This window comes from Paeniglutamicibacter sp. ZC-3 (genome assembly GCF_025847175.2).
In the GTDB taxonomy this organism is placed as follows: domain Bacteria; phylum Actinomycetota; class Actinomycetes; order Actinomycetales; family Micrococcaceae; genus Paeniglutamicibacter; species Paeniglutamicibacter sulfureus.
In genome coordinates, this window is sequence record NZ_JAOYTG010000016.1 from 56,946 (window position 1) to 99,805 (window position 42,860).

A 42,860-nucleotide genomic window follows, 5' to 3' on the forward strand; every position below is an offset into this window, starting at 1 on the left:
ATTGTTGTTAATTCGGCCAGGCCCAATGGCTTTGTCGCAGGGGACTAAGACCCGACGGCCGATCGCAAACTACTGAGGAGCGCAAGTTGGTTTACATGCTGCTGGTGGTCGCCATCGTCATACTCGGTGCCGCAGTGTTGCTTGGTGTTGGAGTCCGGCGGACCCGCGCGGGCCAGGACGGGCGACGGTTTGAGCCGTTCAACGTCCCGATCCAAGGGCTGGTCGAGCCGGTGGCCAGTCTGCCGCCGGTGCTTCTTCCCGAGCGGCCGAGCGCCGAGGATGTCGAGAACGTGAGCTTTTCGCTGGGGCTCCGCGGATATCGATGCGACCAGGTTGATGAGGTCCTCGATGTCCTTTCGGCCGAGATTTCTCGGTTGCATGAGGTCATCGCGGCACACGGAAAAGGGCTTGTGATTAGCAACACGAGCCATTCTTCGGAATAATGGAAGGTAGCAAGTTGAAAGCGGATCAAGAATTTCCGGGTTCGCCGATTAACTCACCACCGGGTGAAGGCCCAAAAAAATCCTTTACCTCAAATGAAAGGGAACAGCGCTAATGGCTGCGATGAAACCACGTACCGGGGATGGTCCGATGGAGGTCACGAAGGAAGGCCGTAGCCTGATCATGCGCGTACCGATTGACGGTGGCGGACGTCTGGTTGTTGAGCTCAATGCCGACGAGGCCGCCGAGCTGCGCGATTGCTTGGTAGGTGCCACCGAGTAGGACTTGGTGTCGGAATGCTGCGGGGCGGGGACTTGGCCGATACGGCCAGTGCCCGCCCCTTGGTGTGTCGGGCTGCGGTCGAAACCAAGGGGCGGGACTCCCTGTGGCACTTCGCGGGCTCCCGTGGTGCGGGGTGCTCGCTAGCCGATGCGGGCGGCGAGCTGGAGGCCGAGCCCGGTGGGAACCAGAGAGCTGACAAAGCGCTCATCCTCACGCAGTACGCGGGTCGCATTGCGCGTGGCCACGGTGCTGGGCTGGCGCACGGCCGGCTTGGGAACGCGATGCTGGTCGAAGGCGTCGTGCACGATGACCAGGCCGCCGACCTTGACCAAGCGGATGCCCTGGTTGACGTACTCCATGAGGTGCGTCTTGTCCGCATCGATGAACACCAGGTCGTAGGCACCGTCGGTGAGGCGGGGCAGCACTGCCTGCGCACGGCCCGAAATGGCGCGGGTGCGTGACCCGTCGACCCCCGCTTCGTGGAAGGCGGCGCGGGCGGCGGCCAGATGGTCGACATCGATGTCAATCGTCGTCAGCGCGGAATGCTTCCCCGCCCCGCGCAGCAGGCTGGTGCCCGAGACCCCGACGCCGGTGCCGATTTCCACCATGTTCCTGGCGCCGGAGATGGCGGCCAGGACGGAGAGGAAATTGGCCGTGGCCGCTCCCACGGACTCAACACCCAGCTCGCGGCCGCGCTCGCGGGCCCGCTCCAGCACCGCATCTTCCTGGGTCTGGGCCTGCGCGTATGTCCAGCTACTAAAGATGTCCAGGTTCATGGTTGTGCGGCAAATCCTTCGAGTGGTGCGTTGCGGGCTGGTGGCCTTGCCCCGACCCGGAGGCGACAGTGGCAATGGACGGCATCCCAGCTGACACCGCCAGCCCCCATCCTATCCTTGTACCGCGCCCTGTCAGGGGTGAAACCGAAACATTGAAGCGGCACAGGTTGCTTTCAGCTTCCGCTCAGGAGCCTGCGCGAGACTTGTGGACGTGAACGCATCGAATTTCTCCTTGGCCAGCGACGTACGCTCCCTCGACGAGCCTGCCGAACTCGAAGTGCCGACGTGGGATGAAATCGTCAAGGACCACTCGCCGCGCGTCTACCGCCTGGCATACCGCCTGACGGGCAACCGGCAGGACGCAGAGGACCTGGCGCAGGAAACCTTCGTGAGGGTCTTCCGCTCGCTGCACACCTTCACCCCGGGAACCATCGGGGGCTGGCTGCACCGCATCACCACGAACTTGTTCCTGGACCAGGCGCGGCGCAAGTCCCGCATCCGCTTTGACGGGCTTGCCGAGGACGCCGAGGCCAAGATCCCCGGGACCGCACCCGGACCGGAACGCAGCTTTGAATACAACAACCTGGATATCGACGTCCAGGCCGCACTCGACGGGCTGAGTCCCGAATTCCGGGCGGCAGTGGTCCTGTGCGACCTCGAGGGTCTGTCCTACGAAGAAGTCTCCGAGGCGCTGAACGTCAAGCTCGGCACCGTTCGCTCCCGTATCCACCGTGGCCGTGGGATGCTGCGCGAAAAACTGGCGCACCGCAATCCGGCCACCAGGCCCGCAGCCACCAGGGCCTTGCCCAAGATCCGGCGGACGATCCCGGGAGTGCGCTAGGGCATGCATCGGTATGAACGCTGGATGGGCGACTACGTGGACGGCCGGCTGAACGGTCGTCGCGCCAAGGCCCTGGAGAAGCACGTCCCGGGTTGCGCCGCGTGCTCGGCTGCGTTGAACAACTGGCAGCGCGGTCCTGTTTCCGCGCCGAAGTCCGCCGAAAGTCCCGCCGTGCCGCTGAACGCCCAGACCCTGCTCGGTGCCCACTACGCGCTGCCCCACGAGCGCGGTGCGCGAGGTTCCCGGACGAACGGATTCGTGCCCATGGCGGTGTTGTTGCTGGTCTTCGCCCTGGTGGGCGCGATCGCGGCGATGTCCTGGGTCCTGGGTGCACAGGCCGCGCAGGGTGCCTCCAAGGGCGATCCGGCGGAGTCCTGGAACGCCTCGGCCCGCACCCTGGATACGGATACCATCACCCAATTGCGCCAGGCCGGTTGGACCTGCCCGGTCATTGAAGCTGCGGGGTTCACCCTTACCTCCGCCAGCGGGGTGCTGGTGGGCGGCGAGGCGACGGTGACGCTGGTGCTCAGCGACGAGGAACACACCGTGGAGCTGGCCGAGACGCGCACCCTGGCCAGTGCCGTGAAGGCGCCGCTGCAGACCACGAAGGCCGCTTCGGCCAGCACCGATCCGACCTCCGGCATGCTGACCGAGCTGGGCCGCCGCCTGGGTGCCAAGGCGGCTGCCGCCGTCACGTATGCTGGGGGAACCGCCACACTGAACATGGAAGACGTCAGATACGAAGTCTCCTCCGACATGTCCAAGGCCGACGTGGAACAGGTCCTGCAGCGGCTGGTGGTCGGTGAACATACGCGCATCGTGTCGCTGGATCCCTCCACCGAGAAATTATCGCAACGCCTGCTGCGGGGCTTCTCCCGCCTCATGGTTTTGGACTTCAAATAGGCAATGGCCTCATCGCAGCTCGAAAGCAGGTAGTCTACAAGGGTGTTTTTGGGAATCAATGGCAGTGAACTGCTGGTGCTTGCGGTGCTCGCGGTGGTTATTCTGGGACCCGAGAAACTGCCGGAGTATGCCGCGCAACTGGCGCGCCTGGTCAAGGAACTGCGCCGCATGGCCACCGGTGCCAAGGAGCAGTTGCGCGAGGAGGTCGGCGACGACATCGCCGACATGGACTGGCGCAAGCTTGACCCGCGCCAATACGACCCGCGCAGGATCATCAAGGACGCGCTACTCGAGGACTTCGAGGACGCGGTGTCTGCCGTGAAGGAAACCCCGGTCGCGCGGCAACGCTCGGTGGCCACTGCGAAGGTCGCCCCGCTGGCCCCGCACGAGCCGGCGCCCTTTGACAGCGAGGCAACGTAGCCCAAGCCCGGTAGCGTAACCACGGCAGGCACTCCAGGCGGCATCCTTCGAGGGAGGCCGCCTTTTGTGTTGTCCGGGACCTGTCCGGGCCTCGAGGCCGGCAGCAGGCGTCGGGCAGGTCATGCGTTCCGCCTCAGTGCTGAGTGGTCGGCTGCGGCTGCCAAGGGCCGGTCGTGGGGACCGGGGCTCCTAGCGCGGGGTGACGCCCAGCTTCAGTCCTGCCAGGCCGCGTGGGCGGTGCGTGAGGCCGCGGGCCATCTCGATGATCTGTGCGGCGGCGGGGGAGTCCGGGTGGGAAAGCACCAGTGGCACACCGGTATCGCCCCCGACGCGCAGCAGCGGGTCAAGTGCGACTTGCCCCAGCAGCGGGACCTCGGTGTCCAGCACCAGCGACAGGCGCTGCGCGAGTTCCGCCCCGCCGCCGGAACCGAAGATCTCCAGAAGCGACCCGTCGGGCAGCACCATGGCGCTCATGTTCTCGATGACGCCCACGACCTTCTGTCCGGTCTGGACGGCGATCGACCCGGCGCGCTCGGCGACCTGGGCCGCCGCCGCCTGCGGGGTGGTGACCACCACCAACTCGGAACCGGGCAGAAGCTGGGAGACGGAGATGGCGATGTCCCCGGTGCCCGGGGGCAGGTCCAATAGCAGCACGTCCAGGTCCCCGAAGTGCACATCGGTCAGGAATTGCTCCAGCGCGCGGTGCAGCATCGGGCCGCGCCAGATCACCGGCTTGTTGTCGTCGATGAACATGCCGATGGAAATGACCTTCACCCCGTGGGCCACCGGCGGCAGGATCATCTCATCCACGCGGGTCGGCTTGGCCCCGGGGATGCCCAGCAGCCCGGGGATGGAAAAGCCGTGCACGTCGGCGTCGATGAGCCCGACGCGCAGCCCGTCGGCGGCCATGGCGCAGGCCAGGTTGGCGGTCAGCGAGGACTTGCCGACCCCGCCCTTGCCGCTGGCGATCGCGATCACGCGGGTCAGCGAGGCCGGGTCCGAGAACGGGACGGAGCGGCTTTTGAGCGACTCGCGCAGGGCCGCGCGCTGCTCGGGGCTCATGACCCCGAGGGCGACCTCGACGCGGCCGACGCCGGGCACCGCGGACAGGGCGGCCGCGACGTCGTTTTCAATGGTGGAGCGCATCGGGCAGCCGGCGATGGTCAGCAGCACCGTGACCCGTGCGGTGCCCTCGGACAGGATGGCGGATTCGACCATGCCGAGCTCGGTGATGGGCCGGCGCAGTTCGGGGTCCTGGACGGCGGAGAGTGCTTCAAGGAGCCGGGGCTCGAGGGTCATGGCGTGTCGTTCCTCCGGGGGCGCGACCGGCGGCCAGGTGCCCGCGGGGGCACCTGCGGGATGAGGCCGGTGTTGGTCGAGCTGCGGTCGCGCCGCTTGGTGGTCTTGGCGCGGAGGTTCAGTTCCTCGCCGTCGGTGGTTTCCAGCAGGTCCTCGAGGGCCGAGCGCAATTCGGAGCGAACGTAGTCGCGGGTTGCCACGTCGCGCAGGGCGATGCGCAGGGCGGCGAGTTCCCGGGTGAGGTACTCGGTGTCTGAGAGGTTGCGTTCGGCCCGCCCGCGGTCCTCGGTCAGCGATACCCGGTCGCGGTCGTCCTGCCGGTTCTGCGCCAGCAGCAGCAGCGGGGCGGCGTAGGAGGCCTGCAGCGAGAGCATCAGCGTGAGCGCCGTGAAGCCCAGTGCCGCGGAGTCGAAGCGCCAGCCCTCCGGTGCCAGCGTGTTCCAGATCAGCCAGAACACGCAGAAGATGGTCATGTAGAACAGGAACTGCGGGGTGCCCATGAAGCGCGCGAATTTCTCGGTGCTGGACCCAAACCTGTCGGGGTTGGGGGCAAAGCGCGGGAAGAAGCGGTTGCGGGCGGACATGGGGGTGTCGAGGCCTGTCGAGGCCTGGCGCTTCTCAGCCATGGGAACCTCCGTTCAGGGGTGGTAGGTCGGTGCCGATGGACGGTGCCGGGGCATCGGGTGCGGCGTCGTCGGGATGGTCGTCGTGGGTGCGCCAGTCATCGGGCAGCAGGTGGTCAAGCACGTCATCGACGGTCACCGCGCCGACCAGGCGCCCGTCGTCGTTCACCACGGCCAGCGAGGTGAGGTTGTAGCTGGCCAGGGTGCGGGCGACGTCGGCGACCCCCGCCTGGTCGTCGATGGGTTCGACGTCGGAGTCCAGGATATTGCCCAGGGACTCCGGCGGCGGGGTGCGCAGCAGCGCCTGGATGTGCACGGCGCCCAGATAGCGGCCGGTGGGCGTCTCCAGCGGGGGCCGGGTGACGAAGACGGTGGAGGCCAGGGCGGGGCTTAGCTCCTCGCGGCGCACCGAGGCCAGGGCCTCGGCGACGGTGGCCTCGGGGGAGAGGATCACCGGGACCGGGGTCATCATCGACCCGGCGGTGCCCTCGGCGTACTCGAGCAGGCGGCGCACGTCGCGCGCCTCCTCGGGCTCCATCAATTCCAGCAGTGCGTGCTTGGTGTCCTCGGAGAGCTCGCCCAACAGGTCGGCGGCGTCGTCGGGGTCCATTTCCTCCAGCACGTCTGCGGCGCGTTCCATGTCCAGGGCGGAAATGATCTGCACCTGTTCGTCGTCCGGCATCTCCTGCAGCACGTCGGCCAGCCGCTCGTCCTGGAGTTCGGAGGCGACCTCTACGCGGCGCTTTTGGTTCATCTCGTGCAGCGCGTCGGCGAAGTCGGCGGGCTTCATCTCGTCGTGGGCCGCGACATAGGTGCTGGCTGCCTGCGGTTCGTGCAGCGCGGTGTGCACGATCGCGTCCCAGGGCACCAGCAGCCGCTCGCCGCGCGCCCGGCGCAGGCCCAGCAGACCGCCGGCGGGGTCTCCGCGGCGCACGTAGTAGTCGGAGATGATCCAGTCGCCGTTGCGTTCCCGGGCCAGGCCGATGTCCTCGACCACCGCGTTGCCGGAGCCGTCGGCGAACACCACGCGCCTGTCGAAGAGCTCCGCAGCCACCAGGATCTCCGCGCCGCGCTGCTGGAAGCGGCGCATGTTCACCAGGCCGGAACAGATGATCTGCCCCGACTCCATGGCCTGGATGCGGGTCATGGGCACGAAGACGCGTCGTTTGCCGGGCACCTCGACGACCACGCCGACGCACTGGGCGGGCTTGGTGGCCAGGCGGGAAACGACCACGACGTCGCGCAACCGGCCCAGGCGGTCGCCCAGCGGGTCGAAGACGTCCAGGCCCAGCAGGCGTGCGATGAAGACCTTCGTAGAATTGCTGCTCACGCTCTCTAGGCTACTGCCTGACGTGCACCCTTTGGCGGTTTGGTGCATGTGTTGAGCGCGACGTGGTGAAAGCGCGGTTGTGGGCGGCATCGCTTTCACCTTCAGCGATCAAGCCAGGTGTTCGGGTGCGGCAGCATGCACAATGGATATATGTCATCCCCACTTGGTGCATCCCCGTCCAACCCGAACCTGCCCGGCTTGCCGCGCGGCGAGCTCTTGGGCCGCTACAGCACGTACCTGGATGCGCAGAAGGTGGTTGACTACCTGGCCGACCACGACTTCCCCGTCGCCAACCTCACCATCGTGGGCAATGACCTCAAGTCGGTGGAGCGGGTCACCGCGAAGCTCAGCTACCCGAAGGTTGCCGCCGCCGGCGCCGCCCAGGGCGCGATGTTCGGCGTCTTCGTGGGGCTGGTGCTGACGATCTTCAGCCCGGGGTCCAACGCGCTGGCGCAGATCCTGTCCTCGGTGGGCATCGGCATGGCCATCTGGATGCTGGTGGGCGTGGTGAGCTACTCGTTCCGGCGCGGCAAGCGCGACTTCGCCTCGCAGTCCCAGGTGCTGGCCACCAGCTACGACGTGGTGGTGGCTTTCTCGCACGCACATGCTGCCCGTGCCATGGCGGCCAACCTGCCCATGAGTCGCATGGCGGCGGACAACGGCGTGGGCGCACACACCCCGCCGGCGCAGCCCCAGCCCCAGCCCCAGCCCCCGGTCCAGGCCGGCGCTCCCGCGGCGCCCGCTGAGCCGGGCGCCAGCGCCCCGACCTCGGGCAGCTACTCGGACTTGCCCGACGGGCGCCCGCAATTCGGCATCCGGATCCAGGACAACCAGCCGCCGGCTGCGGCCCCGGTGGCCGAGGCCCCGGCGGCGCCTGCAGCCGACACGCCGGCAGCCGCACCCGCTGCCGAGGAAACCGAATCGACAGATGTCACCGGGGACGCGGATCGCGAAACCGGTGCCGGGAGCGCAAGCGGGGAATCCACGCCGGAGGATGCGAAACACCCGGAACACGGCAAGCACCTCTAGCCGGCGGCCCCGCACCCGGCGGCCCCGCACCCGGCGGCCCAGGGCGGCAAGCCCGACAGGCAGGAAACGCGAAGGCGGCCTTCAATCCAACGAGGATGAGGGCCGCCTTCGCGTTATGTGCGGGTTGGCCAGATCAGCCCTTCCGGACCTGTGCCATCCATTCCTCGACCTCGGCCGGGGTGCGCGGCAGTGCCGCGGAGAGGTTCACGCAGCCGTCGGCGGTGATGAGCACATCGTCCTCGATACGCACGCCGATGCCGCGGTATTCCTCCGGCACGGCCAGGTCCTCGTTCTTGAAGTACAGGCCGGGCTCGATGGTGAAGACCATGCCCTCCTCGAGGATTCCGTCCAGGTACAGCTCGGCCTTGGCCTGTGCGCAGTCGTGCACGTCCAGGCCCAGGTGGTGGCTGGTGCCGTGGGGCATCCAGCGGCGGTGCTGCTGGCCCTCGGGGGAGAGCGCCTCCTCGAGCGTCACCGGCAGCAGGCCCCAGGCGTCGAGGTTCTGTGCCAGCACCGTCACCGCGGCGGTGTGCAGGTCGCGGAAACGGGTGCCCGGCTTAGCCACGGCGAATGCGGCATCGGCGGCGTCGAGCACCGCCTGGTAGATCTTGCGCTGCACCTCGGTGTAGCTGCCGTTGACCGGCAGGGTGCGGGTCACGTCGGCGGTGTACAGCGACTCGGCCTCGACGCCGGCATCCAGCAGCAGCAGGTCCCCGTCGTTGACGGCGCCGTTGTTGTTGATCCAGTGCAGCACCGTGGCGTTGTTTCCCGCGGCGGCGATGGTGTCGTACCCCAGGTCATTTCCCTCCTCGCGGGCACGGGCGAAGAACGCACCCTCGACCACGCGCTCGCCGCGTTCGTGGCCCATGGCGCGGTCCAGCGAGCGGACGACGTCGTGGAAGCCGTTGACCGTGGCTGCCACCGACTTCTTCATTTCCGCGATTTCCCACTCGTCCTTGACCAGACGGATCTCGCTCAGTGCCTCGGAGAGCTCGCCGTCGAGGGAGTCAGAGACTTCCAGGTCCACTCCGGTGTTGATGCGGGAGGTGTCGACGAGCGCGTCGCAGTTCATGTCCACCTCGCGCAGCAGGCGGATGCGCATGCCGCCGAATTCCACCACGCCGGCGTCCTTGGTGATGGCAACCTCGAGGCCGGTCAGGTCGGCGGTAGGCAGACCCAGACGCGCCTGCAGCAGGGGCAGGGTAGGGCGGGGTCCGATCCAGAACTCGCCGGTGCGGGCGTTGGAGTAGAACTCCTCCGAATCGCGCCCCGCCATCGGGGAGAAGTAGAGCGTGGAAACGTGGTTCGAGCCGTTGTCGCCCGCGCCCGTCTCGGTGGGTTCCAGCACCAGGACGGCTTCCGGCTCGTGGTCAAGGCCCAGCCCGGTGAGGTGGGCGAAGCCTGAATGCGGACGGAAGCGGTAGTCGGTGTCATTGGACCTGACCTTGTGCGGCCCGGCGGGAATGACCAGGCGTTCGCCGGGGAACTTGGCCGAGATCGCTGCGCGGCGGGCGGCCGCATACGGCGCGACCTTATCCGCGTTCGGAAGCGTGGAGTTTTCCGGGGCCCATGATGAGGCCATGAACTTCTTGAATGCCTCGGAGTTGGGGCGCTGGGAACGGTTGTTCACGCGCTCTTCGAGGGGCTGGTCGCTGCCGGTGGTGGTGGTTGCATCAGTGCTCATTGTCCAATCGTCTCAAAGGCCGGACACTTACGCCAAGACGCCCGGAGAACAACGAGGTGCCGGTGCCGGGGACTGGTTGTGTTGCTGGCGCGAACCGCACGCTTTCGCGGTGGACGGCCGCTGCCCATCGAGGTGCCGGGCGGCATCGGGTGTTCGTTGTCGGAAGAACACCGCGGGGCACTGCCGACGCTGTCCTGCCAAGGGGCTACCCTGAAAGACATGCGGATCGACCTTCATGCTCATTCACATGTTTCCGACGGGACGGAGCACCCCGCCGAATTGGTGGCCGCGGCCAAGGCCGCAGGCCTTGACGTGCTGGCGCTGACCGACCACGACCAGACGTCCGGGTGGGCCGCGGCCGGGGAAGCCGCACTTGAAATCGGCGTGGGTTTGGTTCCTGGCATGGAGATCTCCTGCAAGACCGAGGCCGGCGTCAGCGTCCACCTGCTCTGCTACTTGCATGACCCCGCGCATGCGGGACTGATCGAGGAAATCGAAAAGGCCCGCGACGCGCGCATTACCCGTGCGCGGCGAATGGTGGAGTTGCTCGCCGAGGATTATCCGGTGGATTGGGACCTGATCGCCCGCCACTCGATCCCCGGCGGGACGATAGGCCGACCCCACATTGCCGATGCCCTGGTCACGGCCGGTGTGGTCCGCACGCGTACCGAGGCGTTCGCTGAGGTTCTGACAGCCCGCTCGCGCTACTACGTGGGACACTACGCCATGGATCCGGTGACCGCGGTCAAACTGGTGCGCGATGCAGGTGGGGTACCGGTGTTTGCGCATCCGGTTGCCTCCGCCCGCGGCCGGGTGGTGGGGGGAGAGACCTTCGAGCAGATGATCGAGGCCGGTTTGTTGGGCCTGGAAATCGAGCACCGGGACAACCCCGAAGAGGGGCGCAAATACCTGCGTGCGCTAGCGCTGGAACACGACTTGATCGTCACCGGGTCTTCGGACTACCACGGCACCGGCAAACCGAACCGACTGGGCGAAAACACCACCAGCCCCGAGATGCTGCAGCGGATTCTGGAAGCCGGGACCGGCTCCGCACCGGTCGGAATGCCCGACCTGTTCTAGCCTTCCCCATCATGCGCACCGCTGTCGTTCCGGAGGGGACGCTGGCGGTGCGCCTTTTTGATCCCCGGTGAGGGCTTTCCTGAGCTGCCGATGTGGTGGTCAGACGCGTACTTTTTCTCGTTCTGTGGTGTTGATTAGTTTTGAGCTTGGCGGACGTACAATAGCTATTCGGTAAGTGGTCATCCAGTCGCAAACACATTACGAGTTCCGCTATTAATAATTCGGTTGATGGTCGTAACGGCTCGAGTGAACGCACGGATATTGCGGAGTTGGAATCGGTCCGTAATCGTCCTCCGGGGTGGGCTTCCCCGGACACCTGCTACTATCGTTGTAGTTGCTTCACAGTTTGAAATGTTTTTGTTGAGCCTAGTTCCAACGTTTCACGAAGCAACTCGCAACCACGACGGCATGAACTTAGCCGTCATTTGGATGTAAATCGGTGTCGTGCACTGGTGAGGAACACCTCCCTGCGACCATAGTCCGATGTCCAAGTATCCGGCATGAAGTCCGGGTGGTTATGCGCGCTCAGAATGCGTCCACGCCGGATGTCTGCTCGATTCGTGTATGCGAATTCGATTAATTGTGCCTTGTAGGCCAGCGCGCAATTTAGGAATTGTTGCCGGCGGCATTCCTACGAAGAGAGGATGGATATGGATCTCGAAAACGGAGATTATCAGCTTCTCGCAGGATGGGTTGTCCTGGGGTTGTTGGTGCTGTTTTACGGGGGGACATTTGTTATGTCCCTTATGATTGGCAAAAAGAAAGAAAACGCCGACGGTTATATGACAGCCGGAAACAAAATTGGTTTCGGCGTTTCCGCGGCGAGCATGACCGCCACATGGATTTGGGCATCCTCGATGTACGCCTCCGCGACATCGGGCTATACCTATGGCATTTCCGGGCCGATTCACTACGGTCTTTGGGGAGCATTGATGATTCTATTCATCTACCCCTTCGGCCGGAGGATCCGTGCGGTAGCGCCAAAGGCACACACCCTTGCCGAGGTCATGTATGCCCGCCATGGTCGTTCCAGCCAACTCATGCTGGCCGGATCCAACATCCTCGGTAGCGTCATTTCGCTGACCTCCAACTTCATTGCCGGTGGCGCACTCATCGCGTTGCTCTCTCCCTTTAGTTTCCGCCAGGGCATCATCGCGGTGGCTGCAGGGATCCTGCTTTACACCCTGTGGTCCGGGTTCAGGGCATCGGTGCTCACCGATTTTGCCCAAGTCGTGGCGATGCTCGGTGCCGTGGTGGTCATTATTCCGGTGATCTTCTTCGCCGCCGGAGGCCCGGGTCTCTTTGAAGCAGGCGCCTCAAACCTCACGGTTCAGCAGAGCGACTTCTTCTCTTCCGATGCGTTCATGAACCAGGGTGCGCCGTACATCGCGGCCGTGTTGGCGTACGCCATCGGTAACCAGACGATCGCCCAGCGACTCTTCGCAGTTCGTGAAGACCTGATCAAGCCGACCTTCATCACGGCGACGATCGGCTACGGTGCGACCATTATCGGATTCGGCATGCTCGGTGTCATCGCCTTGTACGCAGGCATCACCCCGATTGACGGGGACACCAACAACCTTATTCCGCAGATGGCCGTTACCTACCTTGGCCCGGTCCTGTTGTGTGTTTTCTTCATCATGATCCTGGGATCGCTTTCCTCCACGGCTGATTCCGACCTGGCTGCTCTTTCGTCAATCGCAATGGCCGACATCTACGGCCAGTCCGTTGGCAAGAAGAAGGCCAATCCGAAGACGATGCTGCTGGTCGGCCGGATAACGATGATTCTGGCCACCGCAGCCGGCTTGTTCTTTGCGAGCGGGAAGATGAACATCCTTGACCTCTTGGTCTTCGTCGGCGCGCTCTGGGGTGCGCTGGTGTTCCCGGTCATTGCGAGCTTCTACTGGAAGAAGGTCACCAACATGGCCTTCACCGTCTCCTCACTGACTGCCCTAGCAGTTTTCCTGCCGGTGCGCTTCGAATGGATTTCGATGTCCGGTCTGACCGGCTACGTCGTGGACGTCGTTTCCATCGTCGGAGTTGGCGTGGTCCTGGGACTGATGAGTTTCGGATTCTTCGGGCTGAAAATTGCCCGGATCATTGGTATCGCAGCAATCGTCATCGTCTCGCCGTTTGCCTTCGGTGTCCTGCACGAATACGCCGTGCTCAGCGGCTCGCTGGTCGCCTATTCGGTCTCGACGGTTGTCTGCTACCTCATGTCGGTGCGTTCCAAGCAAGAGTTCGACTTCAGCACCATCAAGGACCGTGTCGGTGACTTCGACCCCGTCGAGACGATCACGAGCGATTCCGACCACCTAGCCACTTCGAAGTAGAGACAAGGAAAGAGGAGACTGTCATGAGTGTTTTTTGGTTGACCGTATATGTCTTGATCTGGCCCCTGGTCGTTGGCGGAACGCTATTCGTCATCGTGCGGGCGTTCTACCGGGAATGGCGCCAGGCGCGCGCTGAGGGCCGAGGCATGGTTTAGGACGGCGGGAGACGGCGTCGGCCAGAGGGCAGACTGCGTTTCCAGCTAGTTCAGGTGCGGGGAGTCTGCCAGTGACATTGGCAGACTCCATGCGCGTTTTTGAACCGCTTGAGCATTGAGGTAAAGCCCGCCCCTTCGAGATTTGGGGCCCGTTCACCAGCATCGGATTGGCAGCCGGGGGCATGCCGCCACTGGCGGAACCGCGCCTCGGCTTCCAGCCGCAGCACGGGTTCTTGGTCGATGGCGACCACTTCTGTTGCATCTAGGCACAGTTCTACGAGCACAGGATCGAGCGTTGCGCCGAGCTTCGGTGAACCGTCCCGTGGCAGATGAACCCCGAACACTGCGCCGCGGCGTGTACCTGTTGGACCTGACGGGCCACTACATCGAGTTCATCACCCACCCGTACGTCTTAGGGGAATCGGCTGTGGCGGTTGCGCCGGCGATTGCGTTAGTTCTGGGAGAAGACTCTAGTCGTCGAAAAGGGAAACGCAACCGGGGGCGCTGGATCCCTGGCTGCAGTTCTCAGCCACAAGGATCTTCTTGGTCCGCCATACGCTCATGGTGATGGGCTCGCTTGGGACGTTGGCAACTCCGGGGATCGGCGTCCACGGACCGCCCTCGGTCGAGAACTCGCCGCGGAACCGGGTGGTCAGCCCGACCCCGAAGTCGCCCGTTTCCTCGTAGACGTGGCTGGTAGCAGTCGCTTCGTCGAAGCCGCGTTCGTCGACGGGTCCCCCGGGAAAGTTCAGCGACCGGGAAGTTCCGTCGCCGTAAGCCCAAACGTAGGAAACTGGGATAGCCCGAACCCTAATTTCTTGGTCAAAAAGTGTGATGTTAAAATTCTGGGGCTTAGACTCGGCGTACATGTGAGCGTGACCATTGCGTAGGGAGAATCCTTCTGGCTGGCTAAAAATTGACGAAGCCAATATCTGTAACTCGCGGAACTGTTCTAAGGAGACTTTCGCGATGTCATCGTCGGCGCCGGGTACCTCCATTGCCGGCTCGTTCGAGCAGTATGGCGAAACGGAGATAACTTGGCCGCTACGAGGACCGTTCAATGCCCTAATGACCCGAAAAGTGCGCCAGCCACCGTCTGGACATGTAGATTCCGCAATTGCATCGCACCCGAGCGTCGTCGACATGTCGGGAGTACATTCGGAATAGTACCTAACTGAGTACTTCAACTTCGGACCGTGAGACAAAGTCTTGGATTTCGACCGATTCTCTGGACCGCGGTTGCCCGAATAGTCCTTCACTTTTGGGCACGCGATTTTGATGACGATCTGTTTTCCGCCAATCTGCTGAATTTTTTGACATTTCGCATCGGGCTTTGGCGCTACCCCTCCAGCAGTCAACGCACCTGTCGGCGGCATAGCGACACTGAACAATATCAACATGAGGAACAGCATGGTCTTTTGCATCAGGGTTCTTCTTCGATTTCTATTGACTGCACCTTCCAGCCCGCCGCATAAATAAGAAACATGGATCCGGGCAGAGGCTTCGTAGAAGCAGGAAATGAAGCATAGCGAGTTCCGTCGCTGGCGTAGACAAGCATCTCTCCTTGGCTGACGGTCAGAAGCGCCACGCCACCTTTGCCTTCGATTACAGCCCTGGTGACAACCGGACCGAAGTCCGCACCAGAGATCCATGATCCGGCAATCTTGTTTCCGTCCGCAGTATCGATGAATTGCTCGAAACATGCAGCACATCCTGAATCGGTTACCGCGCGCACGGGCTTTGAATCATTCGACTCGAGCGTGTATTCCAACAAATCGTAGTAATGCGCAACGAACGCTTTGAGGCCTCCAACGGACTTTTCACTTGCCAGCGCGGGCATTTCGGGTACTGGCAAATTTTTGCCTGGGCCCTCGGAACTGGCAGGAATCGGCTTGAGGGTGGGCTTGGTCGTCGGACTTGAAGGGGTCGGAGGAACAGAGCTGGAACCAGTCGCCGTGGCCGTGGAAATTGAGGAAGAGCTCGTGGGCTCGGCGGGGACGGCGTTACCCGTGCATCCCGCTGCTGCCAGCAGCAGCGCACCCGAGGAGAAAACGACGATGACTTGCTTGGTTTTCGTAAACATGCCTGAGGCCTACGATTCGGTCGGAGTCAATTAGCAGACAGCCTAGCCCGTTCGCGAGCGTTTCGGAGCGTTTTCCACAGGGTTCTATCGGCTTCGTGCCTGTTCGGGTGGCGATTGGACTAGTGACAGATGCCCCCCGGACGTCGGAAGGCAAGGGTGGTTCCGTGCGCGTGACAGACGACCGAAACCGAGGTTTAATGCGTACTGGAGTGCTGACCGGCCAGGATCGCATCCGGACAGGCTGAGGAATCGAATTCAGTCGCTTTCATGACTCGCGGACAGCACTAAGCCCCGCACAACTTCGGAATTCGAGGTGTTACGGGGCTTGATGCCGTGAGAGTTTCAACGTACGGCCGATTGGCGCTGAACCGAGCAGCAGGACGGCCTGGATAGGTTAGTCCTCCAGGACCTGAAGCAGCGTGGCCTTCGGGATGCGTTTGCTCATCACGGAGATCGACTGGGGGTTTTCGTCCACGCAGACGAAGCGGCGGCCCAGTGCCTGCGCGACGGAACCGGTCGTGCCGGAGCCCGCGAAGAAGTCCAGGACCCAGTCACCCTCGCGAGAACTCGCGTTGATGATCCGGCGCAGGATGCCCTCGGGCTTCTGCGTCGGGTACCCGGTCTTTTCCTTGCCAGTCGGCGAGACGATGGTGTGCCACCAGACATCGGTGGGCAGCTTGCCGCGCTCGCGCTTTTCGGCGGTGACCAGGCCGGGGGCCATGTAGGGCTCGCGGTCGACCTCGGCGTTGTCGAAGTGGTACGTCTTCGGGTTCTTGACATACACGAGGATGTTGTCGTGCTTGGCCGGCCAGCGGGACTTGGCCCGTGCGCCGTAGTCGTAGGCCCAGATGATCTCGTTCAGAAACGACTCGCGCCCGAAGATCGAGTCGAGCATGACCTTGGCGTAGTGGACCTCGCGGTAGTCGAGGTGCACATACAGCGTGCCGTCGTCGGCCAACAGCCGCCAGGCCTCGCGCAGGCGCGGTTCCAGGAAGGACCAGTAGTCGTCGAACGCGTCGTCGTAGCTGTGCAGGTCCCCGCGCAGGGTGGAGTAGCTCCGGCCCTGGAAGCCGACGCGGTCGCCCTCGCCGGCGGCAGCACGGACCGACGTCATGACCTGGCGCTTTTGCGTCCGGCCGGTGTTGAACGGCGGATCGACGTAGATCAGGGTGAAGGACTCGTCGGGCAGGGTGGGCAGGAACGTCGCGTTTTCGGCATGGACGATCAGGTTGGGTCCCGCCGGATCCCAGGCGGGGACGGGGGATGCCGCGGCGGGCCCATCGGCGTCCGGTGAAGGATCGGCGATGGGCCCGTCGGGAATGCTGGTCAACGTCATCTAGTTGCTTGGCGTCAATCTACTCGGCGTCGGTGCGGTTCACGACTTCGCCCTCGCGGCGGCGGGTGCGGCTGCGGTTGGGGCGGGCGCGTGCCGGGCGCTCGGCCTTCGGTGCGCCCTGGTCCGAGGACTCGGCGGTGCCGGCGTTCTCGGAGGCGGAGGCCGACTCGCGGTGGCGTTCGCCCTCGCGGGCCGGGCGGTCGGAGCGGCCGCGGGAATGGCCGTGGCGTCCGCCGCGCTCCGAGCTGTTGCCGCCGCGCTCGCCGCCGCGCTCGCCTCCGCGATCCGAGCGACGTCCACCGTCGGAGGAACGCGGGGAGTTCTTCTTGCCGGTCTCGCCCAGGTCCTCGAGCTTCTCGCCGGCCAGGCCCTCAAGCTTGCGCGCGTGGCGCGGCAGACGGCCCTTGGTCCCTGCCGGGATGTGCAGGTCGGTGAAGAGGTGGGCCGAGGAGGAGTAGGTTTCCACCGGTTCGGTGACGTTCAAGCCCAGGGCCTTGTTGATCAAGCCCCAGCGCGGGACGTCTTCCCAGTCAACGAAGGTCACCGCGGTGCCCTTGTTGCCGGCGCGGCCGGTTCGTCCGACGCGGTGCAAGTAGGTCTTCTCGTCCTCCGGGCACTGCAGGTTGATCACGTGGGTGACGTCGTCGACGTCGATGCCGCGGGCTGCGACGTCGGTGGCCACCAGCACGTCGACCTTGTTGTTGCGGAAGGCGCGCAGTGCCTGCTCGCGGGCGCCCTGGCCCAGGTCCCCGTGCATGGCGCCGGCGGCGAAGCCGCGATCGATCAGTTCGTCGGTCAGCTTGGCTGCCGAGCGCTTGGTCTTGGTGAAGATGATGGTGCGTCCGCGGCCCTCGGCCTGCAGGATGCGGGCCACGACCTCGTCCTTGTCCAGCTGGTGGGCGCGGTAGACGACCTGGCGGATGTCCTTCTTGGTGATCGAGTCGTCGTCCGGGTCGGCGGCGCGGATGTGCGTCGGCTTGGTCATGTAGCGGCGGGCCATGGCGATGACCGGGCCGGGCATGGTGGCCGAGAAGAGCATGGTCTGGCGGGTCGCCGGGGTGGCGGCGAGCAGCGTCTCGACATCGGGCAGGAAGCCCAGGTCCAGCATCTCGTCGGCCTCGTCGAGGACCACAAGGCGCACGTTCTTCAGGTTCAGGTGGCGCTGGCGGTGCAGGTCGATGAGGCGCCCGGGGGTGCCCACGACGATCTCGACGCCGTTGTTCAGCTGCTCGATCTGCGGTTCGTAGGCACGGCCGCCGTAGATCGTGGCGATGCGGGCGTTGCGCTTGGTCGAGGCCTTGGCGATGTCGGTGGCGACCTGGACCGCGAGCTCGCGGGTCGGGGCGACGATCAGGGCTTGCGGGGCGCCGGGGACCGGAAGCTTGTCGTAGCCCTCGTCGGTGGGGCCGACCACGCGCTGCAGCGCGGGGATGCCGAAGCCGAAGGTCTTGCCGGTGCCGGTCTTGGCCTGGCCAATGATGTCGTGTCCGCCCAGGGCGACAGGGAGGGTCATCGACTGGATGGGGAAGGGGTGCAGGATGCCGGCGTCGGTCAGGGACTCGACGATGTCGGCGCGGACGCCAAAGTCGGCGAAGGTCAGCTGCGGGAGTTCGTGCGGGGTTTCATCCGTGGACAGGGATTCTTCGATGTCCACTGCCTCGGACGCCGAGTCGGCGGTCAGCAGGTGTTCTGTATTCGACACAGGGGGTCTCATTCGTTTAGGCGCCTGGGACCGGGGTGCTCGACGACCGTCCCCGGCAAGGCCGGGGAAATGGGGTCGGAGGTCCACCACAATCAGAGGTGCTTCCAGCGGAGCCGATCGCAGGCTTAGCTAGTGGTCAAGTGGATCTGACCACGTGGGGCGCGGAAGTCGCTGGGTAATCCCGCATGAATTCTTTTCAAGGTACGCGACCGGGCATCCTTGTATACCGTTCAAGCATATCGTGAGTCCGGTCAATTACGCGTATTGTCCCAGCCGGACGGGGCTGCAGGGGCGTCCGTGGCCCGGTGCGCCGGGGACCCGGCGCACCGGGCCACGGCGCAGTTCTCAGGGGCCGACGATCCGGAAGAGCACCTTGCGGCTGGCCATGTCCGCGTGCACCAGCTCGGCCTCGACCTGCATTCCCGCCTCCGCCGTCCCCTCAAAGCGCGCCATGACAGCGGGGTCCTTCACCTGAAGGGTGCCGCCGGTGCGGTGGTTGCCGTTGCCCGAATCCTCGGTTCCGGTGATCGTCACCGCCGCGAAGCGTTCTCCCACCCGATGGGCCAGCGAGGCGGCCTCCACGGTGTCCACGGCGGCGCGTTCGACGTTGTTGACGATGCGGTTCGAGGTGTTCATCAGGTCCGGAAGCTGGGGCAGCACCTCGCGCACTCCCGCCGGAACCTCCTGGCCGTGGACGGCGTAGGAGCAGATGAGCAGCGCGAAGCGGTCCACGAGCCGGCGCAACGGCGCGGTGGTGTGCGCATAGGGCGCGGCGATTGCTGCCTGGACAATGTCCTCGGGCACCTCGCCGTCCAGCACGGTGTAGGTGGCACCGCGGAACAGGCTCGTGGCCTGGTGCATGAGGGCCAGCTGGCGCGGGTCGGCCAGGTCCAGGGAGCGCAGGAACTCGCCATAGGGCTGCTCAGGCTCCCAGACCGTTCCGAGCGCCTTGGCCTGGAGCCGGAAGATCCTGATGTCCTTTTCCGCCGGCGGCGGCATGGTGCGCAACAGGCCCACCTTGGCCTCGAGCATGATGCGGGCGGCCTCCATCCCGGTCATCAGGGAGATCTGGGCGTTCCAGTCCTCCACCGGCAGCGGGGCGTCGGCCACGATGACATAGGTGCCGTCGACGCATTCGACCTCCTGGGAGGGGATGCGCAGCGACGCGCCTCCGCGGGCCCGTTCCAACTCGATGCGCTTGAGCCCGATCTCGCGCAGCAGCTGCAGCATCGCAGTGGCGGTCCCGTCGTCAAGGGCCGCCTGGACATCGACGTAGTTGAGCTTTTCGCGGCTGCGGACAATGGCCCGCTCCAGGGCGGTGTGGGTGACGGAGCCGCCGGCATCGAGGGTGAAGGCCCAGAGGTAGGCGCTGCGGTCCTGGCCCGGCAGCAGCGAACCGGCGTCCTCGCTGATGGACTCGGGGTGCAGCGAGATCCGTCGGTGCGGCAGGTAGACCGTCTGGCCGCGCAGCCGGGTCTCGGCATCGAGGCTGCCGCCGAGGGCGACGAATCCGGGCACGTCGGCGATCGCATAGTGCACCACGTAGCCGTCGCCGTTGCGGGCCAGGTGCACCGCCTGGTCCAGGTCGGTGGAGGTTGCCGGGTCGATGGTGACCAGTTCGATCTCGCGCCGGTCGATGGCCGGGCGCTCGAAGTCGGCGATGGCGCGCCGGGCCTCGGCGAGCACCTCGGGCGGGAACTCGCTGCGCAGGGCGAACTCGGTTTCCAGTGCCCGAAGGGCCTGGGCAAGTGCTGTGCTTCGTGCCTCGGGCGTGAGGGCGATAGATTGGTGGATCACATCGACAGCATAACCACCACGCCGGTGCCGGGTCGTGGTTGTGTCGCGCGTGTTGGGCCCCGAGTACGCTGATGGCATGACCAAATCACCTTTGACCTTTGGTTCGGCCGCCGCTGCGGAAGACGCGGAACTGGCCCTGCTGGGGCTGATCGCGTACCAGGAACTCACGTCCTTCGAACACCTGTCCTCCGATGCGCGCCTCTCGCCGACACTGGTGGACAGGGAAACCCTGGGCCGTTTTGCGGTGACCGAGTTCGGGCATTTCGAGATGGTGCGCGAACTCATCGCCGATCGCGGCCTGGATCCGCAGGAAGTCATCGAGCCGTTCATGGCGTCGCTGGATGAGATGCACCGGCGGACCAAGCCGGGGGACTGGTACGAGTCCCTGGCCAAGGCGTATGTGATCGACGGGGTCGCCGCCGACTTCTATGCGCTGATAGCCTCGGGCTTGGAGCCGGCGGCCCGCTCCCTGGTCGAAGAGGTCAAGACCGCGCAGGGAATCACCGACTGGCTGCGCGAGCGGCTGCAGCTGGCCATCGCGGACCATCCCGAGCGCGCCTCGCGCCTGGCCCTGTGGGGTCGGCGGCTGCTGGGGGAGGCGTTGACCCAGGCCCGGGAGATCGGCGAGACCTACGACTTCTGGGGTGCCTTGCAGGCCGAGGGCCGCAACGACCGCGGTCAGGAAATGACGGCGCTTTTTGCCCGGCTGGTGGAGAACCATTCGCGGCGCATGCGCCAACTGGGCATGACCGCCTGAGGCGTACCGGCGATCACCACCACGGAACCGAGAGAAACGAGGAGAACCATGGACCTGGACAAGAACTCACCCACCCGTGTGCTGAGCACCTACGAGGTCGCCAGGGCGCTGAAGGAACTGCCGTCCTGGCGTGAACGCCACGGCGCGCTGGTGTGTGCGTGGGAGTTCCCGGATTCGCGCGAGGCCGTGGACTTCCTGGCCATCGTGGCGGAGGCCGCCGAACGCCAGGGGCACCATCCCGACGTGGACTGGCGGTGGAACACCATCTTCCTGAGCACCACCTCGCACGATGTGGGCAGCGAAATCACCCTGCGCGACGTGGCCCTGGCCACGCTGCTCGAATTCGCCGCCGCAGACTCCTCCGCCGTTGCGGCCCCGCAGCGCCACCAAGACGTGCACCTGGGCATCGACACCCGGGATCCGGCACGGCTGGAGGACTTCTGGATCGATGTCATGGGTTACCGCAAGGGCCGCGACGGGGACCTGGTCGACCCCGCGGGACGCAATCCGCGGATCTGGTTCCAGGAAACGGAAACGCCGAACCCCAACCGCATGCACATCGACAAGTACATTTCCCGCTCCGGGCTGGAGCATGCCCAGGCGGAACTGGAAGCGAGCGCCGGCACGGGGGACAGGACGCACGAGCCAAGCTGGACCATCTACACCGATGCCGACGGCAACCGGGTCTGCCTGTGCACCTCGGATGGGGAACAACCGCCCGCCCTGGACCAACCCGTCCTGGACTAAAGGGCCGGGCCCAAGCCCGTGACGGCGCAGGCTTGGGCAACGCGGGCTTAAACAACTCGAGGAGGACGGGTGCCCGTCCTCCTCGAGTCATCGAACGAAAGTGTCCTAGTGGGCGAAGCCCACGCGGCGAGCTTCCTCGACACCGATCTCCACATACGCGATGCCCGAAACCGGGACCAGCATGAGGCGGCCCTTGGAGTCGGTGAGGCGAAGTTCCCCGCCCGATGCCAAGGCGTCGGACACGCGCTTGGCCAACTCCTCGGCGTTCTCGTCGGATTCGATTACGATCTCGCGGGCAACATTCTGAATTCCAATGCGAACGTCCATGGTGGCCTTCCTGGTTTGTTGCATGTGCCGGCGCCCGGTGGCGCCGACCAACATCTAGTGTTGAATTTACGTCAGGATTCCTTGGGGAATCGACCGATTCCGCGCCAAGCTAAACGCGACACCAAATCGCTGGCCTCTTCCATGGGCACCTCATCGGCCATGTCAACCCAGTAACGGGCCGAAACCTGTGCCATCCCGGCCATGGCGCGGCCCATGAGCAGGGCCTGGGCCGGTGCGAGGTTCGTGTCTTCGGCAATGACATCGGCGATGCGACCGGCGAACTCGGCGTTGAACGCCTCGATGCGCCCGCCGATCTCCCGGTCGTTGAGCAGGTCGGACTCGAAGATGAGCCTGAACCCCTGGGAATCGCGGGCGATGTACTCGTAGTAGGCGCGAATCGTCGCGGTGACGCGCAGCTTGTTGTCGGTGGTGGAATTGATCGCGGCCTCCAGCAGGGAGCTGAACTCGTCCATGTGCGTATCGAGCAATGCGACGTATAGTTCCCGCTTGCCCGGGAAGTGCTGGTAGAGCACCGGCTTGGACACCTCGGCAACCTCGGCGATCTCGTCCATCGAGGCCCCGTGGAAACCGTGGGCGACAAAGACCTGGTGCGCCGCCTGAAGCAGCTGGCGGCGGCGGGCCGCACGCGGCATCCGGGCGGTCCTTGGGGGCCGATCGCCGAGGCTTGGGGGTATGGTCACGTCGGCCCTTTCGCGAAAGCTGGCCGCCCGGCGGCACCGGGCGACATTTCGCACAAGTCTACTCTTGGGTAACGACTGATCCCGGACCTGACGCATCGTGCCGCACAAGACTATGGTGAATACATGGATTCCAGCAGCGAGACCAGGACCCGGAACCGGAACGGCTCCACGGGCAGGCCCCCGGCCCTCGTGGCGCCCGGGGACGAGCTCCTGCCCGAGGAGTTGATGCGCTATTCGCGCCAAATCATCATCCCGGAGATCGGGATGGCCGGGCAACGCCGGCTCAAGAACGCGAGCGTCCTGGTCATCGGCGCCGGGGGACTGGGCTCCCCGGCACTGCTCTACCTGGCCGCGGCGGGCGTGGGGACCCTGGGCATCATCGACGACGACGTGGTGGACCTGAGCAACCTGCAGCGCCAGGTCATCCACTCCACGGCAGCCGTGGGGGAGCTGAAGACCGAATCCGCGGCCAGGCGCATCCGCGAGCTGAACCCGCTGGTCGCCGTGAAGCTGCACAACCAGCGGCTGGACACCGCCAACGCCGTGGAGCTCTTCGGCCAATACGACGTGATCCTGGACGGCACCGACAATTTCGCCACCCGCTACCTGGTCAATGACGCAGCGGCGCTGGCCGGCAAGCCGTACGTCTGGGGTTCGATCCTGCGCTTCGACGGGCAGGTATCGGTTTTCTGGGACGAGTACGGGCCGAACTACCGCGACCTGTACCCGACACCGCCGCCGCCGGGCACCGTGCCCTCCTGCTCCGAGGGCGGGGTCTTCGGGGTGCTGTGCTCGCAGGTCGGCTCCGTCATGGTGGCCGAGGCCATCAAGCTCATCACCGGGGTGGGCCGCACGTTGCTGGGTAGGCTGCTGATCCTGGATTCCCTGGACATGACCTGGCGCGAGGTCTCGCTGCGCCCGGACCCACAGGTTGAACCGATCACCGAGCTGCTGGCCAGCTACGACGACTTCTGTTCCACCCCGACGCTGGACGCGGACGGGCTGCGGCTCACCGCGGCGCACAGCATCACGGCCTCCGGGCTGGCGGGGCTCTTGGAGGCGCGCGCCCAAGGGAAGGAAGACTTCCTGCTCATCGACGTGCGCGAGCGCGGGGAGGCGGAGATCGTGTCGATCCCCGGTGCCATCCTGGCACCGCGCGGGGCGGTACTGGCCGGAGAGATCGAATTGCCGCGCGACAAGGAACTGATCCTTCACTGCAAATCGGGCGGACGCTCCTCGGAGGTCATGCGGTACCTGCTGCGCAACGACTACACCCGGGTGCGCCACGTCGCCGGCGGCATCATGGACTGGATCAGCGACGTGGATCCGAGCCTGCCGACCTATTGAGCCCGGCGGCCGTCTGAGGGAAACGGCGGGCACAAAAAAGACGCCGCCGGCAAGCTTCAGGTGGCTTGTCGGCGGCGCCTTCGCGCGTTGGCCGGGGCCCTAGACGGCCCGGCTCAGCTGCACGACGTCCGGGGTCCCGGCCTCGGCGACGCGGGCGGCGTCCTCAGCCGCGGACCCGGTGACCGGGCAGCGCGAGGCGTTCTTCACCGACGGTGCGCTCGGCGACTCGACCTCGAGGCCGTAGAGCGTCTGCAGGGCCTCGATGTAGTCCCCGGCGCGTCCGGCTGCTGCCAGCTCGCGGGCACGGACCGTGGGCACGTGCAGCAGTTGGCGCATCATTCGGCGCATGGCGAATTCGACTTCCTCGGCTGCGGCGGTGCAGCCGTGCTGGGCACGGACCTTCTCCACCTCGGTCTCGAGCACCTGCTGGGTGTGCTTGCGCAGCGCGACGATGGCGGCATCGGCGGCACGCTCGCGCTGTTCCGCGGCGAAGGCCTCGGAGGCATCGAGCACGATGCTTCGGGCCTGGCGCAGCGACTGGGCCTGCTCCTCGGGCGCTGCCATGCGCACCGATTCGAGGTTGATCAAGTCCACGCCCTCCAAGGCCCCGAGTTCCGGGTCGAAGTCGTGGGTCAGTGCCAGGTCGATGGCGACCAACGGGCGGGTGCCCCGCTCCAGGGCGGAGATGTCTGCTGCCATCAGGCGGTGGTCCGAGCCGCTGCAGCCGATGATGACATCGGCCTGCTCGAGGGCAGCCTCGAGGGTGGACTCGTCAAGGGCGGTTCCGCCGCGTTTGGCGACGAAGGCCTCGGCGCGACCGGAGGCGGAAAACACCGAGACGTGGTGGGCCGCGCGTTCGCGCAGCAGCGACAGGGTGGCCCCGGCGTAGGCGCCGGTCCCGAAGATCACGACGTTCTTGGTGGACCAGTCGGGGTCGCGGCTTAGGTCTGTGGCCAGCTCCAGGGCGACCGACACGACGGAGAGGCCGCGCGAGCCCAGGGAGGTGCGCGATCCGACGTCCTTGGCGGTGCGCGAGGCGGCTTGGAAGAGTCGCACCAGCGAACCGGTCGCGGTTCCCGCTGCCTGCGCCTCATTGAGCGCACGGCGCACTTGTCCGGCGATCTCGCGTTCGCCGATGACGGCGGAGTCGAGTCCCGCGCCAACGGAGAAGAGATGCTCGATGACCTCGGTCTCGGTCTTGGAGACCAGCGCGGTGGAAATGACATCCTGGCTGAGCCCGGTGCTGGCAGCGATCTGGGAGATCACCTCCGACCGGGCGGCGGCCACGTCCTCGGACTGCGGGACTTCGCAGTAGATTTCGTAGCGGTTGCAGGTGGCCAGGGTGATGGCGCCGGCAACCGGGCTCGCCGAAGCGAGCACGACGGAAGCGACCTGGGAGGCGTCGGCACTAATCTTTGCCACGGTCTCGAGGTCGATGTCTGAATGAGAGGCAACGAGAGATAGTAAAACCACAGTGTGTCCAATCATAGCGCTTCTACGTCACGTAGAGCATCGCATGTGACAGGTTCGACCATCCCCCAGGCTGAATCAACAGCGTCCCCAATGAACAGTTCCCCCAAGTACCGCTTCCCCAATGAATCGGTTTCCCCATGATAGCCCCGTTATGTGCCGTGAGGCACTGGTTTCGTACCGGTTTTTTCCCCCCAAATCATGGTGCGTGTTCGCTGGGGGCGTGCGGATTACGATTCGGCGCAACATGTTGGCAGAATCAATGCCATGACGTTGAGCCAGAACCACCCGCTGATGGACGGTCGTACCGCCAATTCCCCGTTGATTTCCGCCTACCGCGGCCAGAAGCCCAGCCGCAGACCCGTGTGGTTCATGCGCCAGGCAGGCCGTTCGCTGCCCGAGTACCGCAAGCTGCGCGAGGGCACCGAGATGCTCGAATCGTGCCTGCGTCCGGACATGGCCTCCGAAATCACCTTGCAGCCGGTGCGCCGCCACGACGTGGATGCCGGGATCTTCTTCTCCGACATCGTCATCCCGCTTAAGCTCGCCGGCATCGACGTGGACATCGTTCCGGGCGTCGGCCCGGTGCTGGGCGCCCCGGTGCGCACCGCGGCCGATGTGCGCGCGCTGCCCAAGATGGACGACGCGGCACTGGACCCGATCCGCGAGGCCGTCGCGATGACCGTGGAGCAGCTGGGCAACACCCCGCTGATCGGTTTCGCCGGCGCCCCGTTCACGGTGGCCGCCTACATGGTGGAGGGACGCCCGTCCCGCGACCACATGGGCCCGCGCACCATGATGCACGCGCAGCCCGGCGTATGGGAAGAACTGGCCAACTGGGCAGCCGATGCTTCCGGCGCGTTCCTGCGCGCCCAGATCGAGGCCGGCGCCTCCGCCGGACAACTCTTCGACTCCTGGGCCGGGTCGCTGTCGCTGGGGGACTACACCAACTTCGTGGCACCCGCCTCGGCGCGTGCCCTGGACCTCGTGCGCGACACCGGCGTCCCGCTGGTGCACTTCGGCACCGGCACCTCCGAACTGCTCGGCGCGATGCGCAACGTGGGCGTCGACGTCATGGGCGTTGACTACCGCCTGCCGCTGGACGAGGCCAACCGCCGCCTGGGCGGGGACATCCCGCTGCAGGGCAACATCGACCCGGCCCTGTTGACCGCCCCGTGGGAGGTCCTCGAGGCCCACGTGCGCGAGGTGCTGGCCGCCGGCGACACCGCGCCGGCGCACGTGGCGAACCTGGGCCACGGCGTGCCGCCGGAAACCAACCCGGAGACCCTCACCCGCGTGGTCGAGCTGATTCACTCGATCCCGGTGGCAGGGCGTTAAGCTAGAACCACCAGCAGTACCGCCGGGGTGCGGTGCGCGGGCCTCCGCGCGAAGGCCACGCGCAGCGCACCCCGGACCCGTCAGTTACACCTTCGTTTTCCCGGAAAAGAGTTGATGGTGCCAAACGTCCCAGAGCAGCCCCGCAGCGGCTCGGCCGACGAGGTCGGCGCAACCAGCCACAGGCGCGTGCGCCAGGAACCGGCCGACGCCAGGACGCCGGCGGAAGTATCCGGCCGGGATATCGACGGCGACCAGGCGCCCGCCGCAGGGCAGGCGCCCGCCAAGGCCAGGCCCACCCAGGTCGCCTCCACCGCGGCTGCCCACGCCCTGCGCCTGCTGAACCGGGCGCGCGGCACCGAGGCCCACCCACCGGCACCAAGTGTTCCCGACGCCCCGTTGGCAGTGGTCGTCGGCGGCGGGATCTCCGGGCTGGTGGCCGCCCGGGAACTGGCGGCCAGCGGCCACCGCGTCCAGCTGCACGAGGCAGGACCCGTCTTCGGCGGCTGCGTGGGACTCCACGAGGTCGCCGGGCTGGCACTGGATGCCGGCGCCGAGTCCTTCGCCACCCGCTCCACCGCCGTCGCCGACCTGCTGGGCGAACTGGGCCTGGGTGATGACATCGTCACACCCGAACCGGGGGGAGCCTGGCTCTACCTCAAGCGCGGGGCGGAGAACGTGGTCCTGCCGCTTCCCGCCACCGGCATCCTGGGCATCCCCGGGGACCCGTGGGCCGAGGAGGTGCGCCGCGCCGTGGGCCGTGCCGGCGCGCTGCGTGCCGCCGCCGACTTGATCACCCCGGTCTCCAAGAAGATCCTCGAGGGCGACATGTCCCTCGGCGCCCTGGTCCGCTCCCGCATGGGCTCGGCGGTGCTGGAGAACCTGGTGACTCCCGTGGTCTCCGGGGTGCACTCGGCGGACCCCGACACCCTTGACGTGGACGCCATCGCCCCGGGGCTGCGCGCCGCCGTGCACAAACACGGCTCGCTGGCCCGCGCCGTCGCAGCCATGCGTGCAGCGGCCCCTGCCGGATCCGCCGTCGCTTCCATCTCCGGGGGCATGAACCGCCTGGCCGCGGCGCTGGTGGCCGACCTCAAGGCCGCGGGCGTCCAGTTGCACGCCAACAGCCCGGTGGCAGGCATCGCGCCGGGCGCCGGGGGCACCGGCTTCCGCATCGAGCTGGCCCCGCGGGCCGCCGCCCCCGCGGCCAAGGACGCCAAGCACGAAAAGGAATCGCGGCACGAACGCCACGAGCGCCAGGCCCACGAGGCCGGGGCCGGGGCCGCCGGGGCCGGACAGCGGCGCGAAGTGCTTGCCGACCGCCTCGTCATGGCCACCGGCGGCGAAACCGCCGTCGATCTGTTGCGCGGCATCGACGCCGGGTTCGCCGAGCACCGCCCGGCTCCGGGGGCCGGCATTTCCCTGGTCACCCTGGTGGTCGACAAGCCCGAACTCGACGACGCCCCGCGCGGCACCGGACTGCTGGTGGCCCCCACCGTCGATGACGTCGGGGCCAAGGCGCTGACCCACGCCACCGCCAAGTGGCACTGGCTCGGGGACGAATCGGGCCCCGGCTCCCATGTGCTGCGCCTGTCCTACGGACGACTCAACGACGTGGCCTCCGCCCTGGTGAACGCCGATGACTCCTCGCTGCGCAATGCGGCGCTGAAGGACGCCTCGGTGCTGCTGGGAATCGAGATCACCGCCGGGGACATCCTGGGCTTCGACGTGGTGCGCTATTCCGGAGCGCTGCCCTTCGCCACCACCGGCCATGCCAAGCGCGTTGCCCTGATCCGCGAACTCGCCGCCACCCACCAGGGGCTCGACATCGTCGGGGCCTGGCTGGCGGGCACCGGCCTGGCCTCCGTCATCGCCGACACCCGCAAACGGCTGCGCATCACCGTCAGCTGAGCCTTCCACCCAGAGATTCGTTTCACTTACGATTACCGCTTCGCCCCCCACGGGTGGAGCACCGCCAAGAAAGCAGGAGATCCAAACCATGAGTGCAGTGGAATCCAACTCACCCGTCATCCGCGACCGCGAAGCAGCGGGTTCCGACGCGACCATGTACTACACCCTGTGGACCGTCTTCAAGCGCGATTCGGACCTGGACCGCCACGAGGGCGTCGAGGCGTTTGACGCGCTCATCGCCGAGCTCGCCGCCGAGGGAGTGACCCTGCGCGGCACCTACGACGTCTCCGCCATGCGCGAGGACGCCGACGTGATGACCTGGGTCCACGGCCCGACCGCCGAGTCCCTGCAGGCAGCGGTGCGCAAGATCCGCCGCTCCTACCTCTTCGCCGAGACCTCCATCGTCTACTCGACCATGGGCGTGCACCGCGAGGCCGAGTTCGCCAAGGACCACTCGCCGGCCTTCGCCCGCGGCGTGGCCCCGGAGACCTGGATGACCGTCTACCCGTTCGTGCGCTCCAATGACTGGTACCTGCTGGACCCCAAGGAGCGCGGCAAGATGCTGCGCGACCACGGCATCCTGGGCCGCGAGTTCCCCGAGGTGCTGGCCAACACCGTCGCCGCCTTCTCCTTCAGCGACTACGAATGGCAGATCTGCCTCGAGGCCCCGGACATGATCGACCTCGTCGACATGATGCGCCACCTGCGCTACACCGAGGCCCGCAACCACGTGCGCGAGGAAACCCCGTTCTACACCGGTCGCCGCATCTCCACCGCCGAGGTCGCCGAGGTCCTGCGATGAGCCAGGATTTCGATCCTCGCACCGGATACGACGCCAACGGCGTGATGGATCCCAAGGCGTACGACGCGATCCTGCTGGCGTCCTTCGGCGGCCCCGAGGGCCAGGAGGACGTGATCCCGTTCCTGCGCAATGTCACGGCCGGCCGCGGCATCCCCGACGAGCGCCTCGAGGAGGTCGCCACCCACTACCGGGCCAACGGCGGGGTGTCCCCGATCAACGCGCAGAACCGCGCGCTGAAGGCGGCCCTCGAGGCCGAGTTGGCCGCCCGCGGCATCAACGTGCCGGTCTACTGGGGCAACCGCAACTGGGCGCCATACGTCGCGGAAACCATCGAGCAGATCCATGCCGAGGGGCACCGCACGGTGCTGATGCTCTCCACCAGCGCCTACTCCGGCTACTCTTCCTGCCGGCAATACCGCGAGGACCTGGGCGTCGCCCTGCGCGAGACCGGGCTGGAGGGCAAGCTCGAGGTGGACAAGGTGCGCCAGTACTTCGACACCCCCGCGTTCGTGAACCCGTTCATGGACGGGCTGCGCGACTCGCTGGCCAACGTCCGGGCGCAGCTGGCGACGGCCGGCAACCCGGAGGGCGAGATTAGAATCGTCTTTGTCACCCACTCCATCCCGACCTCCGACGCCCAGGCCGCCGGCCCCCGCGAGATGGTCGCGCAGCTGGACACCGACCTGTACTCGGCCCAGCACCTGGCGGTGGCCGACGCGATCCTGGCCGGGGTGCCCGAGGCCGCCGGCCTGGAGCACTCCCTGGTCTTCCAGTCCCGCTCCGGCGCCCCGCACGTGCCGTGGCTGGAACCGGACATCAACGATGCGCTCACGCAGTACCAGGCCGCCGGCGTCGCCGGGGTCGTGGTGATGCCCATTGGCTTCGTCTCGGACCACATGGAGGTCCTCTGGGACCTGGACACCGAGGCGAAGGAAACCTGCGCCGAACTCGGCCTGGCCTTCCACCGCGCCCCGACCCCCGGGACCCACGCCACGTTCGTCTCCGGCATGGTCGACCTGGTGGCCGAGCGCCTGGCCGGCAGCGACGGAAACGCGCTGAAGCCCGGACGCGCCTCGGTCGCCGAGCTCGGCCCGTGGTTCGATGTCTGCCGCCCCAACTGCTGCGTGAAGGTGATGCGCGACGGGACCACCAAACCGACCATCGCCGCAGTCGACTCCGAGGTCGGGGTGCCTGCATCATGAGCGCCGAACGCTTCACCATCGGCACCCGCGGCTCCGCGCTGGCCACCACGCAGACCGGGAACGTCGCCGCGCAACTGCACGAGATCTCCCAGGTCCCCTACGACACCGTGCTGGTCAAGACCGAGGGGGACGTGACCACCGGTCCGCTGTCCCAGCTCGGCGGCACCGGCGTGTTCGCCGCCGCCCTGCGCCAGGCACTCTACGAGGGCAACTGCGACCTTGCTGTGCACTCGCTCAAGGACCTGCCCACCACGCAGCCCGAGGGCCTGGTCATTGCCGCCACGCCGAAGCGAGCGGACGTTCGCGACGCCTTGTGCGCCCGCGACGGGCTTTTCCTGGCCGAATTGCCCGAGGGAGCCACCGTCGGCACCGGTTCCCCGCGCCGCGCCGCCCAGGTGCTGGCCTTCCGGCCGGATCTGAAGATCGTGGACATCCGCGGCAACGTCGGCACCCGGCTGGGCCGGGTCAAGGGCTCGCCGGCGCAAAAGGACGACGGGGGAGTGGGGCGCACCGCCCAGGGCGACCTGGACGCGGTCATCCTGGCCGCCGCCGGCCTGGAGCGCCTGGGCCTGGAATCGCACATCACCGAGTACCTGGACCCGGAAATCATGCTCCCGGCCCCCGGCCAGGGCTCCCTGGCCGTGGAGGTGCGGACCGGCGGCAGCGGACACCCGTCCGTCGACGCGGCCTTGGAAACCATGGACGACGGCGACACGCGCCTGGCCATCACCGCCGAGCGCGCGCTGCTGGCCCGCCTCGAGGCCGGCTGCGCCGCGCCCATCGGCGCGCTGGCCACGGTGCACGGCGAAGTCCTGGTACTCGACTCGGTGGCTTGCCGTCCGGACGGCACCGACACCATGCGCCGCTCCGCCACCACGCAAACGCTCACCGTCGACGGCGCCCACGCCCTGGGCGTGGCGCTGGCCGAGCAATTGCTGCGCGAGGGCGCTGCCGACCTGGCGGGACTCTAGTCGCCACCATGAACGCTGATTCAGTGCTCGCCGGCCGCACCGCCCTGCTGCTGCGCGACCCCGCGCGGGCCGCGGAAACGGTGGCGCGGCTGGCGGCGCGCGGCGCGTCCGCGGCCGTGTGCAGGCTCATCGACTTCGAGCTGCCCGCCGACACCGGCGTGCTGGATGCCGGGGTGCGCCGGCTGCTGGACGGCGAGTTCGACTGGCTGGTGCTCACCTCGGTGAATACGGCCAGGGCCCTTGAACTCCGCGCCCGGGCCCTGGGCCTGGAACTGCGCATTCCGCGAAACACGCGGGTTGCGGTGGTCGGCGAGGCGACGGCGCGCGCCGTGAAGGCGCTGGGCGCGTCCGTGGACTTCATGCCGGAGCACGACCATTCGGCGCGCGGCATGCTCGCCGAGTGGGAGGAACTCAGCTCACCACCCCCGGCCGGCAAGGCGCACACCGCATTCATGCCGCAGGCTGACATCGCCTCCCCGACGCTGCGCGACGGCTTCACCGCCAGCGGCTGGGACGCACATATCGTCATCGCCTACCGCACCGTCCCGGCCCCCGCAGATCCCGAATTGGCCCTGCAGCCCCCGCTGCCGGACCCCGACCTGCCCCGCGGCAGCCACACCCTGGCCCGGGACCAGCTGCCCGCCGCCGTGGACCGGCTGGATGCGGTGTTCTTCACCTCTCCGAGCACCGTGGACCAGTTCTTGTCCCTGGTCCCGGCACCCGGGGCGAACCTGGCGCTGGTGGCTATCGGCGACAGCACCGCTGCCCGCCTGCGCGCCCACGGGCTGGAACCCACCGCCACCGCCGGTTTCCCGACCCCCGAGGGCCTCATCGACGCCTGGGAGCAATCCCTGCAACCCGCGCAAGAACCCCCGACCTAGGGGGATCCCGCAGCGCCGGCCCGAAGCCGGCGCCGCACACCCCCCCAACCTTCGAACCACCGCCAGCCTTCGAACCACCGCCAGTCACGAGCTTCACAAGGAGCCAGAATGTCATTCCCCGCCCGCAGGCCCCGTCGCCTGCGCACCACCCCAGCGATGCGCCGGCTTTCGGCCGAGCTCGTGATGGCCCCGCAGCAGCTGATCCTGCCCGCGTTCGTGCGCGAGGGGCTCACCGAACCGAACCCGATCACCTCCATGCCGGGGGTTGTCCAGCACACCATGGACACGCTCAAGGCAGCCGCCGCCGAGGCCGTCGAGCTGGGCCTGGGAGGCATCATGCTCTTCGGCATCCCGGAGACCCGCGACGCCGCCGGCAGCGCGGGCGTGGACCCGGCCGGCATCCTGAACCGCGGGATCGAGGCAGTGCGCGCCGAGGTCGGCGACGAGCTGGTCATCATGTCCGATGTCTGCCTGGACGAATTCACCGACCACGGCCACTGCGGCGTGCTCGATGCGGCGGGCAATGTCGACAACGACGCCACGCTCGAAATCTACGGCCGCATGGCCGTCGCGCAGGCCGAGGCCGGAGCGCACATGCTCGGCCCTTCGGGCATGATGGACGGCCAGGTAGCGGTGATCCGCCAGGCGCTGGACGACGCCGGTCACCAGGATGTCTCCATCCTCGCCTACGCCGCGAAGTACGCCAGTGCGTTCTACGGCCCGTTCCGCGAGGCCGTCGATTCCCAGTTGAAGGGCGATCGCCGAACCTACCAGATGGATGCCTCCAACCGCCGCGAGGCGATGATCGAGGTCGAGCTGGACCTGGCCGAGGGCGCCGACATGGTCATGGTCAAGCCGGCCATGAGCTACCTGGACGTGCTGGCCGACGTGGCCGCCATGTCCCCGGTGCCGGTCTCCGCCTACCAGATCTCCGGCGAGTACGCGATGATCGAGGCCGCCGCCGCCAACGGCTGGATCGACCGCCGCGCCGCCATCACCGAATCCGTGCTGGGCATCCGCCGCGCCGGGGCCGACACCGTGTTGACTTACTGGGCCAGCGAGCTCGCCCAGTGGCTGAAAGAAGGAAAATAATGACCAGCTCCGCAGAACTCTTCGCCACCGCCCAGCAGCTCATGCCCGGCGGGGTGAACTCCCCGGTGCGCGCCTTCGGCTCGGTCGGCGGGGTTCCCCCGTTCATGGTCGGTGCCAAGGGCGCCTACCTGACCGACGCCGACGGCAACTCCTACGTCGACCTGGTCTGCTCCTGGGGACCGGCGTTGCTGGGCCACGCCCACCCCGCCATCCAGGATGCGGTCCACGCGGCGGTCGACCGCGGCCTGTCCTTCGGCGCCTCCACGCCCGACGAGGGCAAGCTGGCCCGCCTGGTGATGGATCGCTTCGGCGGCGTGGAGCGCATGCGCATGGTCTCCACCGGCACCGAGGCCACCATGACCGCGGTGCGCCTGGCCCGCGGCTACACCGGCCGCGACCTGATCGTGAAGTTCGCCGGCTGCTACCACGGCCACCTCGACGGACTGCTGGCCGCCGCCGGCTCCGGCCTGGCGACCCTGGCACTGCCCGGCTCAGCAGGGGTAACCGCGGCCACCGCCGCCGAAACCCTGGTGCTGCCGTACAACGACCGCGAGGCCATCACCACCGCGTTCGCCGAGCACGGGGAGCGGATCGCGGCGGTCATCACCGAATCGGCACCCTGCAACATGGGCGTGGTCACCCCGGAAGCCGGCTTCAACAAGTTCCTGGCCGAGACCACTCGCGCCAACGGCGCGCTGCTGATCTTGGATGAGGTGCTCACCGGGTTCCGCGCCTCGGACGCCGGCTACTGGGGACTGACGGGCCGCACCGAGGGCTGGACCCCGGATCTCTACACCTTCGGCAAGGTCATCGGCGGCGGCCTGCCCACAGCTGCCCTGGGCGGCCGCGCGGAGGTCATGGACTACCTGGCCCCGCTGGGCCCGGTGTACCAGGCCGGCACGCTCTCGGGCAACCCGGTGGCCATGGCCGCCGGCATTGCCCAGCTGACCAACGCCACCGCCGAGGTCTACGCGCACATCGACGAGAAGTCCCTGCAGCTGCAGGCGGCCCTCACCGAGGCACTGGGTGCCGCCGGTGTCGACCACTCGATCCAGCGTGCCGGCAACCTGTTCTCGGTCGCCTTCGGCACCTCGGAACACGGGGTGCACAACTACGAACAGGCCCAGGCGCAGGAAGCATACCGCTACGCACCGTTCTTCCACTCGATGCTGGAAGCGGGAATCTACCTGCCGCCGAGCGTATTCGAGGCCTGGTTCCTGTCCTCGGCGCACGACGATGACGCCATGGAAAAGATCTTCGCTGCGCTTCCGGCTGCCGCACGCGCGGCGGCATCGGCGGTTCCCACCGTCTAGCCCCAACAAGTGCTGTGAAAGCCCCCGGATGCTGCCGTGTCAATCGCTTGATGCAGCAGTTTCCGGGGGTATTTTCATTTGTTCGGGTACTTCACGCCGCGTTGAGAATAAAATTTGGTGAGGTCTAGGCCACTTTCCCCTCCGGCTTTTCTGCGGGGCCGCGGCCTGTGGGGGAAAGCGGCACAGCCGTCTACGGGAATGCAGGGAACAGTAAAACGGTACGTCAGATATCGATTGTTTGACCTGTTCGGGTGTGGGGGCGGGTGCTCTGATTCCCGGCGCAGGGACGCACCCGGGGCGATCGGTTCGCCAGGGCGTATTGGCGACGCGGCTACGCTTGTCCGGTTAGTTTTCGCGTTTCGTTGCCGCCGAGGAATTCAGTGAGCCTTTTTCGTACCAAACCCGTGGAGAGTTTCCTGGCAGACGCCGCGGAACCGGGACGACAGCTCAAGCGGTCCCTGAACACTTGGGATCTGATGATCATGGGTGTCGCAGTGTCGGTGGGCGCCGGAATCTTCTCCGTGGGCGCACGGGCCGCAGCAAGCTTTTCCGGTCCCGCAGTCACGCTGTCATTCGTGATCGCCGCACTGACCTGCGCCATGGCCATCATGTGCTACGCGGAATTCGCGACGGCGATCCCCGTCGCGGGTTCGGCTTATGTGTTCTCCTACGCCACCATGGGCGAGTTCGTCGCGTGGATCATCGGTTGGAACCTGATCCTCGAACTTTTCACGGCGACTGCGGTGATCGCCAAGTATTGGGGTATCTACCTCACCGAAGTTTTCCAGCTCGTGGGAGTACACCTCTCACCCACCATTGACCTAGGCATCGTCACCATGAGCTGGGGACCATTGCTGATCGTTGCGCTGTTCACGCTGTTGCTCGTCATGGGCACCAAGCTGTCAGCCACGGTCGGGAATGTGTTCACCATCATCAAGATCGCCGTCGTGCTCTTTGTCATCGTCGCCGGTCTGTTCTACATCAAGGCGGAGAACTTCACTCCGTTCATCCCGGAAGCCATTCCGGCCACGGGGGATGGCACCACCGACGTGCTCAAGCAGTCGCTCTTCGCCTTTGCCACGGGTGCCGCTCCGGCACAGTACGGCATGATGGGTGTGCTGGCCGGAGCCGCGCTGGTCTTCTTCGCGTTCGTCGGCTTCGACGTCGTGGCAACCAGCGCCGAAGAGGTCACCAACCCGAACAAGACGCTGCCCCGCGGCATCTTCGCCGGCCTTGCCCTGACCACGCTGCTGTACGTGGGTGTCTCATTCGCACTGACGGGCATGGTGTCCTACAAGGATCTGGCAGCGGTCGAAACCCCGACGCTGGCCACCGCGTTCTCGCTGGTAGGCAACGACGGGGCAGCATCGGTCATCGCCGTCGGCTCGCTCATCGGCCTAACCACAGTGGTCATGGTGCTGCTGATGGGGCTCTCGCGAGTGGTGCTGGCCATCAGCCGCGACGGGCTGCTGCCGCACTCCCTGTCCAAGACCAGTGCCAAACGCGGCACCCCGGTGCGCATCACCGTAATTTGCGGTTCTCTGGTTGCCCTGGTGGCCGGGTTCACCCGAGTGGACGTGCTCGAGGAAATGATCAATATCGGCACGCTTTCGGCGTTCGTGATGGTCAGCCTGGGCATCATCGTGTTGCGCCGCAAGCGCCCGGATCTCAAGCCGGCCTTCCGGGTACCGTTCGGTCCGGTCATCCCAATTGTCTCGGCCCTGCTGTGCACCTATCTGATGCTCAACCTGGCCGTCGAGACGTGGATCTACTTTGTTGTGTGGTTGGTTCTCGGCGTGCTGATCTACTTCGGCTACGGACGCAGCCACTCTCGCCTTGACGAAAAGCATGCGGATCAGGTGGCGGCGATGGAAGAGATTGCTGAGCCGGAGCTTGCGGCCAAGTAGGACGTAAGAGCGGCTGGCTGCCTGGCTAGCCAGTTGCGGTAGCGGTTAATCTGTGACCGACGGTGTATTAAGTCTCTCTGATTCAGAGGCAGGCGCCGGCGCCGTTGATATCTTCGCGCAGCACCGGGGTATTGGCCCGGGGCACGCACTCCGATCAGGGCTTCGGCCTTCAACTTAGTCGCATTTGACGAAGGCAAGCATTGCACCGGAAGGGAACTCGCTGGCCTGCGTCATGCCGAGCGACTCGTAGAACGCCTTCTGCCCGGGCTCATCGTCGGTCAACAGGACTTTCTGCCGAACGCCTGGATATTGCGCGAAGATCAGCTCGGCAAGCCCGCGGCCAATCCCTGCCCGGTGGTGATCCGGGTGGACAAGAATATCCTGCAGGTAGCAGATCGAAGCGCCATCGGAAATGCTCCGGGCCAAGCCGACCAGCTGGTTGCCGACGTGGACAACAGCTACCGTGTGCGATCCTTGAATCGCGGCCAACAGGGTATCGGGGGAGTTCGTGTAGGCGCTCCAGCCGACTGCGTTGTACAAACCGATCAGCTCGATGGCCTCGATCTGCTTAGTGAGTGAATACGCAATGTTCTCCATTCCCGTTGTTCTATCACACCGCGCATATGACAGTAGGGAGGCGTTGGCCGCGTGCCGCGACTGGGTCAGTGGACCACGGTGACCTACGCGATGAATGGAGAAGATCAGGCAGCTGCGGTTTCCGGATGGAAGACCCAGTTCCGCCTGGGTAATCGCAGCGGATCCCGCGATGCGGGCAGCACCACATGGGGGATTTGGGCGATCACAACGACCTCAAAATGCCCCGCATGGTAGGCAGTGTGGCAGCGGATGCACAATAACAACCCGTTGGACACATTGGTCTTCCCACCTTCGGAAAACGCCTTGATGTGGTGGACTTCAGTGCGGTGCACCGGCATCGAACAACCGGGATTTGCACAGCCGCGGTCGCGGGCGGCGATGGCCCGCTTCTGCGCCTTGGTGAAGTAACGAACTTTCCTGCCAAGATCCAGCGGCTGGCTGTTGCCGCCCATGACCAGCGGCAGGATTCCAGCATTGCAGGCCAGCCGACGCGCTGTTGCAGCGGAAACGAGTTCTCCGTGCTGGGTGAAGCCGGGTTCGGTGGTGATCCCGGCCAGGGCATCGTAGGTAATCGTCACCAGGATGTCTATGCGGGAGCCCATCGGCATCCACACGTCCTCGGGTGTTTGCGGGTCGATCAATCTGGTGATTGCGTCGAACACCACCTGGTAGAGCCTGCGTGCGCGCAACCTGGCGTTTGTTTCCTTGGCGGTCTCCCCGGGGAGCGGTGCTTCCTCGGGAGAGATGACAATCGGGTGGCCAACGTCGTTGAAGCCCGCGCGTGGGCGTTGGTCGACCGGCGTGTCGGGGTTTGCCGCCCAATCGGGGATGGGGAGGAAGTCCTGGTCGAAGGGGGTGCCGAGTGTACCGGGAGTGCCCGATGCGGTGAATCGGACACCAGCGGTGGAAGGATTGTCGTCCGTGGACATGTCCGTGGCATCCTCCGAGGAGCCGCTGCCGTCGGCGTCGTCCTCGGGGGAGCTCGCGGTATCGGCGTCGGCGGTAGTGGGGATGCAGTCCATGGCCTCGTCCTCGCCGGGCTCATCGGCATTGCCACGATCGGTGGGGACGGGGAGCTGGCCGGAGGAAGTGCGGGGGTTGTTCTGATCGTCGGCCAAGCTCATCAGTTGTTCGTGGCCCACGGCGTCGGTGGTCAACTCCCAGACATAGCCGGTGGGCCGTTTGCCCTTGAAACGCAGGTTGAGGTTGCGCTCCATGATGGCTTCCTCGCGGTCGAGAACACTGCGGTCAAGGTCGACGGATGCCCGCTTGATCAACTTTTCGACGGTCTTCTGTCCGGCGGTGGCCAAGGTGCCTGCTACCAGGGCCTCGAGCTTGGTGCGAACGTCGTGGGGATCCGGTTGGATTTCGATGGAGGGCTCGAGTGCCGCGAGCTTGGCCGCGGCGCTGGCAATGGCGCGCGGATCGACTGAACCCGACGCCAGGATACTGCCCAATTGTGGGTAACTGGCCGGGGCACTCTGCCCGTCGGCATCGAGATGCGGCAGCAGCCGATCGTGGGATTTCACGCGGTGCTCGGCAGTGAAGTAGTCGAGATTGAACTGGGACTCCAGAAACTCTGGGGTGCCTTTGTGCAGCGGTTTGCGATCGGCGGCGCTCACGGCGTCGGCAGGAAGCTGCGTATCTCCGTGGGCGAAGGGCTCCGGTGCGGCCAACACTCGGTTGAGCTCGGCCAGCGCGCCGTCGGTCAACGTATTGACCTCGGTCATGTCGCACGAGCCCGCGGCGATGATTTGCGCGTGGCTGCCCGCATGGGCGAAGCGCTCGGATAGTCGCGCAAAGGCCGCGGCGCGGACCGGAGAGCCACCGATGGACCGATCCGCAGCATCAACGGTCCGGCGCAGCAGGAGTTCGAGCGCTGCAAGGGTTCGCAACGGGTCGATGGGCGTGCCGGCATTCGGGGTTGGGCCGGTGGTCCCGGTTCCCAGTGCCCCGTTGAGCGCGGTCAGTGCCGCGTCGATGATGCCGGTGGCTGTGCCCATGTCTCCCATGATGCGCCTGGCGCCACGCGTGTGGGTGGCACGTGGCGGGGTTGTGGATAAGCGCCGGGTGCACTCGGGCGTTGCCGGCAGCGGAGACGGAGGGGAGCAACGCCTGTGGCGACCAACGTCGGGCACCAGGCAGGATGCGCCGGGCCTGCGGTGGGAAATGAGGCGATTCAGAGACAAAGAACGCGCTGTTCCCCCCTCCAGCCGCAAGGCAGAAGCAGGGGGAACAGCGCGTTCTCGGGTTCACTGCCCGGCCGCGATTGCCGCCGGGAGTGGGGTGGGGCCTAGAAGGCGGGGATGACGCTTCCGTCGGTCCAGGTCTTCTTGATGTAGTCTCCAACCTCGGCCGAGTGGAGAAGCTCTTCGAGCTTGGCGATGGCCGCGGTCTTTTCGCCTTCACGCCAGGTGAGGAAGTTGGCGTTCGGGTTGTCGATGGCCGATTCCTGGGCAACGACCTCGTCCAGGTTCAGCTTCGCCTGGGCGATGTAGTTGCCGTTGATGATGGACAGGCCGATGGTCGGATCCTCGGCGTAGAACTTGGGAACCTGTTCGGAGTTGACTTCCTTGAACGTCAGCTTCTTCGGGTTCTTGGCTTCGTCGCCCTCAAGGGTCAGTGCCGAGTCGGTGTCCTCGAGGCCGGTGAGCACGCCGGCGGTTTCCAGGACGCGCAGGCCGCGCAGCTGGTTCACCGGGTCGTTGTTCAGCAGCACGGTGGAGCCCTCGGTGACCTCGGCGATGTCCTTGAACTTCTTGGAGAAGACGGTCAGCGGCTCGACGTGGATGCCCGCGCCGTGCTCGAACTTGTATCCCTTGGACTTCACCTGGTCTGCGAGGTATGCCTCGGTCTGGAAGTAGTTGGCATCCAGGGTCTTGTCGGCCAGTGCGATGTTCGGCGTCTGGTAGTCGTCGATTTCGGTGATTTCCAGGTCGATGCCCGCATCCTTGGCCAGGTTCTCATCGATGTACTGGAGGATCTGGGCATGCGGGATCGGGCTGGAGCCGACCTTCACAATGGTCGGGTTGGCCGGGTCGAGGGTTGCTTCCGCGCTGGGGGTGGTGGCAGTGCCGCCTCCGCAAGCCGTCAGTGCGAACAACGTGGCGACACCGGTCAGGGCAAGTGCGAGTTTCTTACGCATGGGATGCGCTTCCTTTTCATCAAGTTCCGGTGTCGGCGACAGCGGAAAACAAACGCAGCTAGCGGCTACTGGCTGCGCGCCGGCGGGATGAGCCGTCGGAATTCTTTGGTGCCGGGGCAGGGCCCCGACGGTTTAGCGGTGGTCGACGAGGCGGGCCAGCCGGTCGCCGAGGATCTGGACCAGCTGGACCAGGAGAACCATGATCACGATGGTCACGATCATCACGGTGCCGTCATAGCGCTGGAAACCGTAGTTGTAGGCCAGACGGCCCAGGCCGCCACCGCCGACCAGACCGGCCATCGCGGAGTACCCGATGAGCGTGACGACGGTGGTGGTGGTTGCCGCGATGATCCCCGGCAGTGCTTCCGGGACCAGGACCTTGCGGGTGACCTGCATCTTCGTCGAACCCATGACCAGGGCCGCATCGATCTTTCCGGTGGAGACGTCGCGCAGCGCGGATTCCACCAGGCGGGCGAAGAACGGGATGGTGCCGATCGTCAGCGACACCGAGGCGGCGACCGGGCCCAGCGAGACGCCGACCAGCAGGGTGGCGAACGGGATCAGGGACAGCATCAGGATGGCAAAGGGGATGGAACGGGTGATGTTGGTGATGACGCCGGAAAGCAGCAGATTCAACCAAGGAATCGGGGTCAACCCGCTCTTGGCGGTGTTCAGCAGGAGAACGCCCAGCGGCAGGCCCACCAAGACTGTGAAGAAGCCGGAGATGCCCGTCATTTGCAGGGTCTCGAGGAACGCCGGCCACATGGCCTTGGTGATGCCGGGGTTGGTCATCAGGTCATTGAAGAAGTCCATTGCTTACTTGCCCTCCTTCACGGTGACTGCGACGCCGTTGGCGAGCAGGTGGTTGGTGATGCCGGTGATGTCTGCTCCCTCGGGAAGCTGGATGCGAATGTGCGCGAATTGGTGTTCGCCGAGATGCTCGACGGAGCCGGCCAGGACGTTTACGTCGGTGTTGAACGTACGGGCAATCGAGGAGATTACCGGCTCGGTTGCCTGGGTGCCGGAGTACAGAAGGTCCAGGACGGTTCCGGCGGGAAGGCTGTCCGGCAATTCACCGGGCATCGGCAACAACGCCTGGGAGAGACGGCCGGCCGGGTCGGCGACGACCTTTTCGATGTCCCCGTGCTCGACGATGCGGCCGGCTTCCAGCAGCGAGACCGAGTCACAGGCCTGCTTCACGACGTTCATTTCGTGCGTGATGATCAGAACCGTGAGGTTCAGGCGGTCGCGGACCGACTTGATGAGCTCGAGGATCTCGTTGGTGGTCTTGGGATCCAGGGCGCTGGTTGGCTCATCACAAAGCAATACGTCGGGATCCGACGACAGGGCGCGGGCGATGCCCACGCGCTGGCGCTGGCCGCCCGAGAGCTGGGCAGGGTAGGCGTCTGCAAACTGGGTCAGACCGACGAGCTCAAGCAGGGCGGTGACCTTTTCGGTGATCTTGGCCTTGGGTGTGCCGATCAACTCCAGCGGGAAAGCCACATTCTGCGCCGTGGTGCGCGAATCCATGAGATTGGCGTGCTGGAAGACCATGCCGATGCGTCGCCGTGCGGTGCGCAAATCGGCATCGGACACGTTGGCCAGTTCCTTGTTGTTAACGGCGACCGACCCGGAGGTGGGTCGGTCCAGCAGGGTGAGGCAACGGACGAGCGTTGATTTTCCTGCTCCGGAATGGCCGATGATGCCGTGGATTTGGCCGGCGTCGACGTGCAAGGAGACACCATCCAGGGCGACGACTTCGCGTCCGCCCTGCCGGTAGACCTTGCGCAGGTCGGTGACTGTGATCAAAAGGGGTGTCCTTAGCAATCAAAAAGAAAAGGGGTACTGGCCATTCAACCACTATCGAATGAATGCGGCGCAATCATGGACATAGTTGGCCATATTTTGCAACCGTTGTCCATAAATGCGGGATCATTCGTCTGATTCACGTGGAATCCAGGCCATTCTCGAAGAAATCGCCGATTGCCCGCGGCAAAAACGCTACGAGGGGTTACCCGATCGTAGGGTGATCTGTGTCACGAGCGTTCTGCGCCTGGGAAATGTTGCCTTCTGTTGCGCCGAAGGCCCGGCATCTGAGACTCCGATGGTCGGACTCCCGGTGCCGTTGATGCCTTTCCCGGCGCTCTTCCGCAGCGAGGACGGAAGGTGCCTTTGCCCACCGAAAACGCCAAAGGCGACCCCATGCAGGGTCGCCTTCAGACTCATTCGCAACGTGGGGGG

40 protein-coding genes (1 of these 40 only partly in view) are annotated in these 42,860 nt (G+C 66.0%); 22 read left to right on the top strand and 18 right to left on the bottom strand.

Going from position 1 to position 42,860, the window contains the following annotated elements:
• The 3 genes from OIU93_RS15345 to OIU93_RS15355 all read left to right on the top strand — a co-directional run.
• Positions 1-48, top strand: partial view of a TIGR00730 family Rossman fold protein gene (locus OIU93_RS15345; protein ID WP_264270968.1) — the 3' end only. Its footprint begins 741 nt before the window's first position; 48 of the gene's 789 nt are visible here — the last part of the coding sequence; its start codon lies beyond the left edge, outside the window; its stop codon occupies positions 46-48.
• A gap of 47 nt (positions 49-95) precedes the next feature.
• Entirely contained in the window at positions 96-443 is a 348-nt protein-coding gene (locus OIU93_RS15350) for a DivIVA domain-containing protein (RefSeq protein ID WP_264270969.1), read from the top strand.
• Positions 444-555: 112 nt separating this feature from the next.
• On the top strand, positions 556-723 hold the full coding sequence (locus OIU93_RS15355) for a DUF3117 domain-containing protein (RefSeq protein ID WP_264270931.1): 168 nt from the start codon (positions 556-558) through the stop codon (positions 721-723).
• A 140-nt stretch (positions 724-863) separates the two neighbouring features.
• Here the strand turns inward: OIU93_RS15355 and OIU93_RS15360 are convergent, their stop codons facing one another.
• Positions 864-1,499, bottom strand: a complete 636-nt coding sequence (locus OIU93_RS15360) for an O-methyltransferase (protein WP_264270932.1) — start codon at positions 1,497-1,499, stop codon at positions 864-866.
• 232 nt (positions 1,500-1,731) lie between these two features.
• Here OIU93_RS15360 and sigE point away from each other — a divergent pair, with 232 nt between their 5' ends.
• The 3 genes from sigE to OIU93_RS15375 are packed head-to-tail and all read left to right on the top strand — an operon-like array spanning position 1,732 to position 3,663.
• A complete protein-coding gene (gene sigE, locus OIU93_RS15365; protein ID WP_264270970.1) occupies positions 1,732-2,340 on the top strand; it encodes an RNA polymerase sigma factor SigE in 609 nt (202 codons plus the stop codon).
• Positions 2,341-2,343: 3 nt separating this feature from the next.
• Positions 2,344-3,243 carry a zf-HC2 domain-containing protein gene (locus tag OIU93_RS15370; RefSeq protein WP_264270933.1) on the top strand — a complete coding sequence of 300 codons (900 nt, stop codon included), beginning with the start codon at positions 2,344-2,346 and terminating at the stop codon, positions 3,241-3,243.
• 42 nt (positions 3,244-3,285) lie between these two features.
• Positions 3,286-3,663, top strand: coding sequence for a sec-independent translocase (locus OIU93_RS15375; protein ID WP_264270934.1), 378 nt, complete (start codon positions 3,286-3,288; stop codon positions 3,661-3,663).
• A 189-nt stretch (positions 3,664-3,852) separates the two neighbouring features.
• Here the strand turns inward: OIU93_RS15375 and OIU93_RS15380 are convergent, their stop codons facing one another.
• Genes OIU93_RS15380 through OIU93_RS15390 form a run of 3 tightly spaced genes read right to left on the bottom strand, consistent with a single transcriptional unit; the run spans position 3,853 to position 6,915 of the window.
• Positions 3,853-4,962, bottom strand: a complete 1,110-nt coding sequence (locus tag OIU93_RS15380) for an Mrp/NBP35 family ATP-binding protein (RefSeq protein ID WP_264270935.1) — start codon at positions 4,960-4,962, stop codon at positions 3,853-3,855.
• Entirely contained in the window at positions 4,959-5,588 is a 630-nt protein-coding gene (locus tag OIU93_RS15385; protein WP_264270936.1) for a DUF1003 domain-containing protein, read from the bottom strand. The genes OIU93_RS15380 and OIU93_RS15385 overlap by 4 nt, the downstream gene beginning before the upstream one ends.
• Positions 5,581-6,915, bottom strand: a complete 1,335-nt coding sequence (locus tag OIU93_RS15390) for a magnesium transporter MgtE N-terminal domain-containing protein (RefSeq protein ID WP_264270937.1) — start codon at positions 6,913-6,915, stop codon at positions 5,581-5,583. Before OIU93_RS15390 ends, OIU93_RS15385 begins: the two co-directional genes overlap by 8 nt.
• Positions 6,916-7,065: 150 nt before the next feature.
• Between OIU93_RS15390 and OIU93_RS15395 the strand changes: the two genes are divergently transcribed.
• Positions 7,066-7,944, top strand: coding sequence for a general stress protein (locus OIU93_RS15395; protein ID WP_264270938.1), 879 nt, complete (start codon positions 7,066-7,068; stop codon positions 7,942-7,944).
• 133 nt (positions 7,945-8,077) lie between these two features.
• On the opposite strand, the gene OIU93_RS15400 is transcribed toward OIU93_RS15395, so the two are convergent.
• Positions 8,078-9,628 carry an aminopeptidase P family protein gene (locus tag OIU93_RS15400; RefSeq protein ID WP_264270939.1) on the bottom strand — a complete coding sequence of 517 codons (1,551 nt, stop codon included), beginning with the start codon at positions 9,626-9,628 and terminating at the stop codon, positions 8,078-8,080.
• A 219-nt stretch (positions 9,629-9,847) separates the two neighbouring features.
• Here OIU93_RS15400 and OIU93_RS15405 point away from each other — a divergent pair, with 219 nt between their 5' ends.
• The 3 genes from OIU93_RS15405 (at position 9,848) to OIU93_RS15415 (ending at position 13,196) form a co-directional block, all read left to right on the top strand.
• Positions 9,848-10,708: a PHP domain-containing protein gene (locus OIU93_RS15405; protein ID WP_264270940.1), complete on the top strand. Its 861-nt coding sequence runs from the start codon at positions 9,848-9,850 to the stop codon at positions 10,706-10,708.
• A gap of 650 nt (positions 10,709-11,358) precedes the next feature.
• Positions 11,359-13,041: a sodium:solute symporter family protein gene (locus OIU93_RS15410; RefSeq protein WP_264270941.1), complete on the top strand. Its 1,683-nt coding sequence runs from the start codon at positions 11,359-11,361 to the stop codon at positions 13,039-13,041.
• Between the two features lie 23 nt (positions 13,042-13,064).
• Positions 13,065-13,196, top strand: coding sequence for a putative transporter small subunit (locus OIU93_RS15415; protein WP_264270942.1), 132 nt, complete (start codon positions 13,065-13,067; stop codon positions 13,194-13,196).
• A 470-nt stretch (positions 13,197-13,666) separates the two neighbouring features.
• Here OIU93_RS15415 and OIU93_RS15420 read toward each other — a convergent pair whose 3' ends face one another.
• The 5 genes from OIU93_RS15420 to OIU93_RS15440 all read right to left on the bottom strand — a co-directional run bounded on the left by OIU93_RS15420 (position 13,667) and on the right by OIU93_RS15440 (position 20,114).
• Complete coding sequence (locus OIU93_RS15420) at positions 13,667-14,620, bottom strand: hypothetical protein (RefSeq protein WP_264270943.1); 954 nt, start codon at positions 14,618-14,620, stop codon at positions 13,667-13,669.
• Positions 14,620-15,279: a DUF6318 family protein gene (locus OIU93_RS15425; RefSeq protein ID WP_264270944.1), complete on the bottom strand. Its 660-nt coding sequence runs from the start codon at positions 15,277-15,279 to the stop codon at positions 14,620-14,622. The genes OIU93_RS15420 and OIU93_RS15425 overlap by 1 nt, the downstream gene beginning before the upstream one ends.
• A 394-nt stretch (positions 15,280-15,673) precedes the next feature.
• Positions 15,674-16,615, bottom strand: a complete 942-nt coding sequence (locus tag OIU93_RS15430) for a site-specific DNA-methyltransferase (RefSeq protein ID WP_264270945.1) — start codon at positions 16,613-16,615, stop codon at positions 15,674-15,676.
• A 19-nt stretch (positions 16,616-16,634) separates the two neighbouring features.
• Positions 16,635-18,329 carry a DEAD/DEAH box helicase gene (locus OIU93_RS15435; protein WP_372342944.1) on the bottom strand — a complete coding sequence of 565 codons (1,695 nt, stop codon included), beginning with the start codon at positions 18,327-18,329 and terminating at the stop codon, positions 16,635-16,637.
• 333 nt (positions 18,330-18,662) lie between these two features.
• The gene (locus OIU93_RS15440; protein ID WP_264270947.1) at positions 18,663-20,114 is read right to left on the bottom strand and encodes a ribonuclease catalytic domain-containing protein; all 1,452 of its coding nucleotides are present in this window, start codon (positions 20,112-20,114) and stop codon (positions 18,663-18,665) included.
• Between the two features lie 76 nt (positions 20,115-20,190).
• Between OIU93_RS15440 and OIU93_RS15445 the strand changes: the two genes are divergently transcribed.
• Both OIU93_RS15445 and OIU93_RS15450 read left to right on the top strand, forming a co-directional pair.
• Positions 20,191-20,871, top strand: coding sequence for a ferritin-like domain-containing protein (locus OIU93_RS15445; protein WP_264270948.1), 681 nt, complete (start codon positions 20,191-20,193; stop codon positions 20,869-20,871).
• A gap of 48 nt (positions 20,872-20,919) precedes the next feature.
• On the top strand, positions 20,920-21,618 hold the full coding sequence (locus OIU93_RS15450; RefSeq protein ID WP_264270949.1) for a 4a-hydroxytetrahydrobiopterin dehydratase: 699 nt from the start codon (positions 20,920-20,922) through the stop codon (positions 21,616-21,618).
• Positions 21,619-21,723: 105 nt separating this feature from the next.
• Here OIU93_RS15450 and OIU93_RS15455 read toward each other — a convergent pair whose 3' ends face one another.
• Together OIU93_RS15455 and OIU93_RS15460 are read right to left on the bottom strand one after the other, a co-directional pair.
• Positions 21,724-21,945 carry a DUF3107 domain-containing protein gene (locus OIU93_RS15455; RefSeq protein ID WP_264270950.1) on the bottom strand — a complete coding sequence of 74 codons (222 nt, stop codon included), beginning with the start codon at positions 21,943-21,945 and terminating at the stop codon, positions 21,724-21,726.
• Between the two features lie 71 nt (positions 21,946-22,016).
• On the bottom strand, positions 22,017-22,598 hold the full coding sequence (locus OIU93_RS15460; RefSeq protein WP_264270951.1) for a TetR/AcrR family transcriptional regulator: 582 nt from the start codon (positions 22,596-22,598) through the stop codon (positions 22,017-22,019).
• A gap of 171 nt (positions 22,599-22,769) precedes the next feature.
• On the opposite strand from OIU93_RS15460, the gene moeB reads away from it, so the two are divergent.
• The gene (moeB, locus tag OIU93_RS15465) at positions 22,770-23,993 is read left to right on the top strand and encodes a molybdopterin-synthase adenylyltransferase MoeB (RefSeq protein WP_372342945.1); all 1,224 of its coding nucleotides are present in this window, start codon (positions 22,770-22,772) and stop codon (positions 23,991-23,993) included.
• A 99-nt stretch (positions 23,994-24,092) separates the two neighbouring features.
• Here moeB and OIU93_RS15470 read toward each other — a convergent pair whose 3' ends face one another.
• Positions 24,093-25,466, bottom strand: a complete 1,374-nt coding sequence (locus OIU93_RS15470; protein WP_264270952.1) for a glutamyl-tRNA reductase — start codon at positions 25,464-25,466, stop codon at positions 24,093-24,095.
• Positions 25,467-25,730: 264 nt separating this feature from the next.
• On the opposite strand from OIU93_RS15470, the gene hemE reads away from it, so the two are divergent.
• The 9 genes from hemE to OIU93_RS15515 all read left to right on the top strand — a co-directional run bounded on the left by hemE (position 25,731) and on the right by OIU93_RS15515 (position 36,877).
• A complete protein-coding gene (gene hemE / locus OIU93_RS15475) occupies positions 25,731-26,801 on the top strand; it encodes a uroporphyrinogen decarboxylase (protein WP_264270953.1) in 1,071 nt (356 codons plus the stop codon).
• Between the two features lie 117 nt (positions 26,802-26,918).
• Positions 26,919-28,709 carry an NAD(P)/FAD-dependent oxidoreductase gene (locus tag OIU93_RS15480; RefSeq protein WP_372342946.1) on the top strand — a complete coding sequence of 597 codons (1,791 nt, stop codon included), beginning with the start codon at positions 26,919-26,921 and terminating at the stop codon, positions 28,707-28,709.
• A gap of 88 nt (positions 28,710-28,797) precedes the next feature.
• Positions 28,798-29,511, top strand: coding sequence for a hydrogen peroxide-dependent heme synthase (gene hemQ, locus OIU93_RS15485; protein ID WP_372342947.1), 714 nt, complete (start codon positions 28,798-28,800; stop codon positions 29,509-29,511).
• Positions 29,508-30,713 carry a ferrochelatase gene (locus OIU93_RS15490; protein WP_264270954.1) on the top strand — a complete coding sequence of 402 codons (1,206 nt, stop codon included), beginning with the start codon at positions 29,508-29,510 and terminating at the stop codon, positions 30,711-30,713. The genes hemQ and OIU93_RS15490 overlap by 4 nt, the downstream gene beginning before the upstream one ends.
• Positions 30,710-31,684 carry a hydroxymethylbilane synthase gene (hemC, locus tag OIU93_RS15495; RefSeq protein ID WP_264270955.1) on the top strand — a complete coding sequence of 325 codons (975 nt, stop codon included), beginning with the start codon at positions 30,710-30,712 and terminating at the stop codon, positions 31,682-31,684. The genes OIU93_RS15490 and hemC overlap by 4 nt, the downstream gene beginning before the upstream one ends.
• Before the next feature lie 8 nt (positions 31,685-31,692).
• The gene (locus OIU93_RS15500) at positions 31,693-32,565 is read left to right on the top strand and encodes a uroporphyrinogen-III synthase (RefSeq protein WP_264270956.1); all 873 of its coding nucleotides are present in this window, start codon (positions 31,693-31,695) and stop codon (positions 32,563-32,565) included.
• 108 nt (positions 32,566-32,673) lie between these two features.
• Positions 32,674-33,657, top strand: a complete 984-nt coding sequence (gene hemB, locus OIU93_RS15505) for a porphobilinogen synthase (RefSeq protein WP_264270957.1) — start codon at positions 32,674-32,676, stop codon at positions 33,655-33,657.
• Positions 33,657-34,970 carry a glutamate-1-semialdehyde 2,1-aminomutase gene (gene hemL / locus OIU93_RS15510; RefSeq protein WP_264270958.1) on the top strand — a complete coding sequence of 438 codons (1,314 nt, stop codon included), beginning with the start codon at positions 33,657-33,659 and terminating at the stop codon, positions 34,968-34,970. The genes hemB and hemL overlap by 1 nt, the downstream gene beginning before the upstream one ends.
• A 380-nt stretch (positions 34,971-35,350) precedes the next feature.
• Positions 35,351-36,877, top strand: coding sequence for an amino acid permease (locus OIU93_RS15515; protein WP_264270959.1), 1,527 nt, complete (start codon positions 35,351-35,353; stop codon positions 36,875-36,877).
• A 174-nt stretch (positions 36,878-37,051) separates the two neighbouring features.
• Here OIU93_RS15515 and OIU93_RS15520 read toward each other — a convergent pair whose 3' ends face one another.
• The 5 genes from OIU93_RS15520 to OIU93_RS15540 form a co-directional block, all read right to left on the bottom strand.
• Positions 37,052-37,474 (bottom strand): GNAT family N-acetyltransferase, encoded by a 423-nt coding sequence (locus tag OIU93_RS15520; RefSeq protein ID WP_264270960.1) that lies wholly within the window; start codon positions 37,472-37,474, stop codon positions 37,052-37,054.
• Between the two features lie 104 nt (positions 37,475-37,578).
• Positions 37,579-39,477 carry an HNH endonuclease signature motif containing protein gene (locus OIU93_RS15525; protein ID WP_264270961.1) on the bottom strand — a complete coding sequence of 633 codons (1,899 nt, stop codon included), beginning with the start codon at positions 39,475-39,477 and terminating at the stop codon, positions 37,579-37,581.
• Positions 39,478-39,767: 290 nt separating this feature from the next.
• Positions 39,768-40,619, bottom strand: a complete 852-nt coding sequence (locus OIU93_RS15530) for a MetQ/NlpA family ABC transporter substrate-binding protein (protein WP_264270962.1) — start codon at positions 40,617-40,619, stop codon at positions 39,768-39,770.
• 132 nt (positions 40,620-40,751) lie between these two features.
• Complete coding sequence (locus OIU93_RS15535; protein ID WP_264270963.1) at positions 40,752-41,432, bottom strand: methionine ABC transporter permease; 681 nt, start codon at positions 41,430-41,432, stop codon at positions 40,752-40,754.
• Between the two features lie 3 nt (positions 41,433-41,435).
• Positions 41,436-42,428 carry a methionine ABC transporter ATP-binding protein gene (locus OIU93_RS15540; protein WP_264270964.1) on the bottom strand — a complete coding sequence of 331 codons (993 nt, stop codon included), beginning with the start codon at positions 42,426-42,428 and terminating at the stop codon, positions 41,436-41,438.
• Positions 42,429-42,860 lie beyond the last annotated feature (432 nt).

Coding starts and splice junctions, on each gene's coding strand:
- OIU93_RS15350 (WP_264270969.1), top strand. CDS start 96: ATGCTGCTGGTGGTCGCCATCGTCATACTCGGTGCCGCAGTGTTGCTT.
- OIU93_RS15355 (WP_264270931.1), top strand. CDS start 556: ATGGCTGCGATGAAACCACGTACCGGGGATGGTCCGATGGAGGTCACG.
- OIU93_RS15360 (WP_264270932.1), bottom strand. CDS start 1,499: ATGAACCTGGACATCTTTAGTAGCTGGACATACGCGCAGGCCCAGACC.
- OIU93_RS15370 (WP_264270933.1), top strand. CDS start 2,344: ATGCATCGGTATGAACGCTGGATGGGCGACTACGTGGACGGCCGGCTG.
- OIU93_RS15380 (WP_264270935.1), bottom strand. CDS start 4,962: ATGACCCTCGAGCCCCGGCTCCTTGAAGCACTCTCCGCCGTCCAGGAC.
- OIU93_RS15385 (WP_264270936.1), bottom strand. CDS start 5,588: ATGGCTGAGAAGCGCCAGGCCTCGACAGGCCTCGACACCCCCATGTCC.
- OIU93_RS15395 (WP_264270938.1), top strand. CDS start 7,066: ATGTCATCCCCACTTGGTGCATCCCCGTCCAACCCGAACCTGCCCGGC.
- OIU93_RS15400 (WP_264270939.1), bottom strand. CDS start 9,628: ATGAGCACTGATGCAACCACCACCACCGGCAGCGACCAGCCCCTCGAA.
- OIU93_RS15405 (WP_264270940.1), top strand. CDS start 9,848: ATGCGGATCGACCTTCATGCTCATTCACATGTTTCCGACGGGACGGAG.
- OIU93_RS15410 (WP_264270941.1), top strand. CDS start 11,359: ATGGATCTCGAAAACGGAGATTATCAGCTTCTCGCAGGATGGGTTGTC.
- OIU93_RS15415 (WP_264270942.1), top strand. CDS start 13,065: ATGAGTGTTTTTTGGTTGACCGTATATGTCTTGATCTGGCCCCTGGTC.
- OIU93_RS15420 (WP_264270943.1), bottom strand. CDS start 14,620: ATGCAAAAGACCATGCTGTTCCTCATGTTGATATTGTTCAGTGTCGCT.
- OIU93_RS15425 (WP_264270944.1), bottom strand. CDS start 15,279: ATGTTTACGAAAACCAAGCAAGTCATCGTCGTTTTCTCCTCGGGTGCG.
- OIU93_RS15430 (WP_264270945.1), bottom strand. CDS start 16,615: ATGACGTTGACCAGCATTCCCGACGGGCCCATCGCCGATCCTTCACCG.
- OIU93_RS15435 (WP_372342944.1), bottom strand. CDS start 18,329: ATGAGACCCCCTGTGTCGAATACAGAACACCTGCTGACCGCCGACTCG.
- OIU93_RS15445 (WP_264270948.1), top strand. CDS start 20,191: ATGACCAAATCACCTTTGACCTTTGGTTCGGCCGCCGCTGCGGAAGAC.
- OIU93_RS15450 (WP_264270949.1), top strand. CDS start 20,920: ATGGACCTGGACAAGAACTCACCCACCCGTGTGCTGAGCACCTACGAG.
- OIU93_RS15455 (WP_264270950.1), bottom strand. CDS start 21,945: ATGGACGTTCGCATTGGAATTCAGAATGTTGCCCGCGAGATCGTAATC.
- OIU93_RS15460 (WP_264270951.1), bottom strand. CDS start 22,598: ATGCCGCGTGCGGCCCGCCGCCGCCAGCTGCTTCAGGCGGCGCACCAG.
- moeB (WP_372342945.1), top strand. CDS start 22,770: ATGGATTCCAGCAGCGAGACCAGGACCCGGAACCGGAACGGCTCCACG.
- hemE (WP_264270953.1), top strand. CDS start 25,731: ATGACGTTGAGCCAGAACCACCCGCTGATGGACGGTCGTACCGCCAAT.
- hemQ (WP_372342947.1), top strand. CDS start 28,798: ATGAGTGCAGTGGAATCCAACTCACCCGTCATCCGCGACCGCGAAGCA.
- OIU93_RS15490 (WP_264270954.1), top strand. CDS start 29,508: ATGAGCCAGGATTTCGATCCTCGCACCGGATACGACGCCAACGGCGTG.
- hemC (WP_264270955.1), top strand. CDS start 30,710: ATGAGCGCCGAACGCTTCACCATCGGCACCCGCGGCTCCGCGCTGGCC.
- OIU93_RS15500 (WP_264270956.1), top strand. CDS start 31,693: ATGAACGCTGATTCAGTGCTCGCCGGCCGCACCGCCCTGCTGCTGCGC.
- hemB (WP_264270957.1), top strand. CDS start 32,674: ATGTCATTCCCCGCCCGCAGGCCCCGTCGCCTGCGCACCACCCCAGCG.
- hemL (WP_264270958.1), top strand. CDS start 33,657: ATGACCAGCTCCGCAGAACTCTTCGCCACCGCCCAGCAGCTCATGCCC.
- OIU93_RS15520 (WP_264270960.1), bottom strand. CDS start 37,474: ATGGAGAACATTGCGTATTCACTCACTAAGCAGATCGAGGCCATCGAG.
- OIU93_RS15525 (WP_264270961.1), bottom strand. CDS start 39,477: ATGGGCACAGCCACCGGCATCATCGACGCGGCACTGACCGCGCTCAAC.
- OIU93_RS15530 (WP_264270962.1), bottom strand. CDS start 40,619: ATGCGTAAGAAACTCGCACTTGCCCTGACCGGTGTCGCCACGTTGTTC.
- OIU93_RS15535 (WP_264270963.1), bottom strand. CDS start 41,432: ATGGACTTCTTCAATGACCTGATGACCAACCCCGGCATCACCAAGGCC.